At 49.8% G+C, this 57671-nt stretch carries 46 protein-coding genes and 1 tRNA gene (2 of these 47 only partly in view); 18 read left to right on the top strand and 29 right to left on the bottom strand.

What is annotated here, in order from left to right; translation table 11 throughout:
* Positions 1 to 580, top strand: the 3' portion of a protein-coding gene (locus tag HMPREF0860_RS11615) for a hypothetical protein (protein WP_021495795.1). The gene continues 104 nt to the left of window position 1, outside the view; only the last 580 of its 684 coding nucleotides appear in the window; the start codon falls outside the window, past its left edge; its stop codon occupies positions 578 to 580.
* A gap of 152 nt (positions 581 to 732) precedes the next feature.
* Here the strand turns inward: HMPREF0860_RS11615 and HMPREF0860_RS11610 are convergent, their stop codons facing one another.
* The 4 genes from HMPREF0860_RS11610 to eda all read right to left on the bottom strand — a co-directional run bounded on the left by HMPREF0860_RS11610 (position 733) and on the right by eda (position 8974).
* Positions 733 to 4170, bottom strand: a complete 3438-nt coding sequence (locus tag HMPREF0860_RS11610; protein WP_021331448.1) for an LPS-assembly protein LptD — start codon at positions 4168 to 4170, stop codon at positions 733 to 735.
* Between the two features lie 7 nt (positions 4171 to 4177).
* Entirely contained in the window at positions 4178 to 7120 is a 2943-nt protein-coding gene (gene uvrA / locus HMPREF0860_RS11605) for an excinuclease ABC subunit UvrA (RefSeq protein ID WP_021331462.1), read from the bottom strand.
* A gap of 153 nt (positions 7121 to 7273) precedes the next feature.
* Positions 7274 to 7984 carry a tRNA 2-thiocytidine biosynthesis TtcA family protein gene (locus HMPREF0860_RS11600; RefSeq protein WP_021331457.1) on the bottom strand — a complete coding sequence of 237 codons (711 nt, stop codon included), beginning with the start codon at positions 7982 to 7984 and terminating at the stop codon, positions 7274 to 7276.
* 6 nt (positions 7985 to 7990) lie between these two features.
* On the bottom strand, positions 7991 to 8974 hold the full coding sequence (gene eda, locus HMPREF0860_RS11595) for a bifunctional 4-hydroxy-2-oxoglutarate aldolase/2-dehydro-3-deoxy-phosphogluconate aldolase (protein WP_021331499.1): 984 nt from the start codon (positions 8972 to 8974) through the stop codon (positions 7991 to 7993).
* A 166-nt stretch (positions 8975 to 9140) separates the two neighbouring features.
* On the opposite strand from eda, the gene HMPREF0860_RS11590 reads away from it, so the two are divergent.
* Positions 9141 to 9214, top strand: a tRNA-Val gene (locus HMPREF0860_RS11590).
* A 99-nt stretch (positions 9215 to 9313) separates the two neighbouring features.
* The gene (locus tag HMPREF0860_RS11585; RefSeq protein ID WP_021331455.1) at positions 9314 to 10102 is read left to right on the top strand and encodes an SDR family NAD(P)-dependent oxidoreductase; all 789 of its coding nucleotides are present in this window, start codon (positions 9314 to 9316) and stop codon (positions 10100 to 10102) included.
* Between the two features lie 274 nt (positions 10103 to 10376).
* On the opposite strand, the gene HMPREF0860_RS11575 is transcribed toward HMPREF0860_RS11585, so the two are convergent.
* The 4 genes from HMPREF0860_RS11575 to murC are packed head-to-tail and all read right to left on the bottom strand — an operon-like array spanning position 10377 to position 14212.
* Positions 10377 to 11204 (bottom strand): HhH-GPD family protein, encoded by an 828-nt coding sequence (locus HMPREF0860_RS11575; protein WP_021331437.1) that lies wholly within the window; start codon positions 11202 to 11204, stop codon positions 10377 to 10379.
* A gap of 22 nt (positions 11205 to 11226) precedes the next feature.
* Complete coding sequence (gene cmk, locus HMPREF0860_RS11570) at positions 11227 to 11796, bottom strand: (d)CMP kinase (protein ID WP_021331475.1); 570 nt, start codon at positions 11794 to 11796, stop codon at positions 11227 to 11229.
* Between the two features lie 36 nt (positions 11797 to 11832).
* Positions 11833 to 12699, bottom strand: coding sequence for a YicC/YloC family endoribonuclease (locus HMPREF0860_RS11565; RefSeq protein WP_021331466.1), 867 nt, complete (start codon positions 12697 to 12699; stop codon positions 11833 to 11835).
* Positions 12700 to 12709: 10 nt separating this feature from the next.
* Entirely contained in the window at positions 12710 to 14212 is a 1503-nt protein-coding gene (gene murC / locus HMPREF0860_RS11560; protein ID WP_021331483.1) for a UDP-N-acetylmuramate--L-alanine ligase, read from the bottom strand.
* Positions 14213 to 14364: 152 nt separating this feature from the next.
* Here murC and HMPREF0860_RS11555 point away from each other — a divergent pair, with 152 nt between their 5' ends.
* The 8 genes from HMPREF0860_RS11555 to HMPREF0860_RS11520 all read left to right on the top strand — a co-directional run bounded on the left by HMPREF0860_RS11555 (position 14365) and on the right by HMPREF0860_RS11520 (position 24838).
* Positions 14365 to 15009 carry a GntR family transcriptional regulator gene (locus tag HMPREF0860_RS11555; RefSeq protein ID WP_021331444.1) on the top strand — a complete coding sequence of 215 codons (645 nt, stop codon included), beginning with the start codon at positions 14365 to 14367 and terminating at the stop codon, positions 15007 to 15009.
* Positions 15010 to 15280: 271 nt separating this feature from the next.
* Positions 15281 to 16663: a Na+/H+ antiporter NhaC family protein gene (locus HMPREF0860_RS11550; RefSeq protein ID WP_038081845.1), complete on the top strand. Its 1383-nt coding sequence runs from the start codon at positions 15281 to 15283 to the stop codon at positions 16661 to 16663.
* A 9-nt stretch (positions 16664 to 16672) separates the two neighbouring features.
* The gene (locus tag HMPREF0860_RS11545) at positions 16673 to 18295 is read left to right on the top strand and encodes an amidohydrolase (RefSeq protein ID WP_021331464.1); all 1623 of its coding nucleotides are present in this window, start codon (positions 16673 to 16675) and stop codon (positions 18293 to 18295) included.
* A 69-nt stretch (positions 18296 to 18364) separates the two neighbouring features.
* On the top strand, positions 18365 to 20260 hold the full coding sequence (locus tag HMPREF0860_RS11540) for a M28 family peptidase (protein WP_162147019.1): 1896 nt from the start codon (positions 18365 to 18367) through the stop codon (positions 20258 to 20260).
* Positions 20261 to 20313: 53 nt separating this feature from the next.
* A complete protein-coding gene (locus HMPREF0860_RS11535; RefSeq protein ID WP_021331449.1) occupies positions 20314 to 20811 on the top strand; it encodes an L-2-amino-thiazoline-4-carboxylic acid hydrolase in 498 nt (165 codons plus the stop codon).
* A gap of 22 nt (positions 20812 to 20833) precedes the next feature.
* Positions 20834 to 21844 (top strand): uroporphyrinogen decarboxylase family protein, encoded by a 1011-nt coding sequence (locus HMPREF0860_RS11530; RefSeq protein ID WP_021331500.1) that lies wholly within the window; start codon positions 20834 to 20836, stop codon positions 21842 to 21844.
* Positions 21845 to 22100: 256 nt separating this feature from the next.
* On the top strand, positions 22101 to 23630 hold the full coding sequence (locus tag HMPREF0860_RS11525) for an amidohydrolase (RefSeq protein ID WP_021331456.1): 1530 nt from the start codon (positions 22101 to 22103) through the stop codon (positions 23628 to 23630).
* 53 nt (positions 23631 to 23683) lie between these two features.
* The gene (locus HMPREF0860_RS11520; RefSeq protein ID WP_021331441.1) at positions 23684 to 24838 is read left to right on the top strand and encodes a M20 metallopeptidase family protein; all 1155 of its coding nucleotides are present in this window, start codon (positions 23684 to 23686) and stop codon (positions 24836 to 24838) included.
* A gap of 129 nt (positions 24839 to 24967) precedes the next feature.
* Here the strand turns inward: HMPREF0860_RS11520 and HMPREF0860_RS11515 are convergent, their stop codons facing one another.
* The 8 genes from HMPREF0860_RS11515 to HMPREF0860_RS11480 all read right to left on the bottom strand — a co-directional run bounded on the left by HMPREF0860_RS11515 (position 24968) and on the right by HMPREF0860_RS11480 (position 34054).
* A complete protein-coding gene (locus tag HMPREF0860_RS11515; protein WP_021331453.1) occupies positions 24968 to 26482 on the bottom strand; it encodes a HEAT repeat domain-containing protein in 1515 nt (504 codons plus the stop codon).
* Between the two features lie 41 nt (positions 26483 to 26523).
* Complete coding sequence (gene tgt / locus HMPREF0860_RS11510) at positions 26524 to 27657, bottom strand: tRNA guanosine(34) transglycosylase Tgt (RefSeq protein ID WP_021331470.1); 1134 nt, start codon at positions 27655 to 27657, stop codon at positions 26524 to 26526.
* A gap of 2 nt (positions 27658 to 27659) precedes the next feature.
* The gene (locus HMPREF0860_RS11505; protein ID WP_021495786.1) at positions 27660 to 28730 is read right to left on the bottom strand and encodes an LptF/LptG family permease; all 1071 of its coding nucleotides are present in this window, start codon (positions 28728 to 28730) and stop codon (positions 27660 to 27662) included.
* Complete coding sequence (locus tag HMPREF0860_RS11500; RefSeq protein WP_021331434.1) at positions 28727 to 29986, bottom strand: LptF/LptG family permease; 1260 nt, start codon at positions 29984 to 29986, stop codon at positions 28727 to 28729. Before HMPREF0860_RS11500 ends, HMPREF0860_RS11505 begins: the two co-directional genes overlap by 4 nt.
* Positions 29983 to 30432 carry a dUTP diphosphatase gene (dut, locus tag HMPREF0860_RS11495; protein WP_021331476.1) on the bottom strand — a complete coding sequence of 150 codons (450 nt, stop codon included), beginning with the start codon at positions 30430 to 30432 and terminating at the stop codon, positions 29983 to 29985. Before dut ends, HMPREF0860_RS11500 begins: the two co-directional genes overlap by 4 nt.
* 17 nt (positions 30433 to 30449) lie before the next feature.
* On the bottom strand, positions 30450 to 32546 hold the full coding sequence (gene pnp, locus HMPREF0860_RS11490) for a polyribonucleotide nucleotidyltransferase (protein ID WP_021331452.1): 2097 nt from the start codon (positions 32544 to 32546) through the stop codon (positions 30450 to 30452).
* 400 nt (positions 32547 to 32946) lie between these two features.
* Entirely contained in the window at positions 32947 to 33216 is a 270-nt protein-coding gene (gene rpsO / locus HMPREF0860_RS11485; RefSeq protein ID WP_016520482.1) for a 30S ribosomal protein S15, read from the bottom strand.
* Positions 33217 to 33226: 10 nt separating this feature from the next.
* Positions 33227 to 34054, bottom strand: a complete 828-nt coding sequence (locus HMPREF0860_RS11480) for an FAD synthetase family protein (RefSeq protein WP_021331420.1) — start codon at positions 34052 to 34054, stop codon at positions 33227 to 33229.
* A 105-nt stretch (positions 34055 to 34159) separates the two neighbouring features.
* Between HMPREF0860_RS11480 and recO the strand changes: the two genes are divergently transcribed.
* Genes recO through HMPREF0860_RS11460 form a run of 4 tightly spaced genes read left to right on the top strand, consistent with a single transcriptional unit; the run spans position 34160 to position 39480 of the window.
* Complete coding sequence (gene recO / locus HMPREF0860_RS11475) at positions 34160 to 34939, top strand: DNA repair protein RecO (RefSeq protein WP_038081839.1); 780 nt, start codon at positions 34160 to 34162, stop codon at positions 34937 to 34939.
* Positions 34936 to 36288, top strand: coding sequence for a thymidine phosphorylase (locus HMPREF0860_RS11470; RefSeq protein ID WP_021331503.1), 1353 nt, complete (start codon positions 34936 to 34938; stop codon positions 36286 to 36288). Before recO ends, HMPREF0860_RS11470 begins: the two co-directional genes overlap by 4 nt.
* Positions 36289 to 36320: 32 nt before the next feature.
* Positions 36321 to 38468 (top strand): single-stranded-DNA-specific exonuclease RecJ, encoded by a 2148-nt coding sequence (recJ, locus tag HMPREF0860_RS11465; RefSeq protein WP_021495791.1) that lies wholly within the window; start codon positions 36321 to 36323, stop codon positions 38466 to 38468.
* The gene (locus HMPREF0860_RS11460; protein ID WP_021331481.1) at positions 38461 to 39480 is read left to right on the top strand and encodes a M23 family metallopeptidase; all 1020 of its coding nucleotides are present in this window, start codon (positions 38461 to 38463) and stop codon (positions 39478 to 39480) included. The genes recJ and HMPREF0860_RS11460 overlap by 8 nt, the downstream gene beginning before the upstream one ends.
* A 5-nt stretch (positions 39481 to 39485) precedes the next feature.
* Here the strand turns inward: HMPREF0860_RS11460 and HMPREF0860_RS11455 are convergent, their stop codons facing one another.
* The 5 genes from HMPREF0860_RS11455 to HMPREF0860_RS11435 form a co-directional block, all read right to left on the bottom strand.
* Entirely contained in the window at positions 39486 to 40109 is a 624-nt protein-coding gene (locus tag HMPREF0860_RS11455) for a hypothetical protein (protein WP_021331501.1), read from the bottom strand.
* 8 nt (positions 40110 to 40117) lie between these two features.
* Positions 40118 to 42076: an NAD-dependent DNA ligase LigA gene (gene ligA / locus HMPREF0860_RS11450; RefSeq protein ID WP_021331429.1), complete on the bottom strand. Its 1959-nt coding sequence runs from the start codon at positions 42074 to 42076 to the stop codon at positions 40118 to 40120.
* A 6-nt stretch (positions 42077 to 42082) separates the two neighbouring features.
* Positions 42083 to 42709, bottom strand: coding sequence for a tRNA (guanosine(46)-N7)-methyltransferase TrmB (gene trmB / locus HMPREF0860_RS11445; protein ID WP_231364452.1), 627 nt, complete (start codon positions 42707 to 42709; stop codon positions 42083 to 42085).
* Between the two features lie 80 nt (positions 42710 to 42789).
* Positions 42790 to 43443: a hypothetical protein gene (locus HMPREF0860_RS11440; protein WP_021331443.1), complete on the bottom strand. Its 654-nt coding sequence runs from the start codon at positions 43441 to 43443 to the stop codon at positions 42790 to 42792.
* A 2-nt stretch (positions 43444 to 43445) separates the two neighbouring features.
* Complete coding sequence (locus HMPREF0860_RS11435; RefSeq protein ID WP_021331495.1) at positions 43446 to 44612, bottom strand: DUF8084 family protein; 1167 nt, start codon at positions 44610 to 44612, stop codon at positions 43446 to 43448.
* Between the two features lie 98 nt (positions 44613 to 44710).
* Here HMPREF0860_RS11435 and HMPREF0860_RS11430 point away from each other — a divergent pair, with 98 nt between their 5' ends.
* Both HMPREF0860_RS11430 and dinB read left to right on the top strand, forming a co-directional pair.
* Complete coding sequence (locus tag HMPREF0860_RS11430; protein WP_021331439.1) at positions 44711 to 46702, top strand: hypothetical protein; 1992 nt, start codon at positions 44711 to 44713, stop codon at positions 46700 to 46702.
* Positions 46699 to 47907: a DNA polymerase IV gene (gene dinB / locus HMPREF0860_RS11425; RefSeq protein ID WP_021331445.1), complete on the top strand. Its 1209-nt coding sequence runs from the start codon at positions 46699 to 46701 to the stop codon at positions 47905 to 47907. The genes HMPREF0860_RS11430 and dinB overlap by 4 nt, the downstream gene beginning before the upstream one ends.
* A gap of 297 nt (positions 47908 to 48204) precedes the next feature.
* On the opposite strand, the gene HMPREF0860_RS11420 is transcribed toward dinB, so the two are convergent.
* The 8 genes from HMPREF0860_RS11420 to HMPREF0860_RS11385 all read right to left on the bottom strand — a co-directional run bounded on the left by HMPREF0860_RS11420 (position 48205) and on the right by HMPREF0860_RS11385 (position 55886).
* Positions 48205 to 48558 carry a hypothetical protein gene (locus HMPREF0860_RS11420; RefSeq protein ID WP_021495790.1) on the bottom strand — a complete coding sequence of 118 codons (354 nt, stop codon included), beginning with the start codon at positions 48556 to 48558 and terminating at the stop codon, positions 48205 to 48207.
* Between the two features lie 64 nt (positions 48559 to 48622).
* Positions 48623 to 48988: a VOC family protein gene (locus tag HMPREF0860_RS11415; protein WP_038081836.1), complete on the bottom strand. Its 366-nt coding sequence runs from the start codon at positions 48986 to 48988 to the stop codon at positions 48623 to 48625.
* 57 nt (positions 48989 to 49045) lie between these two features.
* Positions 49046 to 49795 (bottom strand): class I SAM-dependent methyltransferase, encoded by a 750-nt coding sequence (locus HMPREF0860_RS11410; protein ID WP_021495781.1) that lies wholly within the window; start codon positions 49793 to 49795, stop codon positions 49046 to 49048.
* 24 nt (positions 49796 to 49819) lie between these two features.
* Positions 49820 to 50722 (bottom strand): SH3 domain-containing protein, encoded by a 903-nt coding sequence (locus HMPREF0860_RS11405; RefSeq protein WP_021331459.1) that lies wholly within the window; start codon positions 50720 to 50722, stop codon positions 49820 to 49822.
* 94 nt (positions 50723 to 50816) lie between these two features.
* Entirely contained in the window at positions 50817 to 52958 is a 2142-nt protein-coding gene (locus HMPREF0860_RS11400; RefSeq protein ID WP_021331435.1) for a tetratricopeptide repeat protein, read from the bottom strand.
* Complete coding sequence (locus HMPREF0860_RS11395) at positions 52955 to 53665, bottom strand: tetratricopeptide repeat protein (RefSeq protein WP_021331426.1); 711 nt, start codon at positions 53663 to 53665, stop codon at positions 52955 to 52957. Before HMPREF0860_RS11395 ends, HMPREF0860_RS11400 begins: the two co-directional genes overlap by 4 nt.
* A 20-nt stretch (positions 53666 to 53685) precedes the next feature.
* Positions 53686 to 54456 carry a 5'/3'-nucleotidase SurE gene (surE, locus tag HMPREF0860_RS11390; protein ID WP_021331469.1) on the bottom strand — a complete coding sequence of 257 codons (771 nt, stop codon included), beginning with the start codon at positions 54454 to 54456 and terminating at the stop codon, positions 53686 to 53688.
* Between the two features lie 251 nt (positions 54457 to 54707).
* Positions 54708 to 55886, bottom strand: coding sequence for a galactokinase (locus HMPREF0860_RS11385; protein WP_021331468.1), 1179 nt, complete (start codon positions 55884 to 55886; stop codon positions 54708 to 54710).
* A 75-nt stretch (positions 55887 to 55961) separates the two neighbouring features.
* Here HMPREF0860_RS11385 and lnt point away from each other — a divergent pair, with 75 nt between their 5' ends.
* A protein-coding gene (gene lnt / locus HMPREF0860_RS11380) for an apolipoprotein N-acyltransferase (RefSeq protein WP_021331485.1) crosses the window boundary here: on the top strand, positions 55962 to 57671 show its 5' portion. It continues 78 nt past the right edge of the window; 1710 of the gene's 1788 nt are visible here — the first part of the coding sequence; the start codon lies at positions 55962 to 55964; its stop codon lies off the right edge, out of view.

Raw genomic sequence — 57671 nt, 5'->3', positions numbered from 1 at the left:
AATGGATCTCAGCTTAAAAAATCACGAAGCCGATTATTTCACGTGGACGGTCGGAAACCAAAGCGTAAAGGATAAATTCGATGCCGCATCCGGTGCAAGTCTCAACGGTTCTACAAAAGCGTTCAACGCCGTCCGCTTTGCCGAACCGGCAGATGCCAGAAAAGCCGCTATGCCTGCAGGTCTGCGCAGCGTGTTTTTATTTGCGATCGCCGATAGCAAGCTTGCAAAGAACCACGCGCTTCAAGTGACGAAAGACGCAGGAGTCATCACCGTGCGCTTTGTCCGCAAAACGAATGCGTTCGAATTGAAAACCGATAATAAAGGAAACTTCAATCTGCTGACCGGCTCAAAGATCGCAAAAAACGTTACCGATAAAAAAGGCGACGGCTTTGTCATCAAACCCGAATACCTAAAACAAGGTGGAGACGTAAGCAATATGGCGGATTTGGACTGGAGCAAGATCCCCCTTGCGGACGATGCGTTCAGTTCCGATGCCGCGTATCACTATGACGGAAACGTAAAATTTCCATTTAAAGACAACGTGTTGCGCATCACCGGTACGCTTTCTCGAACCAAATAGAGACTGTCTCAAAAGGCGGTTACTTTTTCGACAGCCCCTATACGAGCGCCGGTCATTTCTCATGTGAATTGCTCGGCGTTCTTTATAAAACAAGTGCAATCGATTTTACGGACGGCAAAACGATCGCCGCCCTTCCCCTGCCCGATCGCCGCTTACGGATTCAATTCCCACTCTCCGTATTTATCGACGATCTTTGTCTTCATGCTTTCCATCGGACGCCACACGACCGAAATCGTCACATAGGGATTAAAATCGTAATATTTTTTAGCTTTGTCCGTCACGAGGCGCGGCGCAACTTTAAACGTCGTATTGAAATCCCAATCGTGCAGGTCGTGCGTCAGCGTAAAGTTTAAGCTCTGCAGTTTAAAGCCCGACGCTTTTCGCCTGCTTTCGTCGTCGAAGCGGAATGAATCGAGTAAATCGAAAAGCACGTTTGTTTCGCCGGGAATCCGTCCTGCTTCTCCAAGTATTTTTTGGAAATAACGATAGAGCACGGAATTGCGCGACGTCGAAGAAAAGGTGAATGTAAGGAATTTATTAATTTCAAAGTTGAGCGACGGAGTAAACAGAAAATAGCTGTTTGTCGGACGAAGGAGGTCTGCGACGACGCTCGTCGAAAGTCCGGGTGCGATTTTGATGCGGTTTTTCCAAACGTACCACGTATCTTTGGGCAGCGTATAGGAAAGCGAAAGCGAATACGGCAAAAACGCTTCCTGCGATCGCACTTGCCATCCCGTCGCCGCATTGAAATCGTAGCCCTTCGTATACGACATCGTGTAAGAAGCCTCGAGTCCCTGCCACGCAAGCGTCAAGCGCAGCGCATCGTCGTGATACTTATCCCAATTATAATTGTACGACTGCGTAAACTTGAACGTATTATTAAAAAGCGAAAGCGTAAACGCTTGCTGTATGAGCTTTCGCTCCCATGTCGTATCGGTTACGCTTTTTTGTTTGAATCCCGTCGAAAGCGAAAACGTCGTAAACGGAAAGGCAAGCGAAAGGGTTCCCGTGTATTCGTCGACTTGCGGCGGAAGCGTCATCGAAAGCACGAGGGACTGCGAAAAAGCGTCACTCTCGTTCATCGCATAGGTAAAGGCGAGCTGATGAGCGGTTACCGAATCCTTATCGGTAAAATCGGGACCGTAATATCTCCAGTCGGGATTGTCGGCATCGGTTCCGAGAAATTCGCTTCTGAACAGCTTAATCGTCGAATTATACGAAATGCCGGTGTTTTTTAACATACCGATATAGTACAGCGGTTTTACGCTCACCGAATTCGTATTGACGATTTCCTGTATCGACGCTTTAAAGTCCGCCACTTTGAGCGAATTGACGGCGCTCTGCGTATAGCCGCCCGTCGCCGTATCCGTCGAAATATACGGGTGCCGCTGAACAACGGGGTTGTATGACAGGCCGTTCGTAAGAGTAAAAAAGCTCCCGCCGTAGCTCGCAACGGAATCGAGGGAAAGCGGCGTTTTAAGCGTATACATCGAAGATCGGACTTTGCTCCATTGAAAATCTTCGGGCTTGCTCAAACCCGTCGACGAATACGCGATCTGAGAGGTAAACGTCGGCTTCAGCGAATACGAAAGCTTATAATCGAAACCCGGAATTACCGTAACGGCGGGAGCTACGGCCGTGAGAGACGGCAGCGTTTTTTCGAAAAACTTTGCATCGTCTTTCGCAGCGTCATCGACATCCGTATGCGCTTTATCATGTGTTCCGCTTTCGCTTTGCCCTTCGCCCGTTTTTTCGGCTTCCGTTTTGCCGTCCTCCGGCGCACCGTTTCCGTCCGCCTTCGCTGCAGCCTTTGCCGCTTGTTCTGCTTTCGCTTTTTCTTCGGCAATCTCCTTTGCCGTTTTCAATTCGTCGGGAGCGATGAGCGGCACTTCGGGCGCGTTCTTTTTTGCCGCATTCGTTCCCTTCTCCGGATACGAAAAGAGCGTTCCCGTAAGCGAAAGAGAAGCCGTCGCCGGCGTGATCTGCGACGGATAATAAAATTTGCGTTCCGGCGAATAGGTTTTCAAATTGTCCGTACCCGAAAGCGAATTATTAAAGACGGAACTGTATACGACCGACGCGTTGAGCGACAGCGACAACGATGAAATATATGGAGCTGCCCGAACGGAAGACGGCAGCGAATACGAACTTGCGAGCGTCCATGAAAACGACGATATCTCTTTTACCGTCTTCGTCTCCCCTGAATCGGTTCCCATCGATGTGAGGTAACCGATCCAATCCATCGTTTCGTTGCGCTCCGAAAAATCGTCGGTGATAAATGGATCCGAATAGATCGGCATCGACAGCGTAAACGAAAACGGCTTACTCAAAACGAATTTAAAATTCGCGCCGTAGCGGAACGGCATTTCGATGCCCATAAAATTGGACGTATCGTAATACCGTTTTCCCGACGCCGCATAGGGCGTATGGTTTCCGGAAGAATCCCGAAACACCGTATTGCTGAACGCAAGCTGTGCCGATGAAGTAACTTCGGTGATATAATCGTTCGGCTTAAAGACTCCTTCAAAGCCGGTCAAAAATCCGAGGTTCGAATACCAGTCGCCTATAATCTTAAAATAATTCGCTGTGCCGCCGGTATAGTCTTCGTCGAGGTTGTGCAGCACGATCCCTTCGAGCTTTTGTTTTTTCAGTGTCGACGGCCGTATAAAATTGAACAGCGCTTTCAGGTTATCGCTGTCGTCGCTGTCGTTGCTGCTTTTCGACGAGTCTTTTGGAACGTAGAGAGGCTTTCGCCCGTAGAGATAAGCGGTCGTTTGAATAAAATACCCGCGCCGTACGTCGTAACCGAATACGGGATTGTAGATGAGTTCGTCTTTCGGATAATAAAATGCCGGAAGGTAGAGCACGGGCACGACGCCGACGTATAAGAGCGCATTGAAAAACGCAAACTCGCCGCCGGGAAGCAGCCAAATGCGCGTCGCGTCGATGTGCCAGTGAGGATTTTCGTCATCGCAAAACGTGAGACTTCCGTTTTTAAAAGCGACCGTATTCGATTCGCTTCTGCCGAACATATCGGATGCGACGATGAGCGTCGAACCCGACGGCAGATTGATCGAATCCGTCTGCGTCTGTACGATGCGCCCGTCGTCGAACACGCCTTCGAGCGTGGACGTGTTGAACATGAGTGACGACGCGGTTGCCGTACTGTTGCCGGCCGCGCCCCCCGCCTGTTCCATCGACACACCGCCGGACGCGTACATCATCTTCGTCTTTCTGTCGTAGGTAATCCGTTCGGCGCGGATCGTCGTTTTCGTGTTTCCCTTTGCAACGGAAATACGGACATCTCCGTTCAGCACGATCGTATCGTTTCCCGTCTCTTTGTTTTTTTCGTACGATGTCGCTTGCGAATGCTCTATCGTGATGACGGTTTTTTCATCCTGCACCGTACGTGAAGAAGACGCATCGGCGGCCGTCTCTTTTTCTGCGGATGCGGAAGTTTCTTTTTCCGTTTGAGGATTTGCCCGAGACGCATCGTTTCCCTCCGCCGCAGCTGCGCGATGTACACCGGCGGAAAAAAAGATAAGCGAAAAAATCAATAATGTTATGATACGGCATTTCGGCGCAATCATCTTTTAATCATTTTTTCCGTGTCGATTTTTTTGCGGCGGGACGGCGCTTTTCACGTTCGAGCATCTCTTTGATATAAGAGCCCGTATACGACTGTTTGACTTCTGCGACTTCTTCTGGCGTCCCTTTTGCGATGACATTTCCGCCGCGGAAGCCGCCTTCCGGCCCCAAATCGATTATCCAATCGGCTTGGCAGATAACGTCGAGGTTGTGTTCGATCATGATCACCGTATTTCCCGCATCGACGAGGCGCCGGATCACTTCCATGAGCAGCATGACATCGGCAAAGTGCAAACCGGTCGTCGGTTCGTCGAGTATGTACATCGTTTTACCCGTCGAAGTGCGCGCGAGTTCGGTCGCAAGCTTTACGCGCTGCGCTTCTCCGCCGGAAAGTGTGAGCGCCGACTGACCGAGCTGGATATAGCCGAGGCCGACCGACTTCAGCGTTTCGAGTTTGCGCGCAACGTGCGGGATGCCCGCAAAAAAATCGCACGCTTCTTCGATCGTCATATTGAGCACGTCGTTGATGTTTTTGCCCTTGTACGTTACGTCGAGCGTCTCTTTGTTAAATCGCTTTCCGCCGCAGACGTCGCACTGGATGTACACGTCGGGCAAAAAATTCATTTCAATGACGATAGTCCCCGCTCCTTGACAATTTTCGCACCTGCCGCCCTTTACGTTAAAGCTGAATCTGCCCGGGCCGTAGCCTCGCGCTTTCGCTTCGGGAAGAGATGCAAAGAGATCGCGTATGCCGCTGAAAAGCCCGACGTATGTCGCGGGGTTCGACCGAGGCGTGCGCCCGATGGGGCTTTGATCGATATTGATAACTTTGTCGATATTCGAAACGCCTTCGATCTTTTCGAATTTGCCGACAGAGTATTTTGTACGCATAAGCTTATTGCTGAGCGCGGGATAGAGCACGTCGGAAAGCAGCGTCGATTTGCCGGATCCCGAAACGCCCGTTATACATGTAAAAGTACCGAGGGGAATCTTTACGGAAACGTTTTTCAGATTGTGCTCGGTCGCTCCCGTAAGTTCGATACGGCTCCCGTTGCCGCCCCTCCGCTCCGCCGGAATCGCCATGCGCAATTTTCCCGCGAGGTATTGACCCGTAACGCTTTCGGCGACGCGCGAAACCTGTTCGGGCGTTCCCGCCGCAACGACGCGGCCGCCGTGCACGCCCGCCGCCGGTCCCAAGTCGACGAGGTAGTCCGCGGTTCGAAGCGTCTGTTCGTCGTGTTCGACGACGATAACCGTATTGCCCGCGTCGCGGAGGTAGGTCAGCGTGTCGATCAGTTTTTGATTGTCCCGCTGGTGCAGCCCGATCGACGGTTCGTCGAGTATGTACATGACGCCGACGAGGGCGCTTCCGATTTGCGTGGCAAGCCTGATCCGCTGCGCTTCGCCTCCCGACAGCGTTTCCGCCGCACGCTCAAGCGTCAGATAATCGAGTCCGACGTTTTTCAAAAAGCGCAGGCGCGAGCGTATCTCTTTTAAAACTTGGGACGCGATTTCGCTTTCGGAATTCGTCAATCGTATCTTGTCGAAAAAATCGATCGAATCGAGAACGGAAAATTCGGTGATTTCCCAAATATTTTTTCCGCCGACCGTCACTCCGAGCGCTTCGGGACGCAGTCTTTTTCCGCGGCACGCGGCGCATTCGCGGTGCGCCATGTATTTTTCGAGGTTCGTCTTCATCTGGTCGCCCCACGCTTCCGTGTAGCGCCGCTTCATATCGTCGAAGAGACCCGGCCACGCCTGATCGTACACAGAATACCCTTCTCCGCTCTGCTTTTCGTATTCCCAGTGGATAGCGTCTTTCGTGCCGTACAAAAGCGCATCTCTCTGTTTTTTTGTCAATTTTTCGATCGGCGTCGAAAGCGTAAATTTATACGCGTCCGCAAGCCCCTGCATGCGCGCCGTATTCCACGCGGACGAAGGATTGTACGGAAGGATAGCCCACTCGTCGAAAGATTTCGATTCGTCGGGAATCATCAGATTCAAATCGAATTCCATCTTTTCGCCCAAACCGGTGCATTCGGGACAAGCGCCGAAAGGATTGTTAAATGAAAAGAGGCGCGGCTGCAGTTCGGGAATCGAAATACCGCAGAAGGGGCACGCGTTCTTTTGCGAAAAAAACACTTCGGCTTCCGAAGATGCTTCCCCGCCTGCAGCATCGTTTTTTTTCGTGACGATGATGGTACCGTTCGAACTTTTGAGCGCGGTTTCGACCGAATCCGCCAAACGCTTGCGTACGGAAGGCGAAATGATAATTCTGTCGACGACGATTTCAATCGTGTGTTTTTTTTGCTTGTCGAGTTTGACCGTATCTTCCAAATCGGCCATAACGCCGTCCACCCGCGCGCGCGCAAACCCCGCTTTTCGCGCGTCTTCGAATACTTTTTGATGTTCGCCTTTTTTTCCGCGCACCACCGGCGAAAGTATCTGCACCTTCGTACCCTCCGGCCAGCTCATCATCGTGTCGATGATTTGGTCGATCGACTGTTCGGCGATTTCGCGTCCGCAGTTCGGACAGTGCGCTTGCCCGATGCGTGCAAAGAGAAGCCGATAATAATCGTAGATTTCGGTGATCGTGCCGACCGTCGAACGAGGGTTTTTATTCGTCGATTTTTGTTCGATCGAAATCGCAGGCGAAAGCCCTTCGATCAAATCGACGTCGGGTTTGTCCATCGTACCCAAAAACTGGCGCGCGTACGACGAGAGGCTTTCCATATAACGCCGCTGCCCTTCGGCAAAGAGCGTGTCGAACGCGAGCGAAGATTTCCCCGAACCGGAAAGACCGGAAAGCACGACGAGTTTATTGCGCGGCAAATCGATGTCGACGTTTTGCAGATTGTGCTCGCGCGCACCTCTGATACTTATTTTTTCGCCCGTGACGGGCGCGATATTTTTCGCATATTTTTTCAACTGATAAGATGCGGATGATGCCATAGTACACATAAGTATAGCGCATAAGAGCTTCGCGCTCAAGGCGGCGGACATCTATGGAAAACAGAGCAGCCGCATCAAAAACTATATTCTCTAAAAAATAGCATATAACGAAAAAATCGGCTGCACTCACCCTGCAAAAAGGTTTTGCGAAGTCTACGGCAGGTATTCGCTTCGGATATTTCTCAGCGATAAAAAGAGGCGCATCTTTTTCGCATCGTTTCCGCCGGTAAGCCCTTCGAGCAAAAGGCGCGCTTTTTTCCTTCCCGAATTATCCTGATAATCGCAGGTACAGACGGAAGATGCAAAACCTTTTTGCCGGGCGTAATCGACAAGCGTTTTTTCGCCGACATAGCACAGCGGGCGCAAAATCGTAACGGGATAATTTTTATACGAAAGCTTCGGCGGCATCGTCGAAAGTTCGCCCCGCTCGAGCATATTCATGAGAAGCGTTTCGAGGATATCGTCGAGGTGATGACCGAGCGCGATTTTATTGAATTTATGTTCGATCGCGTAATTCAAAAGTTCCGTCCGCCGCTGCGTCGAACACCACCAGCAGTTCATCTTTTGTCCCTTTTTGAGCCGCGCGAGCACGTCGACGCCGATGATTTCAAAGGGCACGCCCCACTCGCAAAATAAGCGCGCGATGCCTTCGGGAAAAGCGGGCGCAAAATCGCTTTGTATCGCGACGGCTTTATATGAAAAACTGCAATCGGGGCGCAATGAGCGGAGCGCAAAATACTCTGTGAGAGCGGTCGAATCCTTTCCGCCCGACGCGCCCACGAGGATACGATCTCCGTCTTCGATCATCGCGTAATCGAAAACGGCTTTATCGATAAGGCTTTGCAGTTTCGGATGAGAGGCCATCTCGCTTCAGCGCTTTTTCAAATGGACGGCAAAACCGTTGATCTCTTTGTCCAGATAGATGAATTTCAGCGGCGATTTTTTCGCATCCCCCGTCCACTGAGCGCTGTCGGCGACCGGCTTAAAACCGTAGGCGGCAAGGTACGTAAGCGCGCGTTCGATATTGTACGTTAGAATTCCGATGTGTCCGTTTTTACCTTTTACGCCGTTTTTCATCAATTCGAATTCGGTTCCGCAAAACCACGACAATTCGCCTTCGACGCCTTTAAATCCGAACGCTTCGAGTTCTTTGACGCCTTCCGCGCATTCGCCCTCTCCGTGAAAATTTATGCCGACATGTGCGAAAGCGAATCCGAGAGAAGCTTCGACCGCTTCTTTCGACAAGCGTGTAATTTCATCCCATCGTTTCGCTTTGATAAGGCTGCCTTTCACCATCCAGCTGCCAGAAACGGCCGCGACGTTCGACAGCGCAAAATAATTTGCCATATTGTCGAGATTCAATCCGCCGCTCGGAAGAAATTTTATACGCGGAAAGGGACCGGCAAAAGCTTTGAGCGCAGCGCAGCCGCCTGAAATTTCTGCAGGGAAAAATTTGAGCACGGAAAGACCTTTTGCAGCGGCCGCCGTAATTTCGCTCGCCGTAGAAACTCCGGGGTATGTTACGATACCGTGCGAGACGGAATAATCGACGACCTCTTCTTTAAAACCCGGAGAGACGATAAACTTTGCACCCGAATCGATTGCCGCCTTTGCAAGCTCGACGCTCGTCACGGTACCGGCTCCGACAGTCATCGCGGAAACTTTTTCGTGTACGTCGCGTATCGCGCGCGCACTTCCTTCATAATCGGACGGATTGCGGAAGGTGATCTCCATCGCAGTGATGCCGCCTTTAAGGAGAGCGTTCGCAAGCGGAACTGCGTTATCCGGCGAATCGAGCGCGACTACGGGAACGATACCCGTTTTATGCAATACATCGTATTCCTTTTCAAACATATCGATACCCCCGCATAATACTTTCGCTTCGGCCAGTATAACACGGACACCGAACAAAAGTACAGTAAAACGATTAGAGCGCAAATTCACGTATATGCACGTGTAAATCCGCATCTTGACGAAATGCTCGATATCCGCTACAGTGGACATTACACCGCTTTCAGGTGCGCGATTAGCTCAGTTGGTTAGAGTACAAGCATGACACGCTTGGGGTCACTAGTTCGATTCTAGTATCGCGCATCGGAAAGCGGTATTTTTATTTTTCCCGCTGTTTCAATACATCTCCGGTTAGGTCTGTGTACAATTGCTCGGAAAGCGGTTATCGTCTATACTTGACGCATGAAAAAAATCGGCATCGTCACCGGAGCGAGTTCAGGTATGGGGGCGGAATTCGCGCTGCAGATCGCACGACAAAAAAACTGCGACGAACTCTGGCTCATCGCGCGCAGAAAAGAAAAGCTCGATGCGCTCTGCGAAAAAATCGAATCGCAAAAAGGCGTCGTCCCGCGCGCGGTCGCGATGGACATACGCGGACGCGAAGGAGTCGAACGGTTCGCACGGCTGCTCGAAAAAGAAGCAGGAGATTTTACGGTCGACATACTCGTCAATAACGCCGGCTTCGGCACTTACGGCCCCTTTTCGGAAACCGACGTCATGCGCGAACTCGATATGATAGACCTAAACTGTACAGCGCTCACCGGACTCTGCGGCGTGTCGCTTCCGTACATGAAATGCGGTTCCCTCATCATCAATACGGCAAGCCTCGCAGCATTTTCGCCGCTCGGAAACTTTGCCGTCTACGCAGCAACGAAAGCGTACGTGCTGAGTTTTACGCTCGCGCTCGCAGCCGAAGTACGACAGCGCGGCATACGCGTGTGCGCGCTCTGCCCGGGATCGGTCAGCACCGAATTCGCAAGCGTTGCATCGAACGGAGCGCGCAAAGAAGTGCTCCGCGGCATCGCTTCGGATACGGTAGTTGCGCACTGTTTAAAGCGCGCGAGACGAGGAAAGAAAATCGTGCTTATGAGATGGAAGTGGAAATTTTTTGCCGCTGCAAGCCGATGGCTCGGCCGATATACGATCGCGCGTTTTACGTACGAACACTGGAAGCGCCCGTATAGGAAATAGTGAGTGAGGAAACTTGTATATGGGTTGGACAGGCTGACGAAGGATGATGTGAACTTATGCCGGAGTTATGGTGAGATCCTTATATTCAAATATGAAAGCGTCACATTCGAATACATAAATATGCTATACAGATGCATATTTATGTAAATAAAATTATTCGGCAAAATCGCACCAACCCCATTAAAACGGGCCGATTTTGCACGGTTTTTTGCAAATTTCGGAAAAAAATTATTAATTTTTACTGCCCGCATCATTGCATAAATATACGGTTTTCTCAGTCTTCCCGTACGCGGTATACGCCCTTCGTTTCGCACACAAAGCGTTCTTCGAGCAAACGAAGGGCGGCTTTTTCCAAGCGCGAAAGAGAGATGCCCTCCGAGCGCGCAATTTCCGAAAGCGTGGCCGATTTTTTTTCGGTAAGCTGCCGAACGATGGCGCCGCGCGCTTCGCGGAGAGAGCCGCGGAAAGGGGACTGCCGCACGTAGTGCGCGCTTTTTTGCGACGGATTTTGCACGCGCTTTTTAAGCTCGGCTCCGTAATCCATGAGCGCCCAGTACCATTCGCGTACATTCGTTTTGTCGAGCGTCCGTTCGACGAGAGGAAGAATTTCCGCATCCGATACTTTTTCGTTTGTGTTTCCGAAAAAGAAAAAAATAAACACCGAGCGGATATTCGTTTCGATAAAGACTTCGGCTTTGTTAAACGCAAAGGCCGCTACGGCGCCCGCCGTATACGGTCCGATCCCGGGAAGAGATTCGAGGAGTTTTCTTTCGCGGGGAAATTTTCCGCCGTAAGAAGCGCACACTTCCCTGCACGCTTCCTGCAGATACTTCGCCCGCCTGTTGTAGCCGAGGCCGTTCCAGTGCGCAAGCACATCCGAAAAAGGCGCCGAAGCGAGAGAGGGCGCATCGGGAAACGCTTCGATCCACGCTTCGTATTTCGGAACGACGCGGAGTGTCTGTGTCTGCTGCAGCATCATTTCCGAAACGAGTATTTTGTACGCGTCGCGCGTTTTCCGCCACGGAAAAATCCTCGCGCGCTCTTTATAATTTTTAATAATCGCCGCTCGAAAATCGTCTACCGCGTCTTGAGTCAATGTCATGCTTTTTGTGCAAGGCATCCGCTTAACCGACCTTTTCGACAAAACCGCGGGATGCAAGCTCCAAAAGGATATCGTCCGCGATCTCTTCAGGAGTTTTGCATTCGGTGTCGATGACGATATCGGCTACTTTTTCGTAGGCATCGTTGTCGATACCGTAGATTTTTTTATAACGCTTCGTATCTTCTCTGTCGCGCATCGCGGTAAAATCGGCGATGCTCTGCAAATCGCCTCCTTCGCGTTTGAAGATGCGCCGAGAACGCGCGAGGTCGCTCGCTTTGAGATAGACTTTTATGTCGGCTTTTTCGAGCATCCAAATCGCAAGGCGAGAACCGAGTACGCAGGATTCTTTTTCGGCGAGTTCCACTTGATGCGTGTCGATATATCTGTCATAGCCGTCGTCGTTTTTCGCGTTTTCGATAACTTGTTCGAGCGTAAGCCCTCTTTCTTCGGCGAGCTGACGGAACGTATAATTGACAAGTTTGATGCCGAGAGAACGTGCAAGGAGCGAGCTCACCGTCGTATTGCCGCAGCCGGATTTTCCCGAAACTGCAATGCGGAGTTCCCTGCCGTCTTTAATTTTATACCGTGCCATACATTTCCTTATATTTTCCTTTTGTCGATTATTAATTTATTCGATATTTCGCGCCTGCTCGCGTATGTTTTCGAGGGCGTCTTTTGCGGCGATCACTTGGGCGCTGACGTCGGCGAATTGGCTTTTGCTGCCGATCGTATTGATTTCACGGTTTATCTCCTGACACAAAAAATCGATTTTTTTGCCGGGAGCGGCGTTCGTCAGCATTTCGTTTTTAAGCGCTTCGAGATGGCTTTGCAGGCGGACGACTTCTTCGTTTATCGTATACTTTACGATCATGACGGCGGTTTCGGTCATGATGCGCTGCTCGTCGGCAGCGTCTCCCAAAAGTTCGTTGAATTTTTGCGCAATTTGCTTTTTAAAAAGAGAGTCCATTTCGCCCTGCCGCTTTTTAAAAAAATCCGCAGCATGGAAAAGCGTTTCGAGTTTTTCTTCTATGTCGCAGGCGAGGTTTTCGCCTTCCCGCTTTCGGTCATCGCAAAAGGATTCGAGAGCGTCGGTAAAGACCGGAAAAATCATATTCCGATATTTTTCCATGTCATAGGTCATTTCGGTTTTGAGTACGCCGGGCTGCGAGGCGACGATGGAAAGGATGTCATTCTTTTGCGCACCGACAGCCGATGCAATATCTAAAATCGCACGGGCATAAAACTTCGCGGCGGGAATGTCGGCGGTAACGATGCAGTCGGGATCCGTTTCTTTTACGCGGATAAAGACATCGACTTTTCCGCGCACAACTTTTTCGGCGATCGCTTCGCGGAAACGCTGTTCGAGCCGATTCAAATACGGCGGGAGGTTTATCGTCACATCCAAAAATCGCGCGTTTACGGATTTTATTTCGACCGAAACGGAAGAATCTCTGTTTTCCGTTTCACTGTAAGCATAACCGGTCATGCTCGTCATAGCGCAGTCCTCATTTTTTTGCCGCATCCTTGCACGCGGCAAAAAGAGCGGTACCGAGTTTCCAGTTGTCGCCCGCACCCATCGTTACAAAAAGACAGCCGTTCGGAAAATCGGCTGAAAGCGGTTTTGTCAATTCTGAAAGCGCAAAGTCTTTCGCATCGAGTACTTCTTCAAAATAATGAACGTTTCCGTGATGCGCTTTTGTCTTTTCGAAAAGCGTTTTTCCGGTAACGCTCCCCCCTTCGGCGCTTTCGCGCGCGGAAGCGTATATTTTATGCAGAATCACTTCGTCGGCATCGGAAAAAGCCGAAGCGAATTCTTCGAGGAGAGCTGAAGTGCGCGTATAGGTGTGCGACATAAAATCGACGATGATTTTTCTGCCGCCGTAAAATTCGCGGAAACCTTTGAGCGTCGTTTTGATCGCCGTCGGGTGATGACCGTAATCGTCGATAAAGACGACGGAGTTTTTGCCTGCGAACGCTTTTCCGACGACTTCGCTCCGCCGCTTTCCGGCTCTGAAATTTGCAAGACCGCGTACGATCCGTTCGCGGTAGAGATCGGGATCTTTTCCGTCGCTTTTAATAATTTCCCGCACGAGGGCGGACGCCGCACAGGCGTCGAGCACTTCGTGTTTTCCGGGAACGTAAAGAGAAGCCTCTCCCAAAAAGCCGATCGAAAAATGCTGCGCTTCGTTTTCGGTTTTACCGATCGTCAAGCGGTAATCGCCCTGCGCCTTTTCCCCATAGGGAATCATTTCGATGTCGCCCCTCTTTTTATATGCCGCTTCGGCCGCTTCGACTGCGCCCCTGTCGTCCGCGCAGTAGATGAGGGTGCCGCCTGACGGCAGCTTGCAGATAAAATCGATAAAGGCGTTTTTAATGTCTTCATAGGTCGGATAATAATCCTGATGATCGCTTTCGACGCTCGTCAAAATTATCTTTTGAGGATGGAAGGACATAAAGTGGCGCCGGTATTCGCAAGTTTCCGCAACAAAATAATTGCGAGATTTTTTTATGTCGTAGTTTTCGCTTGTCATCGTGCAGCTTCCGCCGAAAGAGGCGATGGAGGAGCCCGCAAGCACTTGCACGGGGATATCCGTTTCTTCGAAAATCGTTCCGACGATTCCGGTCGTGCTCGTTTTACCGTGGACGCCCGAAACCGCGGCGCTGTAAGACTGCGCGGAAACTGCTCCGAGCGCTTCGGTGTATAAAAGGCAAGGGATACCGCGAGAGCGCGCTTCGATCAAGTCGGGATTTTTTTCAGGATCGTATGCCGACGAATAGATGACGTAATCGATATCGCCTGTGATGTTTTTTTCCGAAAACGCTTGGGCGCGTATGCCGAGCTTTTCGAGAACGGCGTCGGTGTAAAACCTTTCCGCAACATCGCTTCCGGTTATAACGGCGCCGCGTTTTTTGAGGATTTCGACGAGGGCGGTCATACCGGTGCCTTTGATGCCGACGAAGTGAACGCGAACGCCGGTAAAATCTTTCGGAAGAGAAATCGATGACATGAGCTTTATTTTAGCACAAGCGCAAAAAACGCACAATGCGGAGAATCGTGTCGCCGCATATATATTGCTCTACCAGCGTACAGTATGATATACTGTACGTTGTTAAGAAAAATCCAACATACGGTATGTTACCGTAACACAAGGGCATTCCTGTGATAAACAACAAGCTTATAACAAAAAAAAATTCATTAAAACAAGACGCATATAAAAAAATTTACGATCTCGTGACGACAAATGTTATAAAACCGGGCGATATTATCAATTTAGCTGATTTGGAAAAACATTTAAAACTCAGCAGAGCTCCCATCAGAGACGCTTTGATAGAGCTTTGCAGCGAAAACGTGTTTAAAAGCATCCCGAGATACGGCTATGAATTAATCGTCCTCAAACAAGAAGATTTAATCGAAATGCTGAACTACCGGTTGATATTGGAGTGCGGCTTTTTGGATAAAAATTGGGAAAAAATCGTTATGTGCAATCCCGGCGTATTGGATTATTTATTGGGATATACCAAAAATCTCACGAATACGGATGCGGTGAGTGAATGGCAAAACAGTACATTATTTCACATAGAATTATTCAAACTGCACGGCAATGCGTATGCGTTAAGCAGTTTGGAACACGCCATAAAAAATCTGACACGTTTTTTCATTCAGAATTACTGGAAAAATTGGGCGGAAATTTCAAACGACACCCTCAACCTGTACCATGAAAATATTATCAGGGCAATAAAAAACGACGACAAAGAAAGCGCTTTAAAATATTTGAGTATGGATATCGGCGGATTTAAAAGATAGATCTGAAAAAAATATTCGAAAACGAAGCTTTCAAAAAGGCAATCGCGCGTTTTCTGTTTTCCTTATAATATGTGCGGTATTTGTATAATGATCGCAAAAAAATCATAAAATATTTTTAATTATTTCCTTGACAATTCGTATTTCTGTGGTATCATCTCATTGATATATTAATGATATATCAATGAGATGTTTTAATTTATAATGTCTCATTAACAAATTTGTTTTCCTGTCCCGAAAGATAGATTTATCAAATTTATTGAGGAGGCAATTTATGGAAACCATGCAGTTGGGGTTTATTTCTCTGATACCTACAATTGTGATGTTTGTATTCGTTTTTTGGACTAAACGGATGCTCCTATCGTTTACGATAGCGACGCTGGTCGGTTCCGTTTTAATCGGCGGTTTTACTTTTCCGACCGTATGGCTCGACAAACTGCAAACTGCATGGGCGGCGGGCACGTGCGGATATCTTGTCGTTATGCTTTCCCTATTCGGCATATTGATCAAGCTTTTGGACGTATCGGGCTACTCTCTCGAATTTGCAAATTGGATGGGAAAGTATGCAAATACGCGCAGAAAAGCGATGCTTATCACGTTTGCAATGGGATGGCTGATCTTTGTCGACGACTATTTGAACAATATGGCCGTTTCGACCGCTATGAAGAATATCTGCGATAAACATAAAATTCCGCGCACTTTATTCGGTTTTTTGGTCAATTGTACGGCAGCACCGGTGTGCGTATTGATCCCCGTATCGACATGGGCGGCTTTTTATTCCGGTTTATTCGAAGAGATGAACGTACGGGTAAACGGAACGGGCTTGGGCGCATATATTGCGGGTATGCCGTTTTTATTTTATCCCGTCATCTTATTGCTCATCTGTTTTCTTATCATCATCGGAGTATTCCCGCTGCTCGGAATCACCAAAAAAGATAATGAATTGGCGATGCAAACCGGTATAGTGTGTTCGAAAGAAGAATCCCTTGACGGAAAAGAATTACATGCGGACTCTGCGAATTCCGGCGAAACGCAAACAAAAAACAATCCTTTAAAATTCCTCGCTACTATGATCACCATCGTTACGATTACGATCGTCACGAAAAATGTTATGGTCGCTTGTATGGGCGCTATAGTCGTAGTAGTCGGCATCATCGTATTTGAAAAAAAGCTAAAACTGACGGAGGTGTTTTCGCATTCTTTTGAAGGAATCGCAAGTATGCTTACCGTCGACGCGACTATCGCTCTTGCGCTGACTCTTGTCGAGATAAACAAGACGACGGGTATGACCGACTATGTCATCACCGTTCTTACTCCGCTGCTCAACGGTTCCATATTCGCCGCGATCGTATTCGCGTTCTGCGGCGCGTATGTGTTTTTTGCCGGCGGTTTTTGGGACGGTTCCATGATATTTGCTCCCATAGTCGTGCCTATCGCAGTTGCATTGGGAGTCAATCCGCTTTTGTCGTGCATGGCACTGGTATGCGCGGCGACGCTCGGAAGCACGACTTTTGTCGCAGGCGATGCCGTTATGATCACATCGGGCGCGGTGGAAATCAAGCCGTACTACCAAATGCTCGGAACGTTTCCGTACGCTTTGATAGGCTATATATTAACCATAATCGGATTCGCAATTACAGGATTTATCGTAAAGTAAAAGATATGTATGAACAATAATATCGCAGACAAAATATTTTTAAGTAATGCGATTTTTACGGGAGACGGCTCTTTGCCGTTTCCCGGCGGCGTCGCCGTCAGCGGCAATAAAATTATCGCCGTCGGTGAAAAGACGGCAATCCTATCCTGCCGCGGAACAAATACGTGTGTTTACGATTTCGGCGATTGCTTAATAATGCCCGGAATATGCGATGCACACGGCCATTATTCCATGGGAGCTTTGTACGACAGCAAGTATTTTATCAACGACATACTGTACTCGCATTCGGAACAGGAATGCGTGTCAATGGTAAAAGCTTTTGCAGACGCTCATCCTGAATACGACTGTATCATAGGACAGGGATGGTTTCCCGCAAATTGGAACAACGCCGAACTGCCGACGAAAAAATCGTTGGATCGTGCTATTCCCGACAGGCCTGTTTACCTCGCCGCGGCGGATGCGCACACGGGGTGGCTTAACAGCAAAGCACTCGATGAAATAGGCCTAGGTACCGGCAAGCCGGAATACGGGAACAATATCGTACTTTTACCGAACGGAGAACCGAGCGGAATTTTGCGAGAAAACGCTTGGTTCAAATTGGCGTCGAGTAAAACGTTTGTACCCGCCGATTCGATCAGCGATGAAGTCAATACGGACTTAATGCGTAAACTCTCAAAAGTAGGCATTACTACGTTTTGCGACGTTTCGGGAATTTTACACGGCGTAAAATACGATTCTTTGGAACGCATGGATAAAGCCGGTACATTAACCGTCAGAATAAATTTGAATCCCGCCATCGGGCCCGATAAAGATCAAAAAACGCTTGCCGAATTGAAGAAAAAATATTGCTCGGATAAGCTCAAAGTTACGGGACTGAAAGGCGTCATAGACGGCGTAACTTCAACGTATACGGGATATCTGTTGAAACCGTACGACGATAAACCCGATACGTCGGGTTTGCTGACCGCTTCCGAAGAGTATTTTGAACAATGTATCATAAATGCAAACAGATACGGCTTCGGCGTGAGACTCCATTGCATCGCCGACGGTTCGGTAAGATTGGCTTTGGATTGTTTTGAAAAATCGAATGCGGTAAACGATAACCGTTTAATACGCAATTCAATCGAGCACATTGAAAACATACACCCCGACGACATAGCGCGCTTTAAACAGCTGGGGGTGATAGCGTCTATGCAGCCGCGCCATCTAGCCCTCGATGCGAACGAAAAGCTCATACGATTGGGAAAAGAACGATGCCGCTGGGAATGGCCGTGCCGCTCTATCCTTGAATCGGGCGGAATCCTCGCCTTAGGGACGGACTACCCTGTCGTCGATTTCGATCCGTTTGAAACGATATACTACGGCGTTACGCGTAACGGTTATGATAGGAAGCCGACGGGCGTAAATCCGTCCGAACGGCTTACAATGTCGCAAGCCTTAAAGGCTTATACGTTTGGAGGCGCATATGTATCGGGACGAGAAAAAGAATTAGGCACATTGGAAAGAGGAAAGCTGGCGGATATAGCCGTACTCGATCAAAATCTTTTTACTGTCGATGAAGAAAAAATACCCGACACAAAAGTGCTCATGACGGTATTCGACGGCGATATCATCTACGAAAACAAAAATTAAATTTATGGGAGTGAAATTATGATGGCGACGTTCAGTAAACACTTGGATTTAAATTATACCCTTAATCTGATGGAAAAACTGATTTCGTTTAAGAGCAATCCCGATCTCGGTTATCGTACGTCCGGTTCCGCAGCGGAAGTTGCCGCAGGAGATTTTCTCCACGATGAGATGAAAAGAATCGGCTTAAAAAACGTGCATAAGGATCCTGTCGTCGTAGACAATTTCGAATTTAAGCGGGCCGACATTTCTTACAAAATGCACAACGGAAATACGAGAAAAGTTTTGCTGTCGAGTTTCCAAGCAAGATGTTTGGCGGAAGATGAAAAAATAAAAATCGTTTATGTCAACAAGGGTAGAGATATCGATTATGAAAACAAAGATGTCGAAGGAAAATATGTTTTGATCGATATCAACATGGTCGACGATTGGTGGGTCAACTGGCCGGTTACGCAGGCAAAATTCAAAAAAGCGAAAGGCGTCATTATCGTTCAAATAGGCGGCTACTGTTCGTGGTCGAAAGACACTTTAGGCGTACAAGATATTTCCACGAACTGCGATCTCCCGACATTTTCAATGACGGTAAGGGAAGCCGAATTATTTAAAGAGCAATTAAAACTGCAAGGCGGAGAGATTGAAGCCGTTTTGAATGCGGAAGTGAGCGTTGTCAACAACGGCATTACAAATTGTATCATCGGTGAAATACCGGGAAAGACAGACGAAATCGTCTACCTCATCGGCCACTATGACGCATATTTTACGGCTTTTGCGGACAATACTTCCGGTATCGGCTGTATAATGGGAATATGCAAAGCATTGATCGAAGACGGCTATACACCCGAACGAACGCTGCGCGTATGTCTCCACGGAGCGGAAGAATGGGGCATCGAAGGTACCCGATACGATTGGGCGCGAGGCGCGACGATGTTGACGCACAAGCATCCCGAATGGAGCGACAACGGATTTTTATTGATAAATCTGGACGGCAATTTAATTAACGGTACTGCGACCGCCGTTCGGGTAAGAACTCCGTATGAAATGGCTGAAGGGATAGAAAAGATCGGCCAAAACATCGAAGGCAATATATATCCGTTCGGAACCTACAGCCCCATGTGGACGTGGACGGAAAGCTATATGTACGCCTGCCTCGGCATACCGACGATAGAAAGTTTTTATGAAGGAGTCAATTTTTGGCCTTCGTATCATTCGTCATCCGATCAAAAGTGGATAAACGATTATGACGACAGAACGTTTCTTTCTTCGCATATTTTATACGGTTCCATTTTACAGAAATTCGATAAACTACCGGTACGGCCGCTGAATTTTACGGCGCTGTACGAACACATGCTTGAGGAAATCGACGAAGCGAGTATGGGAGACACGAAGCAGCTTCGCGAAACGATCCTTAAAGCAAAAGACGTTGCCGCGCAGTTAAAGCAAAAAAACGATTCGTTTACCGAAATGAACGCTGCGACGCAAGCGTACAACAAAAAGATAAGCAAGATATTCGGAAAAGTCGTAAACGAATTGTTCGGCCTCGATTGGTTCGAGCAATACAATTTCATCCACGTACGGAACCGCAATAATATTCAGTATTTGACGGCAGCGATTGCAAGCATTAAATCCGGCAATATAGCGAAAGCTATGGACGAAGATTTGCGATACGTGGATCTCTGTTGGTACGGCTATCACTTCGACAGAGCGACGTATGATCTCTTGGTCGATCAAGTCATCGGGGACTCCGTGCCGTTTACCTGGGCGCAAGGAAAAGTTACGACGATAGCCGATATGTACGACATCGGCAGAGATCTTCAAAAGCTGCGCGACGGCGGAAGCGATAACTGCAACGATGTTATTGCAAAACTTGAAAGGGAACTTGCCGTTCAACGGTCGGAACTCAAAACGAATATTGCGGCGGAAATAAGCATTGTCGAAGAACTTATCGACATGATGAAAGCATGTATATAGCCGACGCGTTTTCGAAAACGGGATTTTAAAACGGTTTATCATGGAGGTGGCAAATGATAAAAAACAAATCCGAATTTAAAGGACGTCATATCGAAGATATGAGAAACGCATTTGAACATAGGGCTTTGTGGCTTTATGTGCTGTACAAAGAAGCCGTGTCAGCGGGCTTGAGCGAAGACTTCGCGCGTAAAGCCATAAAAAAATGCGGCAATTTTCACGGCGCCCACAAATTTACACACACCGACGATTTTGAAATATTCCACAAAGAATTCGTCAATGACAATGTTAAGGATATTTTTCAAATGGAGGATACATGCACTGAGAGAGATTTGAGCGTGGATTTCCATTATTGCCCTTTGGTGTCGGCATGGAAAAAAATCGGGGCAAGCGATGACGAAATCGCACTCCTGTGCGATATCGCTATGGACGGCGACAGAGGGATATGCGAAGTGTTGGGGCTTGATTTTAAATTGGGAAAAACGATTGCAAAGGGAGACCCGATATGTGAAATCAGAATCAAGCAGCCGAACAAGCACAATACCGAATCGTAAAAAACTTTTATGGAGGTAGACAATGAAAGAAAAGAAAAAACTGATTTTGGACGCGTTTGACAACAAAGCCGTCAATCGCGTTCCCGTAGGGTTTTGGTGGCACTTTGCCGACGAATATCGGCAATTCCGGGGACTTATGGATGAAGGGATCGTTCAGGCGACAATCGACGGCACCAAAAAGCTGTACGACGACCTCAAGCCGGATATGGTAAAAATCATGTCGGACGGTTTTTTCGGACACCCGTCGATCATGGAAAACGATATTAACACTATCGACGACATAAAAAAAATCAAATCCATCGGAGCGTCTTCTCCGTGGTATGATAAGCAAGTCGATATGATCAACGAAATTCTCAAACATTTCGACGGCGAAATCGCAGCCTTTTACAACATCTTTGCACCGTTCAATTATATCCGCCTGTACACCGAATGCTATAAAAAGCGCCCTGAATTATTCGTGCAGCTGTTCAACGAAGATCCCGAAGCGATGCTCGCCGCATCTTTGGAAATCGCGAAAGACGTGTCGGTTCTCGCGGATAAAATCAAAAAGAATACAAGCGTAGACGGCATTTACTACAGCGTACAAAGCGTACAATCCGAAAAAGCCGATTTGAACTTCCACAAGCGGTATGTGATGGAATCCGATCTTCAGGGTTTGAACGCAATAAACAAACTATGGGACAACAATATTCTGCATATATGCGGCTACGGAAGTTCTACGAACGATTTGTCTTTTTATAAAGAGTATAAGGCAAAAGTGTATAATTGGGCTGTCTATACCGAAAAAGTCCCGCTGTCGGAAGGAAAAAAATTCTTCGGCGGCGCGTGCGTTTTGGGCGGATTTGCAAACAGCAAAGGAACGATGCTCGATATTGGAAGCGATGCCGAAATCGAAAACCGCGTAAAGGAAATAATAGCGGATGCGGGAAGCGTCGGCGTTATCATAGGTGCCGATTGTACCGTTCCTCCGCAAGTAGGATACAAACGGCTTGACGAAGTAAGGAAGTACGCCGAAAAGTACAGCAAACGGTAGCGGAAAACGGGGACGAGCTGTGCGCGAATTCTTTTGCAAAAAAATTATCGATGCGCGTATCGGCCGTCCCTGCGTTTTCACAATACGGGTTTAAGAAATCGGCTGCCGGTTAATCCGAATACGGATTGTTCGGCGCTTTTAACTTCGAGTTTTCTTTTGAAAACTCGCGTATGTACGTGTGCGCTCGTGCGCACTAATTATACAGCTCCTAAATCTGAAGATTTACTCACTGTATAATTTTAAGGAAGGTTCAATTATGAAAAAAATGTTTTTCGGCGGAACTGTTTTGACGATGGATACGGACGATACCCAAGAAGCCGTAGTATTTGAAAACGATAAGATCGTATTTGTCGGCTGTGAACGGGAAGCAAAAGAAAAGTATCCCGATGCGGAATTAATTAACCTTAACGGAAAAACGCTTGTACCCGGATTTATAGATTCTCATTGTCATATGAGTTTTTCCGGCGAAATGATGACGCAACCGTCGCTTTTTGAAGCATCCTCAATAGCGGAAATTGTAGCGGGGCTTCGGCAAGAAGCGGATAAAGCTTCAAAAGACGAAGTTTTGTTTATAAACGGATACGGCGGACACCCGATTGCGGAAAACAGGCCTATTACATTGGCAGAGATGGATAAAGCCGTTCCCGATCATCCGGTATTTTTGCGAACTGCGGGAACACACGGAACTTTTGTTAATACCAAAGCTCTGAAATTGATTATTGAAGAAGCGAAAAATGCGGGAATTGCCATAAGCGAAGAAGACAAGGCGGAAGGATTTTTACGGAACGAAGCCAATCTCTTTGCGTATTCGCTGCCGCCGAAATTGATGTCCGAAGAGCAAAAAAAGAAAGCGCGGGAAAAGATGATACACGAATGTATCAGCAACGGGATCACGGCTGTCCATACGATGGAAGGCCGAAGTCCCGTAAACGATCCCGACGTATTGGCTCTTTTGCGGGATAAAGAGGAAATTCCTTTTCACTTGAGAATTTATTATCAAACTACCAACGTAGAAGAAGTCGTAAGACTCGGCTTAAAACAAATCGGCGGATGTTTTAGCTGTATTTTAGACGGTGACGTTGAACCGGGTACCGCCGCTTTCCGCGAGCCGTATATCGATAATCCCAAAAACTACGGTAACCTTTATTTTACGCAAGAACGGCTGGAGAATTTTTTCAGAGAAGCGCATAAAGCGGGACTGCAAATTTGTATGCATGCGATCGGAGACGCCGCTATAGAGCAGGCACTAAAGGCGTATAAAAAAGTCTTAACCGAATTTCCGAGAGAAAATCACAGACACAGGGTTGAGCACTTTGAAGTTTCCGCGTATGACTTGATGGATTTTGCAAAAGATTTGAAAGTAACCTTGGCTATGCAGCCCATATTCGACTACTATTGGCCGTCCGACACTTACGTACCTCACATCGGGCCGGAACGGGCTGCCATGAGATGCGCATTGCGCCCTGTTTTGGATAGAAGAATAATCGTCGGAGGCGGTTCGGATTCGCCGGTAACTTCGATGAATCCTCTGTTGGGTATTCATGCGGCCGTCAATCTCAGCGTACCCGCGTCAAGGATCAGCGTAAAAGAAGCGTTGAGAATGGTCACCATCGACGCGGCTTACCTCGGTTTTGAAGAAGATGAACGGGGAAGCATAAAAGCGGGAAAAGAAGCGAACTTTGTCATTTTATCCGATAATCCTCTGGAGCATCCGAAAGACAAGCTGGATAAGATACAAATTTTGGAAACCGTTTACCGCGGAAAAACCGTGTGGGTAAACAAATGAAAACTTGCGGAAATTCCCGGTTTTGAGATTTTCTTTAGATATATAATTTTTTTATGGGCAATACTATGCTGAAAGATATGGAAGAATACGTTGTCGCTCAACGGCGGCGCTTTCACAAAATACCGGAACTTTCTTTAAAGGAAAAAGAAACGGCCGAAAACATTCGGGACGAACTGAAAAAATCGGGTGTGTCGTATGAACCGGTCGGCGAATACGGAACGGTTGCATGTATCAAAGGCGATCTGCCCGGTAAAACCTATGCGTTTCGTGCCGATATCGATGCACTGCCTATCGACGAAGATACCGGTCTCTCTTTTAAATCGACGCACGAAGGCTGTATGCACGCATGCGGTCATGACGGGCACATTGCGATTCTTTTGGCTTTCGCTCGCGAGCTTGCAGCCATGCGCGCCGAACTTGCCGGTACCGTCTATCTGTGTTTTCAGCAAGCCGAAGAAATCGCGCAGGGACACGAAGCGATCATCGCGTATCTTAAAACCGTCGGAAAGTTGGAAGCCGTCATCAGTTCGCATCTATGGGCGGATATCCCCGCCGGTAAAATGGCGCTGCAAGCAGGCGCGGTTATGGCCGGAATGACGAGCTTTCACATTACCGTAACGGGAAAAAGCTGTCACGGATCAAGGCCCGATCAGGGGATCGATCCCATAAATGCAGGCGCACTCATTATCGGGGAAGCGTTCCGTATTAAAGACAGGGAATTCAATCCGCTGCGGCACAGTACGCTCAGCTTCGGATCGTTTCACAGCGGAACGGCGACCAATATCATTCCCGACCGGGCAGAACTCGGCGGAACGATGCGGTATTTTTCGGATAGTGGAAAAGCACATCTGTTTTCCATCGTCGACCGAAGCTGTAAAGCGGCGGAAATATTGACGGGGGCAAAAGTCGAATGGAAAACGCTCGCCGAACTTCCGCCGGTCGTAAACGACGCCGCTTCCGTCGAAAAAGCGCTGCCGGCGGCCGAAGCCGTTTTCGGGAACGAAAACGTCATTCCGTTTGAAAAAATTATGGGATCGGATAATTACGCTTGTTATTTGCAGGAATTCCCCGGTTTCTATGCATTTATCGGTATCAGAAACGAAGCGAAAGGGATCGGGTACGCGCACCACAGCAGTAAATTCGATATGGACGAATCGGCACTGGCAAATGCCGTTCGATTTTATATCGATTTTATACGAAGAAAATAATCGGTACCGCTACCCCCATGCATCAAATGCAAACAAAGTGCAATTGATAAGATCGATTCGAGCCTATCGTCCCGTCGGCAAGGCAATCGAAAAGCCCCGTGCGGTAAACACAGGTAAAACAATCGTCCCCTACTCTTCGCTCATGCCGAGAATCTTCCGAGCGCGTCCTCCGTTTGCCCCCGATTTTTTATCGTTCGCAAGAGAGACGACGGCGGCGGAAGCGGAAGCGTATTTCGCTTTAGCGTACATATCGAGGCCGAGACTCACCGTCGCCGCATCTTTTGAAAGCAAAAAATCGCGGCAGATATCCGCATAGCCCGCTCGCGCGTACTTTGCAAAAAGTTTTCCGAGCGCGTAGCGGAGCTGCTTCCGTCTATCGTCTTTGAGCGTTTCTCCGGCAAGGGCGAGTATCTCTTTTTCACCGACCGAGCCTTGAGAAACGAGCGCTTTTGCCGCATCCACCTTTGCCGTATCGCCTGACTTCGGATCGGAGACGATCTCTATGAGGCAGCCGTTTCCGTCTTTTGTGCCGAGGGATGCGAGCGCATCGTAACACGCAGTTTTGACGACTTTTTCTTTATCGTTTTTTGCACGGTAGACGAGGTACGGAGACGCTTCGGTAAATTTGAGTTTTTTTACTGCGGCTATCGCTTCGAGGCGCACTTTATAGTGTTCGTCGCGGATGCCCTGCACGATGACTTCTTTCGCCTCATCGCTTCCGGGATAGTGAGACAATCCTTTTATGACGTACTGGCGGAAATTCGGATCGGATGATTCGTAGAGTTCGGCAAGGATCGGAATCGATTCGCTTTTTTGCATCGCGCCGATCGCTTCCGCTGCGTACATCCGCACAAAAGCGTTTTCGTCTTCATTTTGCGCAATCGAAACGAGCTTCGCCCACGTTTCAGTTGCATGCAGTTTTCCGAGCACGCGAGCGAGCGCTTGTTTTTGAGGCACGGTCAAATCATCGCGGTCGATATAGCCGGCAAGATACTGCGCTTCTTCCGGCCCGCCGATTTCTCCGATCGTCGTAAGCGCGGCTTGAAAATACGCGTCGCTGTCCGTATCCAAAAGGGCGAGAACTGCCGGAAGCGCTTCTTTGCACTTTACCGCAGAAACGTAGCGGAACACCGCTTCGACCGTGCTGTTTTTCGTATCGTAGGGATCGTCCAAAACGCCGACGGCATAATCCTCCAAACACGGATCTTTCAGATGCGTAAAATATTCGAGAATCTTTTCGCGCACTTGCGAAGAGCGCGTCGTATGAAATAAATCGTACGCGTCGTCCGAAAAGCGGGGATCGTCGTTGTCTATGCACTTTTGCAAAAGCGACGTGATTTCGGGCGACACACCGTAGCGGAACGTATCGCGGTATTCTTTTACAGTGTCGGGGCTTTTATCGGAAAGAGCGGCTTTTTCGCTCTTTTCTTTATCGGGAGCTGCCGGGCGCTTTGCCTGAGGTATCGTGACGGCTTTTTTGAATTTGGAAGCGCCGTCGACAGAAGTTCCGGCCGGTGCCGCGCTTTGCGCCGAAGAAGTCGAAGCGCTTTGGGCAAAAGCCGAAGCGTTCATAGCGGCGGGAACACGGCAAAAGGGCTGCAGCACAAAAAAAGTCAGGGCAGCTGCGGCATAGTGTATCTTCATAGCCAATCCTCGATCCGGTGATTTATTATCCGTTGTTTATATTATCGGATGGTTCCGGTGCCGAATCGCGCAAGAAAATCGCGCTTATACTCTAAAAACCTGTTCTCTTCGATCGCGTTACGGATTTCGCCCATCATCGCGTGAAGAAAATAGAGATTGTGATACGATGAAAGCATCGCACTGAGTATTTCCTGCTCTTTGAAAAGGTGACGGAGATAGGCGCGGGAATAGGTGCGGCACACTTTGCACGTGCACTCGGCATCTATCGGAGAAAAATCGTGCGCAAAGCGTTCCTGTTTTATCGACAGCATACCGTCGTGCGTAAAGTACGAACCGTTGCGCGCATTGCGCGTCGGAAGCACGCAGTCGAACATATCGATGCCGGAGGCGACCGCTTCGAGTATGTATTCGGGCGTACCGATTCCCATAACGTATTTCGGTTTCGCTTCGGGTAAGTATTGCACCGTATACTGCAAAAAGCGTGCGAACTCTTCAGCGGGTTCTCCGACGGAAAGACCGCCGATCGCGATGCCCGCCGTATCGAGAGACGAAACGAAGAGAGCGCTTTCTTTGCGGAGATCTTCAAAAAAATTACCCTGAACGATCGGAAAAAGAAAACCGCGATAGCCGCGCTCGGTCTCCCGCTTCCACTCCGAAAGCGCCCGCTTCGCCCAATCCGTCGTAATCGCCAGAGCGCGCTCGGCTTCTTTTCTGCCTTCATTCCAGCCCGTGCACACGTCGAGCTGCATTTGAATATCGCTGTTGAATTTCGCCTGCGTTTCAACGACGTTTTCGGGCGTAAAAAAGTGCCGCGAACCGTCGATGTGACTTTGGAACGCGACGCCTTCAGCGCCGATCTTCCGAAGCTTTGCGAGCGAAAACACTTGGAAACCGCCGGAATCGGTGAGAAAATTTTTTTGCCACTTCGAAAAACCGTGCAGCCCGCCCGCTTCTTTTATCAAATCGGAGCCGGGGCGCAAAAAAAGGTGGTAGGTATTGGCGAGGATGATTTCAAAGCCGATCTCTTCGAGCGATTCTTTCGACACGGCTTTGACCGTCGCATTCGTTCCGACCGGCATAAAGACGGGAGTTCGGACAGTGCCGTGCGGCAGCGTCAACAGCCCCGTCCGCGCCGAGCCGTCGGAACTCGTATGGTGCACTTCAAAAATATTCACTTTTATGTCCTCGTAAAGCGCAAAAGGAGGGCGCTCGCTATGATAAACAGGATAACCGGAAACCACGCTCCGGAAAAGGCGGTTATATAACCGAACTTTGCAAGGAGCATCGTAATCATCTGCGTCACGTAAAACAAAACCGCAGCTCCGATCGAAAGCGCGAGACTTATGAGCATGACGTTTTTTCTCGATCGCCCGGAAAGGCCGATTGAAAGGAAGACGACGATAAACACGATAAACGGAAACGCAAACTTTTTGTAGTACAGCGAAAGCGCTTCTCCGAACGGCAGCCCCGTCCGCATCAAGTGTTCGATATATTCTTTCGCTTCGCGCACCGTAACCTCTTCGACCGAAACGACGTTGTTCCGAAACGTTTCAAAGGGTTCTGCAAGGCGGGAAGTAAAAGCGGCGTCGGGAACACTGCGCGTAACCGTCCCGCCTGCAAGCGAAAACTGCACCGCGTTTTGCAGTCTCCAGCAGTCCGTATCCCACAGCGCGGAATCGGCGTGAATGACGGCTTCAAGTTTTTTATCGTCGCCTCGAAAAATACAATACAGATCGTAAAGCCGCTTTTGCGCATCGTCGTAGACGGCGGCCTTATAGATGAGATTGCCCCCTTCGGCGAGGATGACTATCGCATCGTTGTCGAGCGTTTTTTCCTGATTCAAAACGGTGCTTTGCAGCTTTTGCTTTTGCGCATAGGTAGTGACGGCGAGCGCGTCGTCGAGAAAAAACAAACCGAAACTCAAAACGAGCGACAAAAGTAAAAGCGGAGCTGTAAAACGGAAAAGAGAGACTCCTGAGGCAAACACGGCCGTAAGCTCGTTGTTCGCATAGAGAGCGCTCAGCGTATAAGATGAAGCGAAGAGGATACCCATGGGGACGGCGTACCAAATCGTTTTCGGCGTATAGAGCGCCATGATTTTAAACACGACGGAAGCCGGCACTTGATTTTGAATATAGCGCCACAAGTTTATCAAAAGATCGACGAGATTTAAAACGATCGCCGAAAAAAATACGGCGCCTAAAAAGACGGGCAAAAACCGTTTAAATAAATATTTTACGAGCGTCATCGCTTTTTCAGCGCGATATAAAACGCCGCCCCCGCCGCGCCCGTAACGATATTCGGAATCCACATGCTCCAAAATCCGTTAAAGCCGTTTCTGCTCGACGCGTACTGGCCGAGTATCATCATCGTCCAATACAAAAAGCTGATGATGATTCCGACGATCATGCCTATCGTCTGTCCGTTTTGCCTGCCGAACAAAAACGCAAGCGGCAGCGCGAGGAGCGCGAAAAAAAGCGAGCCGAACGGCAGCGAAAATTTTTTATTGTATTCGAGCGTATAGTTGTTGAGCGTGCGTTTATCGGTATCGGCGTTTTTTTTCATATCGCGCAGCGCCCTTCCCAAATCGTAAGACGTCATTTCACGCGGGCTCGTACTTCCGCCGTCGCTGAAAAAAGCGCTTTCAAAAAGATTGAACGTCACCGTATCCGATGAAAGCCGGTCGTAATCGGAAAACGAATTCGCGCCTAAAAAGAGCGAGAGCGCATCGGTCATCGTAAGCTGCATGAGTACGCCCTCTTTGCGCACCGATTTCAGCTCCGATTCGCCTGCAGAAATGACACGCACTCTCCCGTCGCTTCCCGTATCGATGATGACGAGGTCGGAAACTTTCGTGTCGGACACATCTCCGGTAACGAGCGTCGCTGTATTGAGGTGCTTTACCGAATGAGACTCGAGGGCGACGGCGGGATTCGACGACAAAATCATACGGCGCAGACGGTTGTAGCGGATCGTGCCGAGCGGCAAAAGATAATCGTTTACGAAAAAGGACGCAATCGAAATGGCGAGCCCCATGACGAGTACCGGAGTTAAAATGTGAGCGTAACTGAAGCCCGATGCCCGGAAAATAATAATTTCGTTGTCGCTCATAAAGCGTCCCAAACACATAAGAAAGCCGACGAGAGTGGCAAAGGGGGAAGACTGCGCGACGATAAACGGAAGACTGTACGTCATAAGCTTTACGACGTCCCACACGGGAGCGCCCTGCCTTAAAATATTTTCCGCGATGAGCAAAATCTGATTGACGAAAAAGATTGTAAAGAAAAATAAAAAAGCGACGGAAAAATACAGCAAAAGCTCGCGCACGAGATAGCGGGTAAGAACGTGAGGGCGGAGAGAAGCGCCGAAAAGCTTTGTCCGAACGGATTGCGCACAATCGGTAAAACGATTTTTCAAGACGGAAAGATACCGACGAAACGCGGAAAAATACCTGCGAAGTGCGGCGCAATACGAGCCGCCCGAATCGGCGCCCCCGCGCTTCATACGTTTACTCCGGTAGAACCGAAGCCGCCCTCCCCGCGTACGGTTTTATCGAGAAAATCCGCTTTGACGAAATCCGCCTGCGTAACGGGTGCGACAACGATTTGCGCGATGCGGTCGCCGTTTTGCACGACAAAGGGTTCTTTTCCGAAATTGACGAGGATGACTTTCACTTCGCCGCGGTAGTCGCTGTCGATCGTACCGGGCGCATTTAAAACCGTAACGCCGGACTTCGCTGCCAGCCCCGAACGCGGCCTCACTTGCGCTTCAAAGCCTTCGGGAATTGCAAAGCATAAGCCCGTCGGAATGAGCGCAAAGGCGCCGCGCTCTATCGTTACGGGAGACGGGAGAAACGCGGATATATCCGCGCCCGCAGCTCCTTCCGTTTTGTATTCGGGAAGAAGAGCGCCAGAAAGCGCGGTACACGCAACGGCGACCGGTTTTGTCACGGCTCTTTCCTCGTTCGTTATTTCGCCTGTTCGTCGAGCGCGTCGATGTACGAAAGGTTCAGCCGTCCCATCTTATCGACTTCGAGCAGCTTTACGGGAATCTGCTGGCCTTCTTTAAGCACATCGGTAACTTTTTCGACGCGGGAATGCGAAAGCTTTGAAATATGGCAAAGCCCTTCTTTTCCCGGAAGGATTTCGACGAAAGCGCCGAAGTCCATAATGCGCTTGACGGTTCCGTTGTAGATCGTTCCCGGCTCCGGATCTTCGGTGATGCCTTTGACGGCTTTTTTCGCTTCTTCGGCGGCAGTACCCGTCTTTCCGTAAATCGTAACCGTTCCGTCGTCATCCGTGTTGATCGTAACATCGTAGTCGGCACAGAGCGCTTTGATATTTTTTCCGCCCGGTCCGATGAGCGCACCGATTTTATCGACGGGGATTTTCATGGAAATGATCTTCGGCGCATAGCGGCTGATCGGCTGCGGCTTATCGATCGTCTTTTCCATAATCGACAAAATATGCAAGCGGCCGGCTTTCGCCTGAGCGAGCGCTTCGCGCATGATTTCGGTCGAAACACCCGCAATCTTTATGTCCATCTGGAAACCGGTGATGCCGTCTTTCGTTCCCGCGACTTTAAAATCCATATCGCCCAAGTGATCCTCTTCGCCGAGGATATCGGAAAGGATTTTATACTTTTCGTATTTCGGTCCGTCGGTGATGAGCCCCATCGCGACCCCCGCGACCATCTTTTTCATCGGCACACCGGCGGCAAGCAGAGAAAGACAACCGCCGCAAGTAGACGCTTGTGATGACGAACCGTTCGATTCCATGATTTCCGAAACGACGCGGATCGTATACGGGAATTCGTCTCTGCCCGGCACCATAGGCGCGAGCGAGCGGCGGGCGAGGTTTCCGTGTCCGATTTCGCGGCGGCCGGTCATAAGCCTGCCGACTTCTCCGACCGAATACGGCGGGAAATTGTAGTGCAGGATAAAGTGTTCGCTTCTGTTTCCGTCGATATCGTCGTAGGCCTGTTCGTCGAGCGTCGTACCGAGCGTCGTCACCGCGAGCGACTGCGTTTCGCCGCGCGTAAAGAGTGCCGAACCGTGCGGACGCGGCAGCACGTTGATTTCGCACGTGATCGGACGGATTTCGTCGCACTTGCGTCCGTCTATGCGCACGCCTTCGTCGAGAATCGCTTTGCGCAGCAGTTTATACTGAATGTCGTCCATGAGCGCGCCGAAGAGTTTTTTCTGCACTTCGTCCGAAAGCTGTTCGGCGTATTTTTCGGCGATTTTATTTTTGACCGCTTTGACTGCGGCGCTCCGCTCCATTTTGCCGTCACGGAAACACGCTTCTTTCATGAGCGGCGTCGCTTCGGCTTCGATCGCTTCCGCATTTGCAAGCGTCACCGAAAGAGGCGCGAGCGGAAGCTTTTCTTTGCCGCACAATTTTTGCAGCTCTTCCTGCAGTCGGCACATTTCCGTGATAAAGCCCTGCGCTTTTTCGAGCGCGCCGAGCATCACGTCTTCCGACGCTTCGTTCGCGCCGCCTTCGACCATCGTAAAGCCCTCGGCTGTACCCGCGACGACGATTTCCAAATCGGCCTTTTCGATTTGCGCAAACGTCGGGTTGACGACGTATTCGCCGTTCAAATATGCGACGCGGCAGGCGGCGACAGGCCCGTGAAACGGAATGTCCGAAATCGTCACCGCAGCGCTCGCCGCGATAACCGCAATGATATCCTGCGTATGAACGCCGTCGGCGGAAACGCAGGTCGGCACGATTTGAATTTCGCGTCCGAATGCCATTTCGAACAGCGGCCGCATCGGCCGGTCGATAAGGCGCGAGACGAGGATTTCCTTATCTTTCGGCCGCCCTTCCCGCTTTACAAAGCCGCCGGGTATCTTTCCCGCAGCGTAAAATTTTTCGTTGTAATCGACGGTGACCGGAACGTAATCCATACCCTCAACCGCATCGTGCGATGCGCACACCGTCGCAATGACCGCCGCTCCGCCCCACTGAGCGAATACGCAGCCGTTTGCCTGTTTGCCTATCCTTCCCGTCTCCAAAATCAAGTCGGCGTCTCCGACTCTCGCAGTTACTCTTTGTACCATCTTGTCCTTCTCAATTCTTTGTCGTTCTTTTCCCAAATTAATAATCAATAAAATTCATGTTCACGTGCATCGGCCGGAATGCCGACCGATATCGCAAAAGCTATTTAAGGTTCAATTTCGAGTTTTTCGAAACTCGAAATTTTCCATCCTCTTTGCTCACCAACTGAAGGGCGAGTTTGGAAAGTAAATCAAATTATGCTTACGGCGAGGTTCCGGCTGCGTGCCGTTTCGAGCGTTAGGCTTACGGAAGCCTGTCTTAAAAAGCTCGACCGCGGCTAAGCGGACGGGTTCTCACCGTAAGCACAGCTTTAGTAGCTGATACTTTCCAAACTCGACATTCGACCTATAAAAAAAGCCTGCGCCGCCAGAGCAAGCGGTCATGCAGGCTTTTTTGCTTGCGTTATTTACGGATACCGAGCTCTTTGATAAGAGAGCGGTACGCTTCGAGGTTTGTCCGCTCGAAATATTTTAAGAGCTTCCGCCGAGCACCGACGATTTTCAACAGCGCGCGCTTTGCGCTTTTGTCTTTCGGAAAGGCGCGTTCGTGCTCCGTGAGCTGCTGGATGCGTTCGGTAAGCAGGGCGACCTGCACTTTTGTGTTGCCGGTGTCGTGTTCGTTTACACCGTATTTTGCGATAACGGCGGATGCCGCTTCTTTCGAGAGTGCCATTCGTATACTCCTATTCTTTTATCGTTCTTATAAATTCTACAGCCTTTATATGCCGCACGTCTTTTTGCAAATTCTCAAGGCGAAGGATATGAGATTCTGCCGTAAAGCGGGCTTCCGCTGTATATCCGTCGGCTATGACACGAACGCCGTAAGTACCGCGTTCGGGCAGCACTTGCGCAAAAGCGCTTCGTTCTGCCGTAAGCGCGCATCCGTCCTTTTTCCAAACGGAAGCCGAACAGTCGAGCACGTATTTTCTGCCGAGCATGGCTTCGGCCGAACGGATATCACCTTCGAAAATACGCAGACGGATAAGCGAAGAGCTTACACGCTCACCTTTATACAGCGTCGGTTCCGGAAACTCCGAAACGATGCCGCTTTCGAGGGAAAACGCGCGGATTTCTTTCATGCCGTATGCACCGCGGTAACCGCAGCGGAAATCCCATCCTTCCGCGATGAATTTCATGCCGCAGCCGTGCACGAGCATCGATAAAAAACTGCGTCCTTCTATTTTACCGAATTTATCGGAAAAGTCAATCAGTATCGCGAACGCCATGCCCCTCGCTTCTATGACCGAAAGCCGTTGCGCGAGCGTCGAAAGATCACCCTCGTAAAATCCCTCGGATTTGAAAGCGCCGAGCGATTGCTTAAACGCGACGACACCGGGTGTAAGGCCGTCTTTTTCCGCTTCAGCTCGGACGAGGGCGAACAGCGAATCGTGCCCGATATGAGGGCCGTCGAAGTTGCCGACCGTGAGCGCCGTACCGCGCGCGAACACATCGGGGACATCCCTTTTTCCGGCGATGACGCTTTCGATCTCTTCCCACGTAAAACGTATCATGACGGCATACTCTATCACATTTCGAAAAAAATGTCGCGCCGAAAAAATACGTGCCGCAGAGTGCGGACAATGTACAAAACGCGCTATTCCGGTTATCATAGAGCCATGCCGCGAAATTACGTTACGGAGGCGATCGTTTTTTCGGTAAAGCCGCTCGGAGAACTTAACAGCTCGGTTTGTTTTTTGACAAAAGAGCGCGGCACGGTCTACGCGACGCTCTACGGAGGGGCAAAGAGCAAACTGCGCTCCCTCGTTTCCGTGTGGAACGCGGGTACGGCGTATTTTTACTGCAAAGAAGCGGACAATTTCGAACGCAACGTAAAGATATCGGATTTCGATGTAAAGCGCTATCACCTTTCGTTCCGCGAAAACCTCTACAAGTCCTACGCGGCCTCTCTCGCGGCGGAACTCGTCATCAAAACGAAGTGTGCCGGCAGTTTCGAATCGTGCTGGCGCCTCGCTTCGGGATTTTTCGACGGACTTGAAATTGCGCAGGGAAGCCAGTGCGAGCGGGGGCTCGTCCGCTTTTTATGGCGCTATATGGAACTGCTCGGCATTCAAAGCGACGCTTCATCGTGCGCGTCGTGCGCTCGCAGTTTTGACACTGGAAATTTGACGGGCGATGCGGTAGTATACAATGCGGCTGAAAACGGTTTTTTCTGCCCCTCGTGTGCCGCACGGGAAGAGAGCGCCAACCGTTTTATGCTTTCTTTAGGCGCCGTACGCTATCTCGACGCGGTTTCGCGTTTAAGTCCGCATGAAGCGCGCGCATTCGAAGTGTCGGACGAAGCGCTCGGCGAACTCAAACGGCTCGTCTTTTTTCTTTCGGAACAGGCGGCCGGCACAAAATTACAATCGCTTGCAACAGGGATGGGTATATTATGAAAGCGACGGATATCATTGCAAAAAAGCGCGGCACCTTTGTCCGCGGCGAAGACGGAACGCAAAAGATCGCACAAAGTACCGCTCTCACACGCGAAGAGATCGCGTTTATGGTTTCGGGCTATGTAGAAGGGACGATTCCCGATTATCAAATCGCTTCGTGGCTTATGGCGATCTATTTTAACGGCATGACATTCGAAGAAACGGGTATGCTCACCGACGTCATGCTCCGCTCGGGCGATGTCATCGACTTGAGAGCCGCCCGTCTTTCCGGCCCCTTTGTCGATAAACATTCAACCGGCGGCGTCGGAGACAAGATTTCGCTCCCGCTTGCGCCGATCGCGGCGTGTTGCGGCGTACAGGTTCCGATGATGAGCGGGCGCGCGCTCGGCTATACGGGCGGCACTCTCGACAAACTCGAATCGATCGAAGGCTATCGAACCGATCTCACCCCTGAAACCTTTGCAAAACTTATCGCTAAGACCGGCTTTGCGATGACGGGGCAAACGAAAAAGATCGTCCCCGCCGACAGGCTTTTGTACGCGCTCCGAGATGTGACGGGAACCGTAGAATCGGTGTCTCTCATCACGTCGAGTATATTATCGAAAAAGGTTGCGGAAGGAAGCGATGCGCTCGTTTTCGACGTAAAGTGCGGTTCGGGCGCATTTATGAAATCGATGTACGATGCGGAATCCCTCGCTCTCTCGCTCGTAAAAACGGCGTCCGCCATGGGCAAAAAAGCGTCCGCTTTCATCACCGGCATGGACACGCCGCTCGGAAAAAAAGTCGGAAACTTTCTCGAAATCGAAGAGACGATCGAGTGTCTCGAAGGACGCGGACCCGAAGACGTTATGGAAGAAACGTACGCACTTTGCAGTGAAATGCTTTTGCTCGGAGGCAAAGCGAAAACGGAAGCGGACGCCCTCGCTCAATGCAAACATGCAGTCGAATCGGGGGCGGCGCGCGAAAAGTTTTTACAAAACGTCGAAGACCAGGGCGGAAATCCTGCAAAGCTCCTTTCGGAAATCGGAAAGAGGCGTTCGCCCCATCACGCATCGCTCGAAGCTCAAGCAAGCGGCTTTCTCACGCTCGACTCTCTTTCAGTCGGTCTTGCGGGGATCGATTTGGGTGTCGGGCGAAATAAAACGAGCGATGCCGTATGCCCCGACGCGGGCTTTATCGTGCATGCGAAAACGGGAGACTTCGTGCACAAGGGGGATCGCATCCTCGACATATACGGAAAAGACGAAGCGTGTCTTACGAGCGCGAAGCGAAAAATCGAAGATGCCCTCGCCTACTCCGACACAGCTCTCGATAAAAAACCGCTTATCCTGAAAACGATACGGCAGTAAAAAATTGACCACATTGATAAAGGATTGTGATTTTGAAAGAATGGCGTAAAAAAGAGGTATCGAGGGAAGCGGTAAAAGCGCTGTGTGACTTGTACGACGTCGACGTGCTCACCGCTTCGATTATGGTGCGGCGCGGCATTACGCAGGCGAACGACGTGCTCTACTTCAAAGAAAGCGATCTGCGCTTTTTGCACAACCCTTTTTTGTTTTCAAATATGGAAGATGCGGTCGACCGCATTACGAGTGCAAAAGAAGAGGGCGAAAAGATATTGATTTTCGGCGACCGCGATGTCGACGGCGTAAGCGCGACGGCCATCCTCTACACGTATTTGCAAAGGAGCGGCTATGACGTTTCGTGGCGGCTTCCCGTCGGAGACGATGCCTACGGTCTTTCGATGCAGGCGGTCGACGACTTTGCAAAAGACTACGGTTCGCTCATCATAACGGTCGACTGCGGCATTTCAAACGCGGCCGAAATCGAGCACGCGAGAGAGCTCGGTATCGACGTCATCGTCACCGATCACCATAATCCTCCCGAAACGCTTCCCGATGCCTCTGCGATTCTCGACCCGAAAGTAAAAGATTCGGGCTATCCCTTTGCCGATATTTCGGGTGCGGCGGTTTCGTACAAGCTCGTCGAAGCGCTCCGCTTCAGCGAATCGGAATTGTACAAAGCGGAAATCGCGTTTTTGAATGTGAGGCCAGCCGAAACGGAAGGCGTATACATCGACTGCGTAAAAGTGCAAAACCTCGTCCGCACGGCATCCCTTTCGGAGCACATAAGGGGCGGAGGCATATCGATAGCACAGACGAAACTTCCCGAATTTTTGAAAGGCGCGCAGATTTTTACATGGAACGAAGACGCCGTAAAAAAACAGCTTGCCGCCGTATTCGGACGCGGCGTCGAATTCAATACGGCAGATCTCCGTCCGGAAGTTTCAAAACTCATCCCCTCTCTTTCGCGCATGAGCATCCTCGAAGCGAAAGACGCTTCCCGCATCGCAAAATACAGCTCGCATCCGATAAGCGAAATCGACGGCTTTTACAATATATTCGTAAGTTTTGCCGAAAAGAAAATGGAAACGAAGCAAAAGCTTGCCGACCGGCAAAACGATCTCGAACTCGTCGCCATCGCCGCGATCGCCGATATCATGCCGCTAAAAGACGAAAACAGGATCCTCGTGAGGGCGGGATTGGACGCGATAAACGAAGGGAAGGTGCGGCCGGGACTCGCCGAATTATTTTCGCGTCTTTCCGTCGCGGGAAAAAAGATAAGTTCTTCCGATCTGTCGTGGACGGTTATCCCTGCTCTCAACGCCGCAGGCCGCATGGGACAGTCGAACGCCGCCCTCGAAATGCTCATTTCGCCCGATGCCGCCGTGAGGGAAAAAAGAGCCGAAGAGATCATCGAACTCAATGAAAAAAGAAAAGCCTTTGTCGGAGACGCAGCGAGTGTTACGGCGATTCAAGCGGAAGAAAGCTTTGAGCGCTGCGGAAAAAAACTCTGCACCGTCGTCGACGAGCGGATAAATAAAGGCGTTACGGGCATACTCGCTTCGCGCCTCATGACAAAATACAAAACGCCTGCGATTGTAATCACCTTTATCGACGGAAACGTCGCGGTCGGTTCGATGCGAAGCTGCCGCGGCCTCAATGCGACGGACTTCCTCGCCTCACTCGGCGATATCTTTATAAGCTACGGCGGACACAACTGCGCGGCGGGCTTTTCGTTCCCGCGGGAAAAACTTCCGCTTTTTACCGAAAAACTGAAAAACGCGGTTTCGCACATAGCTCTCGACTCCGAATCGGATACCCTCGACGTGGATGCGGAACTTCCTGCAAATTACCTTTCGCCCGCAATTCTCTCGGTTGTCGACGCTTTCGAACCCTTCGGCGAAGGCAACCGCGAAATCGTTTTTTTATCGAAAGCACTTCCCGTATTCGACGCCTCCCTCATCGGCAAAAGCGAACGACGTCATTTGAAAATCACGTTCGACTGCGGAAAATATAAATTCCCCGCGCTCTTTTGGGGCGAAGGAGAGCGGCTCGGACGCGACTTCAACAAAGGCGATGCGCTCGACGTTTTGTATTCGATGAACAGAAATACTTTCAACGGAGCGGTAACGCCGCAAATGATAATCACCGATTTCGTTCGGTCGGGAGAACACGGACATGCATAAGTTTAAAGGTATCTCGGAAAAATCGCCTTTGGCAATTTTTTCGAAATTTTTCCGTATCGCGATTTTTGCGCTTCTCTGCGCGTCCTATACATCAGCGGATACGGCTTCGTTTGAAGGAAGCGCGTGCACGCTCGACGTGCAGTACAATTCCAAAGCCGAGCCGGGAGACGCGATCGTCGTTCGGATGACGCTTCGGGGAAAAGAGCGAAAGCGCGCCGTCAAAGACACGATCGCCCAAGCGGAACTCCGCACCGAAACGAAAAAAATCGATTCGGCACAATTTTTTTATATCAATCAAAAAGCGAAAAAGCAAAACGTACAGGAGCTTTTAGCATACGTACCGATCTCAATGTGGGTTTCAGACGGAGCGTATACAATCAAAGTCATCTACAGCGCATTCGGTGCGGAAGCCGAAGAGTTTACGCTTCCGATCACCGTTATTAAAAAAGACTTTATCAGCGAAACGATAGCACTCGATGCGCGGAACACGGGAATCAGAACGAATACGAGCCCCGAGCGCGTCGCACAGATCGAAAAGCTGAACGCGCTTTTGGGGACGGTCATCCTTTCCGACGTCTACACGGTAAAGCCCTTTGTGCCTCCCGTCGCACAGGACACGAGGAGGACATCGCTTTTCGGCGACAGGCGCATCTACCGCTATACGGACGGAAAATCGGCGACGTCCGCGCACTACGGCATCGATTACGGAGTCCCCGAAGGCACAAGCGTCGCCGCCTGCGCTGACGGAAAAGTCGTCATGGCGGAAAACCGCATTACGACCGGCTTCAGCGTCGTCATCGCCCACGCACCGGGTCTATACAGCCTCTACTATCACTTGAGCGCTTTAAACGTCAAAGAAGGACAGAACGTCAAACAGGGAGATGTGCTCGGGCTTTCGGGCAAAACGGGGCTTGCGACCGGTCCTCACCTGCACTGGGAAGTGCGGCTCAATATGTGCGCCGTCTCTCCGGACTTTTTTACCGGCGATTACGCGTACACAAAACAGCAATAGGACAGTCAATACGTCGCTTCGATTTTCAGCGTTCCGTCCGTGCCGACGATGACGCTGTAATAAACACCCGAACGGCACTGCGCGAGATCCGCCGAATAGTCCTTCGAAAAGCCTGAAGCAAACGTGGAAAACGGAGAGAAAGCGAAGCGGACGAGCGCGTACAGATCGCGCCGCCTTTCAAAAGGCGAAGAGGCTCCCAAAAGCATGCACTGTCCGTTTTCGTTGTAATAGCGGAAAAGTTCCGTGCCGCGCCTGCGGAACAAGGCGGAAGAAGGGGATACGGTTTCCCTGCCGTAGAGTTCACACGGAAAATAAAAACGCTTGCCCGAAAATTGAGCGCTTTTAAAATCGACTGCGAGCGCGGACCCCCGCCACGAACGCTCGATCCGCGCGCATTCGTTGCCGCTCGTGTCGAGAATCGAAACGGAAGCGCTCACGGTTTCACCGTCGGCGCCGGTACTCGTCCCATACAGTAAAATCCGCATGATTTCATAGCGCTCGATAGCGGGAAGCCTTTCGGCGGCTCCGAAACAGTTTGCAAAGCCGACGGCGAACACGATAAATAAAATGAGGAGCGACGCAAAGACCGCATTGAAAATAAAATAGCCTGCCGTTCTCTCCCGCGCCATATTTCGCCCTAACCCTCTGCCATTTTAATAAATTCTTTTTCGTCGATAACGGGGATGCCGAATTTCGCGGCCTTTGCGTTTTTCGACGAACCGCTTTCTTTATCGTTTGTTACAAGGTAGGATAAATCCTTTGTCACCGACGATTTGCAAATGCCGCCCCGCTCTTTGACAAGGCTCTCCGCATCGGCTCTCTTCATCGTCGAAAGCTCTCCGGTAAAGCAAAAGGATTTTCCCGCAAAGACTCCGGCTTTTTGCTCTATGATCGCTATCGTCCCGGAAGAAACGAGGGAACGCATTTCAAGCGCGTTTTCGGAAAGCCCTTCGACCGCAATCTTCGCCGTCTTTTCGGCAAAACCGTATACGCCGGCTATGTCCGCTTCGGATGCCTGCAAAAGTTTTTCGAGCGTGTCGAAACCCGAGGCGACGAGTTTTTCCGCCATCGTTTCCCCTATCCCTTCGATGTCGAATCCCGCGACAAAAGCCGAAAGGCTTATGCGTCTCCTGTTTCCGATCGACGAGACGACCTTCGCCGCTCCGAGCGATTCTTTTTCCGCAGTGATGCTTTCTTCGTTCAAAAAAAACGGCGTGAGCACATCGACGGTAAGGGAATAGATATCGGTGATCGAAGAGAGCTTTCCCGCATTAAAAAGAGAAGTGACGAGCGTTTCTCCCAAATCGCGGATATCGACGATTTGCACCCATTTCAAAAGCTGGTGCAGCACACGCTTCGGACACGACTTGTTCGGACAAAAAAGGCGAGAGCCTTCATCGACGAGAGCAGTGCCGCAAGTTTCGCAGGTTTTCGGAAAGACGACGGGAAAAGTCGCATTTTCGTTCGGAACGACGCTTTCGATTTTCGGAATAATCTCTCCCCGCTTTACGACGACGACGGATGAACCGACTGCAACGCCGAGGGCGCGCATCGTATCGGGGTTTGCAAGGCTTGCGCGCTGCACGGTCGTACCGGCAAGTTCTACGGGATCGAAAATCGCGACGGGAGTATAGGTTCCGCCGTTTTTGCTCCATTCGACGCTGCGGACGACGGACACCGCTTCTTCGAGACTGAATTTGAACGCGATCTGCCGTTCGGGGCGCGCTCTCGCCGCATCGTCCCTGCGGATCGTCCGCTCTTTGACGACAAGACCGTCTATGTCGTAGTCGAGCGATTTTCTCTTTTCCATGACGCCCGCACGATATGCGACCACTTCATCGGCTGTTTTGCAGATTGCAAGGGGCACGACGGTAAAACCGCACGATGAAAGCCACTCGATTTTTTCCTCTTCGTCCCGAAACGGAGCCTCTCCTTTTGCCGCCCACGCGTCGTATGCGATCATCTCCAAGTCTTCGCTTCCCGTGCCGTCTTTCCGCTTCATGATGCCGTTCGCAGCGTTTCGGCAATTCGCTTTATCGCCGTATTTCGCGCGGTGAACGCCGTGCGTCATAATCACTTCGCCGCGCACGGCTCCGGTAAAGTCTTCCGCACACGGAAGCGTCATGATGACGCCTTTCATCTTTTTTGCGTTTGCCGTGATGTCATCTCCGATCGTACCGTCGCCCCGCGTTACGGCGCGTACGAGATTTCCTTTTTTGTATTGCAATTCGAGAGAAGCGCCGTCGAGTTTGTATTCGACAAGGTATTCGCCGTAGTCGTGCTTTTGCGCCCAGCTTAAAAACTGTTCGGGATTTGCGACTTTTTCCTGGCTTCCCATCGGCATGATGTGTCGGACTTTTTCGAAATTGCCCGAATCCTGCCCGATCTTTTTTAAGAGCGGATCGGAAGGATTGAGAGACTTAAGCTCATCCCACAGCGCGTCGAACGCTTCATCGCTTATTTCGCCTTCGCCGTTATAATAAGATTTTTGATAGCGCCGTATCGATTTTTGAAGTTCGGCAATGCGCTTTTTTTGCTCCGTTTCCGATGCGCGGTTTTGCGCTTCCGCCGTATCGGAAGCAAACAGTTCGTCCATACACCCTCATCGTCGTTTAATAAAATATAACTCGCGGATCTCTCTCGCCTCGCGTCTTCCGCGCATTTCGAATTTCGTTTCGGGCCGCCACGCTTTTTTTTCGGCAAAGCCCTCATACGCGTTGACAAATCCTTCCGTTGCGGCAAGCTCGGAAAGCGCAAAGTCCGCGTATTCGCTCCAATCGGTTACCATGTAAAAATAGCCGCCTTCTTCGAGCTTCGATGCGAAGAGATCGGTTCTCGGCCGCTGCACGAGACGCCGTTTGTGATGACGTTCTTTCGGCCACGGATCGGGAAAAAATACGTGAAAGGCGGAAACCGAAGCGTCGGCGATCATATTCGAAAGCACGGCGGAGGCATCGCCTTCGATGATGCGGAGATTTTCCAAACTGCGCGATCGGATTTCGCCGAGCAGCTTTCCGATGCCGGGCTTATGTACTTCGATGCCGATATAATTTTTATCGGGATTGTTAAAAGCGATTTCCGCCGTCGCGCTTCCCATGCCGAAACCGATTTCGATCGTGACGGGATTGTCGTTTCCGAAAAGAAACGCATAATCGATAAGCGATTCCCCGTAGGGCACGCACCACTTCGGAGCAAGTTCCGCATAATTGCGCTTTTGCGCCGAGGTCATGCGCGACGCCCTGACGACATAGGTTTTTACGTCACGGAAAGGCCGCTTTTCTTCAAATACGCCCGCCTCGTTCAAAACGCTTACTCCCCGCTCGCCGACGAGATTTCAGGGCGATCGATAAAGGGCATAAAACACAGCACCGATTTATCCGCATTTAAAAAACAAAGCCGCATGCGGGAAGCGTTTTCCATTTCTTGCCACAAGGCATCGTTTCCGCTCCACTCGCTCTTACGCGCATCGAAATAGATGAGGACGTCTTGGGCATCGTAGACGGCAACCCGTTCGCCCGCCGCATTACCGAGCAGATCCTTTACAGCCCCTGCTCGCGTGTGCAAAAGAGAAGCGGGATAAAAAACGGAAAAAGAGCTTTTCACCTCATCGCCGAGCGCATCCGTATAAAAAAGCGAGTACGCTCCTTGCGGGATCGCCGTATCGCCGGGAGCAACGAAATTCGTATAGCCCGCCCACATCTTCGCATCCGATTCGAAAATATCGACGCCGACCGCTTTCCACTCCCAGCCCGCCTCGTTCGATACGATACGGATGCTTTCGACTCTCCTCACGTCGCTTGTCGCTTCTGTAAAAACCGCAAGGCGCATACGCGGATAGGAAGCGTCGTCGGTATATTCAAAGACCGAAGCCGCTCGCACCGAACGCACGTCCGGCGGCGAAAGCGCACAGGAAAAAAAAAGCGGAGAAGCGATAAACGCAAAAAGGAGTGCGTACGATTTCATAGCTAAAAATTGAATATCAAATTGATAACGGTCAAATCGCTTGCCGTAAATTGGCTCACGAGCGATTCGAATTTTACGCCGACTTTTTTGCACGCGTCGTCGAGATAGGACAGATAGTAGAGTCCCAAGTCGATGCCCTCCTGTCCTTCGGGAAGTTCGCGGTAAAAATCGATGAGGGTCTTTTTGCTCGTATCCACGGTTTTTTTCGCTTCAATCGTCTCTTTGATTTCCTGAAACGCGTCGTCTTTATTGTACAGCGTAATCTGCAGCCTGCCCTGCCTGCCGATCGACGAAGCCCCGCCGCCGAGTTTCCACGATAAAAATACGAGTTCGCGCTTACGTTGCAGTTCTTTAATAATTTTTTCCCGGATGACGGTATCGAGGATGAGCGAGTCGATATTGTCGACGCCCTGATACATATTGCGCGCTTCTTTGCGGATATTTAAGCTTTCGCTGTTGAGCGCGAGTTCCATAATCATCACGGAAATATATTCGGCGACCCGCGATTTTTCCATATACGCGATGAGCTTGTTGCGCACCGTAAGGAGGATTTCGGGAAAGCCCTCGTTTTTGCAAAATAACGTGATGATATACCAATTCATGAGGCCTAAGCGATTTAAAAATTTCTCACTCATCAAAAGGTTGATGTTTTTTTCTTCAGCAGAGTATCCTTTGTTATCGACAATGCTCTGCCAAATCGGATCGAGAATCTGTTTCCGCGTCTGCGCGATAATCGCATCCTTATTCAAAAGCATCAATTTCAGCTGGCGGTCGCTTATGGACGTCTCTTCATCGATGAGGTGCGCGGGATTTGCGCGGTTGTATTTTCGCACGCACGCGCATTTAATCAGCGCCGAATACACTTCCCGATCGAATTGTTTGTAGAGCAGCGAATAGACGATGATCTTCGAAAGATCCATCACTTCCTGCCGCACCGAAACGAATTCGGTCGTCGATATTTCAATCTTTGAAATGTAATCGAGCAAAATCATGCGTTGGACAGACTGAGGTGAAAATTTATTAAAGAAGATGCCGTATTCGTCGGCATTGTCGGCAAGCCTGAAACGGAGAAGCTTTTTTTTGCGGCTTATAAAATACGAAGCACCGTCCTCCGTCAATATGATTTTCAGCGGCAAACCGAACATAAATTTCTTTTCAGTCGTACTCATACTCTTTTTCCAATCGCTAACATTTGTGTAATATATATTTAAATTATTATATACAATAGGACTTGCATTGTAAACACGTTATACAATACACTGACGGCATGAAAACGAAGCGCTTGGCACTGTGTTTTTTTATCGGTATTTTCGCTGCCGCTGTTTTCGGAGCCGAAGGCATGCCGATCGGACGCGAACTCTGCCGCGAAACGGCTTCGTTTCTTTCGTCTTTCGGTTTCAAAGCGCAAAGCGCACCGCTCGTATCGGGCGGTCAAAACGATTTTCCGTACAACGTCTATGCCCGCATTCCCGCATCGGAAAAAAGCACCGCTCCAAATGAGCGCACTTCTCTCATTCTCGCATTTACGATGGAAGACGCGTACGTCCGCCGTAATTTTTTTACATCATTTTTACGCCGCTTAAAAGAACTGAAAAACGACTGCGATATTATTCTGCTTTTTTCCTACGGCGACGAACCAATCGATCGAAGCATGGCACAGATACGGGGCACCGACGTCTTCGCAAAAAACATCGAAACTCCGGACGATTATACGGCCGTGTGTTTTAATTTCAATACGGGAGAAAAAGCGGCAATCGAACCGGGCGGCGGCGGAACGATTTCCCCGGATTGGCTCGTGCTGCGTCTCATCCGTGCGTGCGATGAAAACAATGAAACGTATGCACTTCGCGGAGGAGGCTTCAATTCGCTCTTCCGCCTCTCCCTCATCGAAAGCGATGAGCGCTCGTCTTTTTTTCTTACACGCGAAATTCCGTGCGCGGCGTTTTCAATTCCTTCAGACGGAGAGAGCGCCGCTGCGGTTTTAACGTCGTTTGTATTTTCGTACACGGCGGCAGGAACGGAAAGCTGGGACACACACTATCTATTGATTCCGACCGGCACATCGATCGCCTATTTCGGAGAACGCTTTATAGTGCTGTGTTTTATGGGTATCGCATTCGTAAGTCTTTTTATTCTTTGCGAATTTTCGTTTATCGCTGATAAAAAAAACAGAAAAAACATACGACGCGACGTAGTACACTTGTGGTACATAATCCCGCTCACCGCCCTTATCGCTTCTCTTTCGTTTCAAGCAAGTCAAATATTTACACATTTTTTGTCGAATGTATTCGGCATCGGTACACTCGTGCAGTTCATCCTAAAAGTCGCCGCAGCCTTTATCATCGTGACCATTCTCTACCTTTTTCAAATACGCCGGCAAGGCATACTCAAAAAACAAGCCTACGCGTATGTCCTCACGCTCGCTTCCGTCGTCAATATTTTTATCTTTGCCGCCGTTGACATATCGCTTTTTTTCCTCTTTACGATGGAATACGTTGTTACGTATTTGTCGCGGCCGTTCAAGCGTACCGGTTCCCTTATCGCGCTTTTTTTTCTGATGGGGATACCCTTTTTGCCCTACGTCGTGCAGATAATTAATTTCGGCCGCGCAAACGCATTCCGCACCGTCGCATACAGTCCGTTTCCGATAAATGTACTCCTCGCCTTTCTCTTTCTTCCGTTTTTAATACAGTGGTTCCGCATCATAGCGCGCATGAACGAAAGGTGGCAAAACACATCACTCACCGTTGTCGGTATGCGCATACGCAATGCCGTCCTATCCCTCACGGCTATCGCAATAATCACGACTTTGATTTTTACGGCGATCACCTATATTTCCGACCGCTTCGATACCGGAGACGAAAGACGATTCACGTTTAGAAGCGATATACGAGAGGCGGATGAAAACCGCATTTCGTGCAGCGTAAGCGACAGAACTTTTTTCGGCGACACATCGCGCCGCCTCGTCGTGCGGCTTGGAAAAAATGCCGTCCTGTGCTCCGTCACGCTTGAAGGCGAATCGAAAAATCCCGTACTCTACTCCGACTCCGAATATGTTTCCGACACGGGCACGAACACCGATACCTTTGCGATCCCGCCGTACCCGCCCGAAACGCTCGTCTTTGTATATACCGCCGACACTTCGGCTTCGACGACGGTAAAAGTGAGTGCGCTCTACGAAGCAGGCGAAAAAAACACATACGTCAAAAGCACGTACACTTTCGACATTCCTTCTCAAAAAAGCGGCGGCTTTTCATGACAAAGCGCTTTCTCCACGTCGATATCGACGCCTTTTTTGCTTCCGTCGAACAGCTCGATAACCCCGCTCTCCGCGGAAAACCCGTGATCGTCGGAGGACTGCCCGGCGAACGGCGGGCTGTCGTTTCGACCGCATCCTACGAAGCGCGCGTATACGGCGTCCATTCGGCTATGCCCGTCGCCGAAGCGTACCGGCTCTGCCCTTCGGGCATCTACCTGCACGGAAGACATGAGCGCTATCACGAAGTCTCCGCGCGAATCATGGATATATTCCGCGAATATTCTCCCGACGTCGATCAGATTTCCATCGACGAAGCTTTTATCGATTTGACGGGCACCGAGCTCCTTTTCGGAGATCCCGAACAAACCGCGCGCCGTTTAAAAAAAGAAGTGCGCGATACGACGGGACTCACCGTATCGGTAGGTCTTGCAAGCACGAAATACATCGCAAAGCTCGCGTCCGAAATGTCGAAGCCCGACGGATTTTTTGAAGTTAAACCGGGAGACGAAGAGCGTTTTATGCTTTCGCTGCCGCTAAAAAAAATATGGGGCATCGGACACAAAACGCTTTCGCGCATCAATCAAGCGGGCATCTTTACCGCGCGCGATCTTCGCGAAAAAAGCGAAGAACTGCTTTGCGTACTGTTCGGAAAAGCCGCAGGCAATTTTTTATACAACGTCGTGCGCGGAAGAGAACCCGACACTTTTATGAGAGACGCCGCTTCCCATTCGCTGAGTTCCGAAAAAACTTTCGCATACGACCTCACCGACACATACGCGATAAAAACCGCAATCATGGAACTCTCGCACACCGTCATGTTCCGTATGCGGCGCGAAGCTTATACGAGCAAAACCGTTTTTGTAAAAATACGCTACGAAGATTTTACAACCGTTTCCGCCCGCGAAACTTCAACGTCAAAGATAACGTCGATCGACGACCTCTATACGCGAGCATGCGCTCTGTTTGAAAAAAAATACGAAGCGGGGCGCGGTATACGCCTCATCGGAATCGGCGCCGATCACATAAGCGGCGCATCGGAGCCGCACCAGGAAGAGCTCTTCGATTTCGGAGAAAAGAAAAAAGAAGCCGTCGAAAACGCGATCCTCGATTTGGCAAAAAAACACCCCGACGTTAAAGTGCATAAAGCGCGCCTCCTCGCAGGAGAAAAAACGGCACGCGCGGAAACGCTGAAAGGACAAAAATAATTATAAGGGCGAATGTCACGAAACGATTGAACATTATGAAAAAGAAAAAGATACTAATTTTTGTAGATGAGATACATGCTGATAGAAGGAACACTATATCCTTCCGGTTTTTAATGATTTATCTCGTTATTATTATACCTTTTTAGCTTCCCCCTGTGCGAACATCAACTTAACATTCGCTTAACCTGCATCAAAGCTTGTCTTTATTGTCAAGTTGAAGCGGGGGTTAGACAAATTCTCTTAAAATATCTTCTGCATTTACAAATGTATGTTTTTCTTTTTCAAAGGTATCTATCACTATAAAAGATTGCACGATACTTTCCTTTGCGAAGCGTTTTGATAAATAATTCGTCCGTCGTCAGTTTTTATTTCTTTCGGAAAATTCTTATAATTTAGTTCAAACAGTTCTATTCCTTTGAATTTATTATTTTTATCAACTAAAATTTGCTTTATCTGAACAACATACGCATTATATTCTTCATAATTTTCGGAATCAAAATCCTTATCATTGTCGCTGTCAAAAAAATTTTCTACCTTTACGGAAAGGATCAAATCATCGCTATAAAAAAACATAAAATCATTTTTTTTACTATTTGATATTTCTGAAAATAATACTTCCATATTATCTTTCTCTCTTTCTGCAAAATACATAAGGTAACCCTCTTCATTTGAAAAATTCTTATAGATGTACGCTATAAAAAATTATTAATCAGATTTAGTTTTCAAAAAACTCCAACCAATGCCCGTCGGGGTCTTCGAAGGTCAGCAGTTTGCCGTAAGGTTCTTCTCTGATATCTCCGATCAATTTGACGCCGAGAGAAACCAAATGCCGGCGCATTTCTTCAATGTCATTTACCTCGAACATAATTCTCGTTTTTACAGATTGTACCAATCCTTTTTCCGCAGGCCGTTGCAGCAGGGCGAACGACGTTTCTCCTAAATCGAATTCCGCCCAAGCACCGTCCTCTTCAATAAACTTGAGTTCAAAACCGATATTTTGATAAAAGCGGATCGATTTTTTCAAATCGCTTACATAAATCCAACAGGCATATATTTTTTGTATATTTTCGTTCTTCACCATTTTACCTGTCTACTTTTATTATACAAGTTTCTTACATTATCCATTACCGATTACAAATTATTTTATCGCACGCGTCGCAATGAACGACGGGATGTGCAGTTCGTGCAGGCGGCCGTCGCCGTTCGTGTCTTCGTATATATCGGTGAGCGTAAAGCCTGCACGAAGCTGTCCGCCGATTTGTTCGCTTACTGTATGAGAAAATTGCCAACCGCTGTCCGATTCTTCAAGCTGTTTGCGGTGTGCTTCGTAAATGAGCGGATTAAACGGAAGAGCGTTGATAATCTTTTCTTCTTTTTGATCGACAATATAGTTTATGCCGATATCAAGTCCGCACAGCAAAACGCCGCCTTTTTTAAGCACGCGGAAACATTCGGCAAATACCGGCTCGACTTTTTCGATATAGCAGTTGCTTACAGGATGAAAAATAATATCGAAAGATGAATCGGCGAAGGGCAGCGGTTTTGACATATCCGCGCGCACGATGTTTATGCGATAGTCTTCGCGTTCGGCAACAATGCGTTCCGATTCAAGCTGTTTTTCCGAATAGTCAAGCACTGTGCATTCCGCTCCGGCGGCAGTAAAAATCGGCATTTGCTGACCGCCTCCCGACGCAAGACCTAATAACTTTTTGCCTTTTAAATCGCCGAACCATTCGTGCGGTACCGGTTTTGTCGGTGTCAATACTACAGACCATTGTCCGTTTTGCGCCTGTAAATACGTTTCGTGGTCAACCGGCTTACCCCATTCCCAGCCTTCCGTAATCCATCGGTCAATGACCGCCGCGTTCGCGTCTTGATAAGTCTCCAAAATCACCTCTCATAAAACCCGCAATTACCGAACCTGTTCAAAAGAAGCGCCGTTCCAGCGATACTCGGCTTGCGAAACGGTTTCGCTTTCCGTTTCATACTTATCGTTCTCTTTTCCGTCTTTCGTTATCTTGATAATGATATTCTTTCGACCTTTTTCAGAATCACTCCATTTTTGATTATACACATCGTAAGCTTTATTCGGAAAAATGATTTTCGTTTTTTTGTAGGAATACCCCTCCCAAACAGAGCCGGCTGAAATTATCGGTAAAAATGTATTATCTTCATTGAAAAAATAAAAATCGCATATACAACTGCGGCCTGATCCGTATCCGAAAAAGTTTGAAAACAGTATAACGGGATTTTTTATAGGAAGTTCAAGATCGGCAATAACGGCAATATCTCTCGGTCTATACAGATGTCCTTTTTCTTTCGGTATAAAACTGGCACCTTTCAGTTCCGAAACGGCGCCGCCTTGTATCAGTAAAAACGTATCGTTTGTAAATATATATTCATCAAAATCCTCCGCACCGTACGGAATGCGGTAAAACGCTTGATATGTTATGTAATCGATTTTTCCGTCCGCATTTATATCACCTGCGGCATATTTTGACGTAAGCCAGCGTCCGCACATAAAGCCCGTGCCTTTACCGCATGTAATTTTATACCAATACGATAAAGCACCTTCGGCGAGCAAAGGCGGCACATCGCATTTTTCTATAACGGATACAACATCGCCTGCATTCAGCTGAAAAAGCTTTGCATATCCGCTTCCCGCTCCTGAGCGGACATTTACCGCATTACCCGTAACGATACATCGCGTATCTTTATACGTAAACCCCTGATAATACAAATCGGTGTCGGTATTTTGTGCATACACGCACATACATACAGCGCACATAGCAGCGAATAAAACGGTCTTTTTCATCGATCTTGCTTCCTCCGAAAATATTTATACTTTAAATGCGTATACGTGCAAGATTACCGAAAAACCGGCAGCGGCGATCGTAAGCCGCACGCTTTTACTGCAGCGGTGCGAAGTATCCGCTCTCGTCCCTGCCGCTCCGGTTCATAAGATAGGTTTCGACTTCAATCGGCAAAAACGCCCGCCCCATATCGGTGTTGAGTGAAGACATATACGAAAGCTGATAGCGTCCGACGGGAAGATTCCGCAAATCGTCGACGACGGGAGCAAGTCCTTCCTGTCTGAAAACGTAATAGGATTTGCCTTTCGTGTTTTCTTCGAGGTAAGCGATTTCGGGATCGGCGGCACCCTGCGTAAGGAGGACGGGCGAAAAAGCGATCGAATTGTTATTGAAATACGCGGTAAGTTCGGAAAGTCCATACTTTTTAAATGCGTTTTGCGTCACGCGTCCCGCACTTAAAAATACGACGGCACGTTTTGCTTCCGCGTTTATGAGATCGTTTGCGGCAAGGCGCAGCGCGAGGTCGAGGGGCACTTCGGCCGACACGGGCGTTTTTAAAACGTTTATGCCGAATTTTTCCGCCGCACGCGGAGAGCCTTTATATTCCGTTGCGGGCACGGCGCCTGCACAGACGATGCGGAGCGTCCCCTCGCCTTTCATCGCAGATGAAAGCTCGCGCACGGCGTTTTGGATTTGCGCTCCGTAAGCCGCGCTTTCCTTCGACCTGTCGATGATGAGCGTAAGGTCTTCGATTTTATTATTCGACGCGGCTCCGATAAGTTTTTGCTGCAAGACGGGACGCTTTCCTTCCGTCAAGTAAAAGTTTTCTTCGCCGAGACCGACGACGCTTTCGCGGCGGCGGTTTTCGACGGAAAGTTCGACGACGACGAGCGGAAATTTATCGGCATTGACGCGTTCGATCTGTACGAAAAGTCCGCCGACAAGCTCCTGCATCTTCGTCATCACATACACTTCGTTCGATTTCATATCGGTGACGAGGACGTTGCCGTTCGCATCGGGCACCGCGCTCGTCAGGCGCGACGGAGCGTTTCCCGTTTTCGCGCTTTCGTATGTCGCTCCCGTTTCGAGGTCGACCGAAATCACTTTGTTCGAATCGCAGACGACGAGAAAGCCGTTCCACGCTTTCATCGATTCGGGAAAGCGGAAAGTTTTTTCCCGCACCAGCGTGCGGATGAAATTGCCTGCAGTATCGAATTGATAGATGCCGCCGGTCACGTTGTCTGCGACGTAGATGCCGCCCGAAACGGCTGCGATGCCGGTAGGTCCCTGAAAGCCGGCAAAGCCGTTTTGCGCCCTTCCGAAATAAAAGAGCGCGTTTCCGTCTTTATCGAATACGTCGACGCGGCTGTTTCCGTAGTCGGTCACGTAGATGTTTCCGTTTTCGTCTTCGGTGAGATATTGCGGGCCGACGCATTGACCGACGCCGCGTCCCTTCGAGCCGATATATTTAATAAATTTTCCGTCGGGGTTCAAAAGCGAAAGCCTGTCGCCCGCGCTTTCGCTGACGAGCATATTGCCGCTTTGAAGCGCAATCACGTCGAGCGGCCGATCGAATCCGTTGATCGGTCCTTCGGCGCGGCGCACGACGGTGCCGTTGACGTTTATCTTCAAGAGTTCGTTGGAACCGTAAGCGACGACCCACAGAGTGCCGTCGGCAAGCGGAAGAGACGAAACGGGTTCGCTGAACACGAGGACATCTCCGTTCATGCCGGGAAAGCTTCCCGCTTCCGTATAGCGCGCGTCTTTTCCGTAGGCATCGCCCGTCACGCGCCGCTCGCTGACAACTTCGATCCTGTTTTGCATGAGGATGCCGCCCCAGCCGTTTTCGTAGGCTCTCTTCCACGATGCGAGTGCTTCGCCTTCAAGACCGCTTCGATAATAAGCTTTGCCGAGCCAGTCGAGTATCAAATTGTCGTCGCTTTTGTATGAAAGGGAACGTTCGAACTGCAAAATCGCTTCGTTGAACGCGCCTCGGTAGTAAGCCTGCACGCCGCGCCGGAACTCTTCGGCCGCAAAACCTTCGTCGGCCGTACGCATCCTTCCGGGAGCGGAAAGCCCTGCCGTATCCTCTGCAAAAAGAGAGGCTGCGAACAGCAGCAATAAAAGGAGCGCTTTTTTCACCGCGCGAAAAGAAGCCCCACTAGGGAAAGCATTTTTACGTATCGATTTTTTTGCCGAATGAACGGAATACGGAGCATGGGAAAAAAGATTTTTCATCGGTCGTCCTTAAAAGCCTCAAGCTGCGCGACGTGTTCTTTGATGACGGCATTCGAACCGTCGAGCTTTTGCGCTTCCGTAAGATATTTTGAAGCTTCTTCCATGAGGCCGAGTTTGAAATATACCCACCCCAGCGAATCGAGGCATGCGGCCGATTTCGGTTCGGATGCGACCGCTTTTTTGCAGTAGGTCAGCGCTCGCGTCAAATCGGTATTTTCGCATGCGAGCACGTATCCCATGCCGTTCAGCGACGTGAGATTTTCGGGATCGATTTCAAGCGATTTTTCGTAATATTCGAGACATTTTTTGACGTCGTTTTGCTCCCACGCGATAAAGGCGATAGCCGCATAGACGGATGCGTTGCGGTAGCCCGTTTCGAGCAATTTGTTGAGTTCGAATTCGGCAAGACGCCTGCGGCCGGAAAGCGCGTAGATGACGGCGAGGAGAAATCGGCACTGCAAAACGCGCTCGAGTTCCGTACCCGATGTAACCACCTGTTCCAAATACAAAAGCGCGTCGTCGTAGCGTTCGAGCTTCGCATAGCACAGCCCTATGTAATACGCGAGCTCTATGCCGTCGATGCCCGTATCCTGAGGAAGTGCGAGAAAAAACGCGAGAGAGTCCGCATATTTTTTTTGCTTATACAGCAGTATGCCCTGCCGCAATATATCGGGAGTTTCGGATGATTTTTTTGCTTCTTTTGCCATAGCCCCACCGCCGCATTATTTTACACCGAAAACGAAATGCCGTCCACTCCTTTCGCAGCGCGCACTTCGGCATAAATGCGCGAGACGGCGACAAAACCTTTTTCGCATACCGCATTGTCGCTTGCATCTCCGCCGTGCGTAACGATGTCCCCTCCGCAAAAAAAGCTGTACCGGTCGCCGTCAGGGCCGGCGAGCACGTGAACGGCATCCCTATATTCGCGAAACGATATTTCATCGGCAAAGGAAGCGCCGCTATAGCGATCGAGAGACAAACCGTTGACGTTTACAAAAACGCACAGACCGTCGGGAGTGCCGTCTCCGTTTGCCGTATGAGTAAGCGAAATGAGCGATGACAGATTGGAAGAAGCAAAGCGCGCCATCGCATCGTAACGCCACAGGCCGTCCGAAGAGCGCACGCTGAAGGCGATTCCCGGCACTCCGTAGAGCACCGCCTGCCTCGCTGCAGCCGCAGTTCCCGAATAGAGAATATCCGTTCCGATATTTGCACCTCGGTTAATCCCTGAAAGCACGGCGTCTACGCCGTTTCCGATGATGCCGCTTTTGAGCGCGGTGATGACACAGTCGGCGGGCATACCCGAGCACGAATAGATACGCTGTCCGTGTTCTTTTATTCGAAGCGGCTTATCCATTGTAATGCGGTTCGAAGCGGCCGAGCGGTTTCTGTCGGGCGCAAATATCCACACTTCGTGACCGGCATCGGACAAGTACCGTGCAAGCGTTTTTATACCGTCGGCGGAAAATCCGTCGTCGTTTGTTAAAAGCAGTTTCACCGTGAAGTCCTATTAGGTTCAATTTCGAGTTTTTTAAAACTCGAAATTTTCCAACTGTTTCATTTGCCGATTGAACGGCGAGTTTCGAAAGCAAATAAAATGATGCGGAGGCGAGGTTCCGGCTGCGTGCCGTTTCGAACGTTAGGCTTACGGAAGCCTGCCCTAAAAGTTCGACCGCGGCTAAGCGGACGGGTTCTCGCCGAAAGCATACTTTTATTTAGAAATACTTTCGAAACTCGACATTCGACCTATTACTTTACGATGTGCGCGCCGTCGGCGGGCAGCACGCGGTACGAAGACGGATGAAAGCCGAATATCCTTTCGTACTCGGAAAGCTTCGTTTGAAACGCTTCTTCGTCTTCTTTTCTGATAAATGTATAGAGGCAGCGCCCGAAGCCCTTCCCCGTAATGCGTCCGCACGTAACGGGGTTTCGAAGCTGTTCGAGATTGGGCTCGAGTTCGCCGACGCGTTTTAATATCCAGTCGATTTCCGGGCACGAAATCTCGAACAAGTCGCGCATGCTTTCGTGGCTGTGGTTGACTGCGCGCGCAAATTTTCCGAAATCGTTCTTCACGAGAGCGCTCCGCGCATCGATGATATCGTTGTGTTCGCGCATGATACACAAAAGCTTTCGTCTCGTATTTTCATTTACCGCCGAAAGCGTTTCGTTTATTTCGGTGACATTGTTTTCGTACTGCCAGCCGCCGTATACGCCCTTCTTTCGTTCTCGGAGATCGCCGAGCAAAAGCGCGTTTTCCGATTCGTGAATCGTATTTTCATCCCACACGGATATGCGCGGCACCCTCGCATCGGTGAGCAGGATGAGAGAGTCGTCGAACGGAAAATCGACATAATCGTAAGCTGCACGCGCGTGGTCGGTGATGAGCAGCTTTCCCGCTTTCGAATACAGGGCGGCAAAATTGTCGGCGTTATAGTTGCCCGTTTTCAAAAACGATTTATTGCCGCGCTCGATCGCCTGCAGCATCTCCGCATCGCTCATGTCGAGAGAAAAAAGTTCGCGGAACGCGAGCGCGCTTGCGGCCTTTATCGCCGTCGTAATGCCGAATCCCGCGGACGGAAGGATATCGCTGTATACGGTGATGTTCATGCCGCCGAGCGTACATCCTCCCGAAAGGAATCCCGAAATAACGGCTTTAATCGCATTCGCCCAGCGGTCTTCGCGCCTGAATTTCAGCGACGAAAGATTTGCCCGCTTTCTCTCGTTCATCTGCGAAAAGTAAAATTTCAGTACGGAATCGTTACGCTTTGAAACAGCGATGTAAACCGGAAGGTCTACCGCCATGGAAAGCGTTTTATCGCGGAAAAACCATGAGTGCTCGCCGATGAGATGAAAACGTCCGGGGGCAACAGCCGTTACTTTCGGAAAAACTTCATATTCTTGTTTGTGGGCACCTCTCACCTGTTTCATACGGCAGTTCGAATCCTCAAAACACCGCTTGTACTCGGCGGCGTTATATATTATAATATTTTCTATTGTATACTAATGAGTAATTTTTTACAAGTTTTCCGCGTGATTTTTTCGGCAATTCTCGTATCTCTGGCCATTCCGAACGAGTTTTTTTTGCTCGGATGTCCTTATATCACCCTCGTTTCGCTTATTCCTCTTTACATAGCCATCGCCGAATGCCGTTCCTACCGGAGCGCGTTTCGGCTCGGCGCCCTGCATACGTTTTCCGTTCATCTGTTTTCGAGTTTTTGGCTTGCATTTTTTAAAGATTTTGCGATTTTTACACTCGGCGCATCGGCACTGGGAACCGGCCTCATCGGCGGTATTTTGGGGCGCATGCTTTACGTACCCTATGCACGGTACGGCGGGGGGAAAAAGCTTTTCGAAGAGCCGGATGCGGCATGTTCGCAAAAACGCCTTGCCGAAGGGGCAGGACGCGCGGCATACTGCATTCCGTTCCGCGTATTTTGGTTTTCGTGTACATACACGCTCTACGAATGGTATAAAGCGTCGGGAACGGGCTTTCTCGCATATCCGTGGGGCACGCTTTCGTCGAGCGCATTTCCATGGCGGCTTTTTATGCAGATCGCCGATCTCACAGGCGCATACGGCGTTTCGTTTTTGTTTGCGCTGTGCTCGGCAGTCTGTGCGGAAGGTCTTTTGCTCCTCAAACATACGCCGCATCTTATCGTACCGCGCGCTTCTCTTTCGGCGCTCAAACATACGGCGTGCGTATGCATTGCGCTCTTTGCGCTTTCGTTTTTATACGGGGCTTTCCAATACGCAAAACCGCGTATACCCGAAAAAATGCTTAACACCGTCTTAGTGCAGCAAAACAGCAATCCGTGGAACGAATCGTCCGACGAAGCGTCGATCATGACATCGGAAAAACTCAGCGAAGAAAAAATCGACGCATTGAAAGCGGAAGGGAAAAATGTGCACCTCGTCGTTTGGAGCGAAGGCGTTTTGCGTCATTCGTTTCCGAGCGGACAGGCCTATTATTCGCTCTATCCTCCCGAAGAGCCGCTTTTGCGCTTTATCGAAAGGGTGAACGTGCCCTTTATCATCGGCGGTCCCTACGTCGCCGACGGAGAAGTGCGCAGATTGAGCAACGCTTCTCTCCTTTTTGATGAGAAAGGTAATTTTCGCGGCGCATACGAAAAGATTCACCTCGTCCCCTTTGCAGAAGTGCTTCCCGGAGAAGAATACGGATGGGCAGTCAATCTGATGGATAAGCTCGTCGGAATTTCGGCCGGATGGAAAGCGGGCGATCAATACGTGCTCTTCGATATTCCGTGCGAATGGAACGAAAAGCGCGCAAAGAGCGCGTCGAAAATCGTATCGCTCGCAAAAGATACCGGAGATGATGCAGTAGAAAAAGAGATGCCGCTCGTCCGCATCGCATCGCCCGTCTGCTTCGGAGATGCCTTTCCGTCCGACGTGTGCGGCCCGCTCCACCGGTACGGAAGCGACATGTTTATCAATATAACCGACGACTCGTGGTCGAATACGAAGTCCGCCGAATATCAACACTTCGTCATCGCCTCTTACCGCGCGATCGAATACCGCACCACTCTCGTCCGCTCGACGAACGCCGGCTATTCGGTCGTGCTCGATCCGGCAGGCAAAATCGTCGCCGATATGCCGCTTTTCGAAAAAGACGCGCTCGCCGTTTCGATTCCCGTTTACAAACACATCTCGACGGTTTACGCGCTTTTCGGAAATTGGCTCCCCTTCGTCTTCGGC

This window comes from Treponema socranskii subsp. socranskii VPI DR56BR1116 = ATCC 35536 (assembly GCF_000468115.1).
Lineage (GTDB): Bacteria > Spirochaetota > Spirochaetia > Treponematales > Treponemataceae > Treponema_D > Treponema_D socranskii.
The sequence above is the reverse complement of the archived record's forward strand: the minus strand, read 5'-3'. Positions and strand labels throughout refer to the sequence as shown.

What these genes read in the sequence shown, in the direction of transcription:
- HMPREF0860_RS11460 (WP_021331481.1), top strand. Translation starts at nt 38,461, where the DNA reads ATGCATAAGTTTAAAGGTATCTCGGAAAAATCGCCTTTGGCAATTTTT.
- HMPREF0860_RS11415 (WP_038081836.1), bottom strand. Translation starts at nt 48,988, where the DNA reads ATGGTGAAGAACGAAAATATACAAAAAATATATGCCTGTTGGATTTAT.
- HMPREF0860_RS11395 (WP_021331426.1), bottom strand. Translation starts at nt 53,665, where the DNA reads ATGGCAAAAGAAGCAAAAAAATCATCCGAAACTCCCGATATATTGCGG.
- trmB (WP_231364452.1), bottom strand. Translation starts at nt 42,709, where the DNA reads ATGACCTCGGCGCAAAAGCGCAATTATGCGGAACTTGCTCCGAAGTGG.
- HMPREF0860_RS11520 (WP_021331441.1), top strand. Translation starts at nt 23,684, where the DNA reads ATGGGCAATACTATGCTGAAAGATATGGAAGAATACGTTGTCGCTCAA.
- HMPREF0860_RS11530 (WP_021331500.1), top strand. Translation starts at nt 20,834, where the DNA reads ATGAAAGAAAAGAAAAAACTGATTTTGGACGCGTTTGACAACAAAGCC.
- HMPREF0860_RS11430 (WP_021331439.1), top strand. Translation starts at nt 44,711, where the DNA reads ATGAAAACGAAGCGCTTGGCACTGTGTTTTTTTATCGGTATTTTCGCT.
- murC (WP_021331483.1), bottom strand. Translation starts at nt 14,212, where the DNA reads ATGTCATCGATTTCTCTTCCGAAAGATTTTACCGGCGTTCGCGTTCAC.
- cmk (WP_021331475.1), bottom strand. Translation starts at nt 11,796, where the DNA reads ATGGCACGGTATAAAATTAAAGACGGCAGGGAACTCCGCATTGCAGTT.
- HMPREF0860_RS11610 (WP_021331448.1), bottom strand. Translation starts at nt 4,170, where the DNA reads ATGATTGCGCCGAAATGCCGTATCATAACATTATTGATTTTTTCGCTT.
- HMPREF0860_RS11435 (WP_021331495.1), bottom strand. Translation starts at nt 44,612, where the DNA reads ATGAGTACGACTGAAAAGAAATTTATGTTCGGTTTGCCGCTGAAAATC.
- pnp (WP_021331452.1), bottom strand. Translation starts at nt 32,546, where the DNA reads ATGGTACAAAGAGTAACTGCGAGAGTCGGAGACGCCGACTTGATTTTG.
- HMPREF0860_RS11440 (WP_021331443.1), bottom strand. Translation starts at nt 43,443, where the DNA reads ATGAAATCGTACGCACTCCTTTTTGCGTTTATCGCTTCTCCGCTTTTT.
- rpsO (WP_016520482.1), bottom strand. Translation starts at nt 33,216, where the DNA reads ATGGCACTCTCGAAAGAAGCGGCATCCGCCGTTATCGCAAAATACGGT.
- dinB (WP_021331445.1), top strand. Translation starts at nt 46,699, where the DNA reads ATGACAAAGCGCTTTCTCCACGTCGATATCGACGCCTTTTTTGCTTCC.
- uvrA (WP_021331462.1), bottom strand. Translation starts at nt 7,120, where the DNA reads ATGGCATCATCCGCATCTTATCAGTTGAAAAAATATGCGAAAAATATC.
- HMPREF0860_RS11470 (WP_021331503.1), top strand. Translation starts at nt 34,936, where the DNA reads ATGAAAGCGACGGATATCATTGCAAAAAAGCGCGGCACCTTTGTCCGC.
- HMPREF0860_RS11545 (WP_021331464.1), top strand. Translation starts at nt 16,673, where the DNA reads ATGAACAATAATATCGCAGACAAAATATTTTTAAGTAATGCGATTTTT.
- eda (WP_021331499.1), bottom strand. Translation starts at nt 8,974, where the DNA reads ATGTTTGAAAAGGAATACGATGTATTGCATAAAACGGGTATCGTTCCC.
- HMPREF0860_RS11455 (WP_021331501.1), bottom strand. Translation starts at nt 40,109, where the DNA reads ATGGCGCGGGAGAGAACGGCAGGCTATTTTATTTTCAATGCGGTCTTT.
- HMPREF0860_RS11400 (WP_021331435.1), bottom strand. Translation starts at nt 52,958, where the DNA reads ATGAAAAATCTTTTTTCCCATGCTCCGTATTCCGTTCATTCGGCAAAA.
- HMPREF0860_RS11405 (WP_021331459.1), bottom strand. Translation starts at nt 50,722, where the DNA reads ATGAAAAAGACCGTTTTATTCGCTGCTATGTGCGCTGTATGTATGTGC.
- HMPREF0860_RS11550 (WP_038081845.1), top strand. Translation starts at nt 15,281, where the DNA reads ATGGAAACCATGCAGTTGGGGTTTATTTCTCTGATACCTACAATTGTG.
- HMPREF0860_RS11540 (WP_162147019.1), top strand. Translation starts at nt 18,365, where the DNA reads ATGGAAAAACTGATTTCGTTTAAGAGCAATCCCGATCTCGGTTATCGT.
- HMPREF0860_RS11500 (WP_021331434.1), bottom strand. Translation starts at nt 29,986, where the DNA reads ATGAAGCGCGGGGGCGCCGATTCGGGCGGCTCGTATTGCGCCGCACTT.
- recO (WP_038081839.1), top strand. Translation starts at nt 34,160, where the DNA reads ATGCCGCGAAATTACGTTACGGAGGCGATCGTTTTTTCGGTAAAGCCG.
- HMPREF0860_RS11525 (WP_021331456.1), top strand. Translation starts at nt 22,101, where the DNA reads ATGAAAAAAATGTTTTTCGGCGGAACTGTTTTGACGATGGATACGGAC.
- HMPREF0860_RS11575 (WP_021331437.1), bottom strand. Translation starts at nt 11,204, where the DNA reads ATGACATTGACTCAAGACGCGGTAGACGATTTTCGAGCGGCGATTATT.
- HMPREF0860_RS11420 (WP_021495790.1), bottom strand. Translation starts at nt 48,558, where the DNA reads ATGTATTTTGCAGAAAGAGAGAAAGATAATATGGAAGTATTATTTTCA.
- HMPREF0860_RS11480 (WP_021331420.1), bottom strand. Translation starts at nt 34,054, where the DNA reads ATGATACGTTTTACGTGGGAAGAGATCGAAAGCGTCATCGCCGGAAAA.
- HMPREF0860_RS11385 (WP_021331468.1), bottom strand. Translation starts at nt 55,886, where the DNA reads ATGAAACAGGTGAGAGGTGCCCACAAACAAGAATATGAAGTTTTTCCG.
- HMPREF0860_RS11565 (WP_021331466.1), bottom strand. Translation starts at nt 12,699, where the DNA reads ATGACGAGCATGACCGGTTATGCTTACAGTGAAACGGAAAACAGAGAT.
- HMPREF0860_RS11505 (WP_021495786.1), bottom strand. Translation starts at nt 28,730, where the DNA reads ATGACGCTCGTAAAATATTTATTTAAACGGTTTTTGCCCGTCTTTTTA.
- ligA (WP_021331429.1), bottom strand. Translation starts at nt 42,076, where the DNA reads ATGGACGAACTGTTTGCTTCCGATACGGCGGAAGCGCAAAACCGCGCA.
- HMPREF0860_RS11600 (WP_021331457.1), bottom strand. Translation starts at nt 7,984, where the DNA reads ATGGCCTCTCATCCGAAACTGCAAAGCCTTATCGATAAAGCCGTTTTC.
- HMPREF0860_RS11515 (WP_021331453.1), bottom strand. Translation starts at nt 26,482, where the DNA reads ATGAAGATACACTATGCCGCAGCTGCCCTGACTTTTTTTGTGCTGCAG.
- HMPREF0860_RS11585 (WP_021331455.1), top strand. Translation starts at nt 9,314, where the DNA reads ATGAAAAAAATCGGCATCGTCACCGGAGCGAGTTCAGGTATGGGGGCG.
- HMPREF0860_RS11535 (WP_021331449.1), top strand. Translation starts at nt 20,314, where the DNA reads ATGATAAAAAACAAATCCGAATTTAAAGGACGTCATATCGAAGATATG.